The sequence below is a fragment of the Paraburkholderia podalyriae genome (genome assembly GCF_014397785.1).
Classification (GTDB): domain Bacteria; phylum Pseudomonadota; class Gammaproteobacteria; order Burkholderiales; family Burkholderiaceae; genus Paraburkholderia; species Paraburkholderia podalyriae.
In genome coordinates, this window is sequence record NZ_VZQQ01000003.1 from 230,686 (window position 1) to 288,356 (window position 57,671).

The window sequence follows — 57,671 nt, forward strand, 5'->3', positions numbered from 1 at the left end:
GTCGATCTTTCTCGTCGATCTTCATGAGGCGGTTGGCAAAGGGCTCACCATTCGTCCGATTCCGAACATGGTGAACCACGAAACGAATGAACTGTTCTTTGACAATCTCGAGATCCCGGCGGAAAACCTGATCGGTGAAGAAGGCAAAGGATTCAAGTACATTCTTGACGGTCTGAACGCGGAACGCACGCTGATCGCTGCGGAATGTATCGGCGACGGCTATTGGTTCATCGACAAGGTCTCGCAATATGTGAAGGACCGCGTCGTGTTCGGCCGGCCGATCGGCCAGAATCAGGGCGTGCAGTTTCCAATTGCGCGCGCCTACGTCAACGTCGAGGCAGCGAACCTAATGCGTTTCGAAGCCGCCCGGCGCTACGACGCGCACGAGTCTTGCGGTACGCAGGCCAACATGGCGAAACTGCTCGCAGCTGATGCATCGTGGGAAGCGGCCAACGCCTGTCTGCAGTTCCACGGCGGCTTCGGCTTCGCGTGCGAATACGACGTCGAACGCAAGTTCCGCGAGACGCGCCTCTATCAGGTTGCGCCTATCTCAACGAACCTGATTCTGTCGTACGTGGCGGAACACGTCCTCGACTTGCCGCGTTCGTTCTGACGGAGAAGCATCATGGGTCCCCTTTCAGGTATCACCGGCGACTTCGTGCGCGATTGGGTTGAACGCGTGTCGAGCCTTGCGTCCACTTGGTATGGGCCAATCGTTTGCAGGAGAGTCTGACGCTCGACGTCAAACAGCCCGACGCAGTGAACATCGTTCTTCAGTTGCTCGCGCAGGCGGACGTTCTCGTGCGGAATCTCCCGCCCGGCGCAATGCAGCGACCCTAATCGGTGATCCATACTGCCATACTGCCGTCTCCAAGTTGAGCGCGGAGAGGTCGTTGTGCGTCTGAAAGAGGCTGGTATCGCGAACGCTCGGGTGAACGACATGCGCGCTGCCTGGAACACGATCAACTGCGCGCGCGTGCCGGCCCTCGATCCGCCACGATTGACGGCTCGGAATGAGCCGGAGATGCGCCAGCGCGGCGCTCGCTGAACAAACCAATGCGATCCTGCACGGGTTGGGCATGACGAGAGTCGCATTGCCGGGCTGCGCAACTGGGGCGTCGTGTAGCATTGACTGGCTTATGCCTCTCCGATGGTCGGGGAAGCGCGGAAGAAGCGGGCTGCGTCACTGCATGGCTGTCCATTGGACTCGGTGCCGCCTCAGCAAACCTCATTTCTACGTCTACCCACTCACAGCGGCGCAAACACTTAAAGACGAAAAGCGCCGCGAAGACGCGGCGCCCACCGCATTACATATTCGGATAGTTCGGACCGCCACCGCCTTCCGGCGTGACCCATACGATGTTCTGCGTCGGATCCTTGATGTCGCACGTCTTGCAATGCACGCAGTTCTGCGCGTTGATGACGAGCCGCTCGCTGCCATCGTCGTTCTTCACGAACTCGTACACTGCGGCCGGGCAATAGCGCGACTCCGGTCCCGCATAGGTCTGCCAGTTCACGTTGACCGGCACGGTCGGATCCTTCAGCGTCAGGTGCGCCGGCTGGTTTTCTTCGTGGTTCGTGTTCGAGATGAACACCGAAGACAACCGGTCGAACGTCAGCTTGCCGTCCGGTTTCGGATAGGTGATCGGCTTGCACTGAGAAGCCGGCTTCAGCATTTCGTGATCCCAATGCTGGTGATGGAGCGTCCACGGCACGTTGCCACCGAGCAGCTTCTGTTCGAGACCGACCATCAGCGTGCCGAGGTACAGACCCTTGCTCATCCACTGCTTGAAATTGCGCGCGCGATACAGCTCGGTGTAGAGCCACGACGTCTTGAACGCTTCCGGGTAGGCGGTCAGTTCGTCCGACTGACGGCCGGCCTGCACGGCGTCGAACGCGGCGTCGGCCGCGAGCATGCCGGTCTTGATCGCGGCGTGCGAGCCCTTGATCCGCGACGCGTTCAGGAAGCCCGCATCGTCACCCACCAGCGCACCGCCCGGGAACACCAGCTTCGGCAGCGACATCAGGCCGCCCGCGGTGATCGCGCGCGCGCCGTACGACACGCGCTTGCCGCCTTCGAGAATCGCGCGGATCGCCGGATGCGTCTTGTAGCGCTGGAATTCCTCGAATGGCGACAGATACGGATTCGAGTAGCCGAGGCCGACCACGAAGCCCACCACGACCTGGTTGTTGTCCATGTGATAGAGGAACGAGCCGCCGTACGTGTCGTTTTCGAGCGGCCAGCCGGCGGTGTGCATCACCAGACCCGGCTTGTGCTTCGCGGGATCGATTTCCCACAACTCCTTGATGCCGAGGCCATAGACCTGCGGATCGGCGCCGTCGCGCAGCTTGAATTTATCGTTCAATTGACGGCCGAGGTGGCCGCGCGCGCCTTCGCAGAACAGTGTGTACTTCGCGTGCAGTTCCATGCCGAGCTGGAAGTTCTCGGTCGGCTGGCCGTCTTTGCCGATGCCGAGGTTGCCGGTCGCGACCCCCTTGACCGACCCGTCTTCGTTGTACAGCACTTCGGCCGCCGGAAAGCCCGGGAAGATTTCCACGCCGAGCGCCTCGGCCTGCTGGCCCAGCCAGCGCGTCACGTTCGCGAGGCTGATCACATAGTTGCCGTGGTTCTTGAAGTTGTCCGGCAGCGCCCAGGCCGGCACGCTCTTCGCGCCCGTCGCCGAGAGGAACAGGAAGCGGTCCTCGGTCACGTCGACCGTCAGCGGCGCGCCTTTTTCTTTCCAGTCCGGGATCAGTTCGGTGATCGCGCGCGGGTCCATCACGGCGCCCGACAGGATATGCGCCCCGATCTCCGAGCCTTTTTCGAGTACGCACACGCCAATGTCAGCGCCTTGTTCGGCGGCGCGCTGCTTCAGGCGAATGGCCGCCGACAGGCCCGCAGGGCCGCCGCCGACGATGACGACGTCATATTCCATCGACTCGCGCGGGCCGTACTGCTCAATGATGCTGGGGTGAGACATATGCTGATTTCGAGAAATGTGAGAATGCGACAGACTCCGGTCCCGTTGGGAAACCGGCCGCGTCATGACGGCTGGCCATTTTTCACTGTGTTGATAGTGGCAAATCCGCGTTTAAAAGCGCGCGCGCCTGAGCGGATTACGCCTGCAGCGAGCCCGCAGCCGACGCAAGCAGTCGTTGGGCGCGCAACAAGACCGGTCGATCGACCATTTTTCCGTCTACAGTGATCGCGCCGGGGCCCGATTGCGCCATCGCCTCCACGACACGCTTCGCCCACGCGAGTTGCTGTTCATCGGGTCGATAACACGCATGGACGGCCGCGATCTGCTTCGGATGAATGCACAGCTTCGCACCGAAACCAATTCTCTTTCCGTTCGTGGCATCGGCGATCAATCGCTCGGCGTCGTTGATGTCGGGCGTGACGCCGTCGACCGGTTGCTCCAGCCCCGCAACGCGCGAGATCAATGCAAGCTGTGCGCGATACGGATTCAACGCCTCGCGATCTTCCTGCATGCCCATTTCGGCAATGAAATCGAGCGTGCCGAACATCAGCCGTTCCACGCCGGGCGCCTTGGCAATTTCCATAGCCGACAACATGCCGACAGCCGTTTCGATGAGCGGAAAAACGGGTAGCCTGCGTCGCGCCAACGAAACCAGGTTGATCACGTCGGACGCGTGCTCTGTCTTTGGAAGCACGATGCCCGCCACGCCATCCAGCGACGCCAGCTTTGCGTCTGCTTCGAACCAGGGCGTACCCCAGCCATTGATTCGCAGTAGCACAGGACGGCTGCGCGACAGCCATGCGGCGACCGACGCGCGGGCCGAGTCCTTTGCCGCGGGCTCGACCGCGTCTTCCAGATCGACGATGACGGCATCGGCGCCGCTCGTCAGGGCGCTCTGAAAGCGGTCCGGCCGGCTGCCCGGCACGAACAGATAAGACTGCGCCGGAAATGGTGAGTTAAGCGACATTTTGAATTCCTGCTGCACGTCGGTTGTTCAGTTGGTCGCAGGAATGCACCGAGGCACGCCGAGCGAAGACGGCTCGCCGACAGGCCGCGGCCGCCGCGATGTTCGGCGCCACTCGTCGCATCGGCTTACGCCACGCCCAGGTCGCGAAGCGCAGCGATCTCCGAATCGCTGTAGCCGACCTCGCGCAGAACCTCGGTCGTGTGCTCACCGATCGTCGGCGGACGCGATTCGATCGTTGGCGGCGTGCGCGACAAAGTGGTGGGCGACAACACGATCGGCGCGGAACGCGAAAGCCCCGGATAATCGACCCAGTCGAATGCCTTCGATGCTCGGACCACCGGATCGTCGAGTGCTTCGCGCGGCGAATAGACCGGGCCGGCCGGAATCTTGGCCTTCTCCAGCGCGTCGAGCGCCTCCGCGCGGTTGCGTGCCGCGCACCACTGCGACATCATCTCGCTCAATATCTGCCCGTTCTCACCACGGCTCACATCGTCACTGAAGCGCGGATCGTCGATCAGTTCGGGGGCGCCGACCATGTGCGCCCATCGCTTGAACGACGATTGTCCGATCACTTGCGCGATGATCCAGCCATCCGCGGTACGGAAGATATCCGATGGCCCATAGCTTGGGCTGCGATTGCCGGTTGCTTGCCTATCGAGGCTCAAAACCGATTCCTCGATTAGTACGCCGCTCGCGAAGGTTAATGCCGTCTGCAGCAGCGAGCCTTCCACGACCTGCCCCTTGCCGCTCTTGCGACGCTCGTACAGCGCCATGACCGTACCGAGCGCACATGACATGGCGGTCGCGAAGTCCACCACCGGCACCATCGCTTTCGCCGGGTTGTTGGGCATGCCTGACAGATACACCGCGCCGCTCATTGCTTGCCCCACCCCGTCGAATCCGACTCGATGCGCCGCATCCGCGTGCGTTCCGAATGCGGACGACGCCGTCAGGACGATATCCGGCTTGACCGCACACAAGGATTCGTAATCGAGGCCAAGGTTCGCCAGCGTCTTCGGCGGCATGTTCGCGACAACCACGTCCGCGGTGCGAATCAGCCGCTGCGCGACCTCTCGTCCCTGTGGGCAATCGATATCTAGCGTCAACGAGCGCTTGTTTCGATTCGACTGCAGAAAGACTGCCCCTTCGCCGCCCTCGGTCACCGGCATCACGAAGCGATCCTCGCTGCCGCCGATCCGGTCTATCCGGATCACGTCAGCGCCGAAATCCCCAAGCAGGGCCGCGCAGAACGGGCCGGCGATATAGCGCCCGAAATCGAGAACACGAATGCCTTCCAGAACCTTCGCCATCATTCGTTATCCTTTCTTATGCACAGCGCGCCGGGGAAACCGGCGTATCCACGGGAAATTCGGGCACACGCTTCTCGCGGAACGACTTCACACCTTCGCACACCTCGGCGCCCCCGAAGCCAAGCATTTCAAGCGCGAGGGACGCATCGAAAATCGGCCCCGCCTGACGCAGCCAGTTATTGAGCGCGTACTTGGTCCAGCGGGTTGCCGAAGGCGCGCCGCTCACGAGCCGCGTCGCGATCGACAGCGCCATCTCCTGCACGTCCGCGTCGTCCACCGCGACCGATACAAGCCCGATTTGCTCCGCCTTCTCGCCGCTCACGGGTTCACAGAGCATGAGGTGATATTTGGCCTTCGCCATGCCGCAGAGCAACGGCCAGATAATCGCCGCGTGATCGCCTGCGGCCACGCCCAGTCGCGTATGTCCGTCGACGAGGCGTGCCGAGCGGCCCGCGACCGAGATGTCCGCAAGCAGCGCGGCGACAAGACCGGCGCCGACCGCCGAGCCGTGAATCGCGGACACGATCGGCTTCGAGCAGTTGATGATGTTGTAGACGAGATCCTTGGATTCGCGCCACACGCGCACGCGTGCGTCGAACGAATCGATCATTTCTTCCACCATGTCGAAGTCGCCGCCGGCGGAGAACGATTTCCCCGCGCCGCATAGGATCACGGCGCCGACGCTCGCATCCTCATCGACGTCGCGCCACACCCGAGCCAGTTCATCGTGCCCGCGTGCGTCGAGCGCGTTGAGCCGCTCCGGGCGATTCAGCGTGATACGCAGGACCCCGCTCTCGGGACGATCGAACGCAAGACTCGAATAAGAGCCGTACGTGGACGTCTCCTTGTTGCTCTCAGACATACTTCCTCCTTATGTTTGACTCACCGATCGGCGCGACGTGATGCCGCCATCCACCGTGACGATCGTTCCCGATGTGTAGCTCGACTTACTGGACGCCAGGAAAACGAAGAGCTCCGCAATCTCGTCGACGGTCGCTGCACGGCCGAGCGGATAACCCTTGAGTAATTCGACGAAGCGCGATTCGTCGCCGAGCTCACGTTGCGCGTGGCCCTTCAGCACCTTCCTGATGCGCTCGGTTTCCACTGGGCCCGGATTCACGCCGACTACGCGAACGCCGTCGTCCGCGAGGCTACGGCCCCCCAGCGCGCGCGTGAATGCCATCAGCGCCGCATTACCAGTCGAACCGGCGATGTAGTTGAAATCGAAATTCTCTCCACCGTTGCCGATGTTGTTCAGAATCACACCGCGGCGACGCGCGGCCATTTCCGGATAAAGCGCGCGGATGAGGTTGATGTAGCCGAATACTTTCAGCTCCCAGCCGCTACGCCACTGCGCCTCGTCGACATCCCAAAGCGTGCCCGCCGGGATGCTTCCCGCGTTGTTGATCAGCACGTCGACGCCTCGTGCAAATTCGGCCACTCGCGCAATTGCGCCTTGCCCGGTCATGTCGATCGCGAGCACATCGACGTCAACGTCCCAGCTCGACACAATCTCTTGCGCCACCAATTCCAGTTTTTCAGCGCAGCGGGCCACGAGGCACAAGCGGCAGCCCTCTCGTGCGAAGGCCTTCGCAATGCCGGCTCCGATTCCTTGCGAAGCACCGGTAACGAGGACTGATCGCCCTTCAAGATCCAGTTTCATAGATCGCCTGCCTGAACACCGGGGGGCCGCATGCCGTGCTTCGAGCGCGGTCGAGATGCAGGTCAATCGTGTCCGCTGCACATGGAGACGTCAATGCGGGCGTCGACGTTGTTCCGTCCGTCGAAATGCGGGCGGCACGCCGCATTATCTCAACCGCGAAAACTGGGCTTACCGAGGTGGATAAGCAGGCACCGTGCGGTTTTTGAAGTACGGAATCATTGATCGGGCGATATTGACGCGCCAACCCGTCGACCGACACTGTTGATCCCGAGGCACGTATGGCGGCTCACGCGCGGCTAGACGATTTGTCGCTGAAGCAAAACAGGTACGATTCAAGGTCCGCAAAATTGAAAGCGGAGTGTTGGACACAAAGGAGGCACAGAGTGAAAGTATTGGTCCCTGTCAAGCGCGTGGTCGACGCGAATGTGAAGGTCGGCGTGAAGTCGGACGGCACGGGTGTCGACATTGCAAACGTAAAGATGTCGATGAATCCGTTCGATGAAATCGCGGTGGAAGAGGCAGTGCGACTGAAGGAAGCGGGCGTAGCGACGGAGGTGATTACCGTATCGATCGGTGTCACGCAGGCTCAGGAAACGCTGCGCACGGCGCTGGCAATTGGCGCAGACCGTGCGATTTTCGTCGAGGCGAATGCTGGCTTGGAACCGCTGGCGGTTGCCAAGGTGCTGAAGGCGCTAGTCGACAAAGAACAGCCGTCGCTGGTCATTCTCGGCAAACAGGCCATCGACGACGATTCGAACCAGACCGGACAGATGCTCGCGGCGCTCGCGAACCTGCCGCAGGCGACGTTCGCGTCGAAGGTGGTGGTTGCCGACGGTAAAGCGACGGTGTCGCGCGAAGTCGATGGCGGTGCCGAAACGCTGTCGCTGACGCTGCCCGCCGTGGTGACGACCGATCTGCGCCTGAACGAGCCGCGCTACGTGACGTTGCCGAACATCATGAAGGCGAAAAAGAAGCCGCTGGAAACGCTCAAGCCCGAAGAGCTCGGCGTCGATGTCACGCCGCGTCTGAAGACGCTGAAGGTCGCCGAGCCGCCAAAACGCTCCGCCGGTGCGAAGGTGCCGGACGTGAAGACGCTGGTCGAGAAGCTGAAGACCGAAGCGAAGGTGCTGTGAGGAGACACGAGATATGACGAACCTGGTAATTGCAGAACACGACAACGCGTCGATCAAGGCCGCGACGCTGAACACGATCGCGGCGGCACAGAAGATCGGCGGTGACATTCACGTGCTGGTCGCGGGTCACAACGCGCAGGCTGCGGCCGATGCGGCAGCGAAGATCGCCAGCGTTTCCAAAGTGCTGCTCGCCGACGCGCCGCAACTCGCCGCGGGCCTCGCGGAAAACGTCGAAGCGACCGTGCTGGACATCGCGAAGAACTACACGCACATCCTCGCGCCGGCCACTGGGTACGGCAAGAACATCGCGCCGCGTATCGCCGCGAAGCTCGACGTCGCGCAGATCAGCGACATCACAGCAGTGGATAGCGCCGACACGTTCGAACGCCCGATCTATGCGGGCAACGCGATCGCGACGGTTCAGTCTCAGGATCCGGTCAAGGTCATCACCGTGCGCTCGACCGGCTTCGACGCAGTCGCCGCCGTTGGCGGCAGCGCAGCAGTCGAGAAGATCGAGGCGGCAGCCGACGCGGGCATCTCGCAGTTTGTCAGCCGCGAAGTGACGAAGCTCGATCGTCCGGAACTGACGAGCGCGAAGGTCATCGTCTCCGGTGGCCGTGGTCTGGGCAATGGCGAGAACTACACGAAGGTTCTGGAACCTCTCGCGGACAAGCTCGGCGCGGCGCTCGGCGCATCGCGCGCGGCCGTCGATGCGGGCTTCGTGCCGAACGACTATCAGGTCGGCCAGACAGGCAAGATCGTTGCGCCGCAACTGTATGTCGCGGTCGGCATCTCGGGTGCGATCCAGCATCTGGCCGGCATGAAGGACTCGAAGGTCATCGTCGCGATCAACAAGGATCCGGAAGCGCCGATTTTCAGCGTCGCCGATTACGGCCTCGTCGGCGACCTGTTCACGCTCGTACCGGAACTGACAGCAGCGCTATAAAGGCGTAAGCAACCCTACGACCGGACCCTTATTGCAAACAATTTAGCTCCGATATCAGGGCTCGCAGTCGACGTCCACAAGAAGTTCGGTCAGCCTGACGGCGGCGGACTTCAATTCCGGAATGACTCGTTTCCGAATCGCCATCATGTCCGGAACCAATTCCACCGCCCCGCAGTTCAGTGTCATCAAGGTATGCGATCGTCCGATCACCAACGGAAGCGCGATCCCGTACGCGTTTCGCTGGTACTCGCCGACCGCCATGCACACTCCTGATTCCCGGAGATCGTCGAATGCGGTGTCGAGATTCTTGCGGACAACATCCGCGTGGTCGCCGGCCGCCTCCAACAGTTCCGCGATGAGCGGTTCACGCTCAGCCTGCGGGAGCGCATACAGGTAGGCACGGCCGACCGCCGTCGTTTCTATCGGGAGCAGCGATCCGACACCCAGCCGCAGCGTCGCGATCTTGCCGCTCGCGCGCCATCCGATATACAGCATGTCGAGATGGTGCGGAATGGCCAGCGCGACGGACAAATCCAGCTTGTCGGCCAACTTCTGCATGACCGGATTGACGATGCGCGTCATCGGATTCGCCTCCAGATAAGCATGGCCGATGCTCAAAGCGCCCGCGCTCAATTCAAACTGACGTCCGCCGCCTACCCTGCGAAGATATCCGACCGAGATCAGCGTCGTCGTCAAGCGAGACACGGTCGCCTTCGGAAGTCCGGTGCGTCGGACCAGTTCGGCGTTGGACAGCGGCGAACGCGCGGCGCGGAAGGCGCACAGCACCTCGAGTCCGCGTTCGACGGTCAACGTGATGTTTCTTTGCGCGTCCGTAGTAGTCATGTTCGCCTCAGTCCATCAAAACCGCTTGTTCCTGCAGAGATTGAGCCGCGGCAACCAGCCGAGGGCCCAGTTCCCGCTCGACGCGAGCACGCCCGAGCTTGACGCTCCTGCCAATACACGCAAGCACGAGCGGCGTATGGTCCTGAATGATCAACGGCGCGGCCAGAATTGTCAGATCCGGCTCCCATTCGCCGAGCGACATGCAATAGCCGACGTTGTGCACCTGCGAGATTCCTTCACTGATCCGCCGTCGCAGATGAGGCCAGTCCCGTCCGGCTTTCCTTTCCACGTTGCCGAGCAGATAAAAGCGCTCAAGTTCCGGCAGAGCAGCAAGCAACGCCCAGCCCATTGGCGACGACGCAATGCGCAGACGCGTGCCTGCGCCCAGCTTGAGATCCAGGGACGCCGGTTTGCTCGCACAGGTTTCGAGCACGATCACGTCGAGACGATCGCGCGTGCCCAGCACGACGTACGTCTCGCTCGCGTTTGCGAATGACTGCATTTCGAGCCGTGCAAGAAGCTGAACATTCGAGTGTGCGATGGCCGCATAACCCAGTGACAAAACCGGCGCCGCAAGCCGGTACTTTCGATGCTCCGGTGAATAGCGCAAGTAACCTAGCGCGACGAGAGAGCGGAGCATGCGCGAAACCGTCGGCGCGGGAATGCCTGTCTCGTGCACGAGCTCCTGATTTCCGAGCCACGGCTCCTGTGGCGTAAATGCCTCCAGGATCGCGAGACTTCGGGCAAGCGGCACAATCATCGTCCGCTCGCTGCGTCCTCTTTCCCCAACTTTGCCGCCTTCGATCGATACCGCTTCCCAGCGGGCGACTTCCCGCCCGGAAAGGGACGAAATATCCTGCTTTGCTTGCGACGACATCGATCGCTCCGTTTGTGTTACGTGGCCTTCGACACGGCAATGATCTGCTCACTCGGATCGATGGCGCTGGCATTTGATACCTGATCCGCCCCTCAACCTTCTTATGTGTCCGATGTCATGAATTACAGGATCTCGCCTCGGCGGCGTCAACCAAACGGGCATCGCGTTCCGTACTTTGAAATGAATATTCTAATGAAGATATGGCAACTATGCAGGAAAACCCTTGAGTTAGGCCGAAAAGCGGGTGGGGATCGGTTGGCAACTGGCACCCACAGTACGGAACGCGACACCCGTATTGGTGTTCGATCGCCTCGCCCACCGACGACGCGCGTTTAAGCGATCTCGGACTCGCATCGTCGATTCGCCTACCGGGGCAATCAATGGGCTTTGGTCAGTGGGTACCTGAAGAAACCGATGAATAGCATGCCAACGAGTCACGAGTTATCGTGCAGGTCTTCGTGACATGAATCTTTGGCAAATGCACGAGCGTCCATTCGCTTTCATGGCGCGGTGACAATCTCGCTGCGCCGAACATGGAGCGGCTGGCGCCGTCATTTCTCCGGCGCCAGCCGCACCGACTACGCGACGCGCATCGTCACGCGGCGCGGAAACGGCGGGAAGACTTGCCACGCTCCATCGTCGTGTTGAAAGAAGCAGATCGCGACCTGTCCCGTCGGCACCCGGGCTTCGATCTTCACACATCGTTTGCATTCGGTACGCCGAAACGAGCGCACACGAAACGGGATCGCTCTATTCGGGGTCAACCATCGTTCCACTGCATCGCGCAATGAGTTCCGCGCCGTGTCCATTTGTGCCTCCTAGCCTTATCGTGCCGCTCTTCGCTCGCCTCGTCGACTACGCCTTCGCTTCGCGCAGCATGTTGCGGGCAATGACCAGTTGCTGAACCTGGGTGGTGCCCTCGAAAATCCGGAACAGGCGTACGTCCCGATAAAACCGTTCAATCCCGTACTCGCTCATGTAACCCGCGCCACCGTGAATCTGAACTGCACGGTCCGCAACGCGTCCGCACATTTCAGAGGCGAACAGCTTCGCGCACGACGCCTCGGTGCTCACGCTTTGCCCGTCATCGCGGCGGCGCGCGGCGTCAAGCACCATGCAACGCGACGCGTAGAGTTCCGCCCGGCTATCCGCGAGCATGGCCTGCACCAACTGGAATTCGCCGATCGGCTGACCGAACTGCTTGCGTTCGATCGCATAGAGCAACGCGTCGTCGAGCATTCGCTGTGCGACGGCCACGCAAATCGCCGCGATGTGGATCCGACCCTTGTCCAATACCTTCATCGCAGTCTTGAACCCCTTCCCTTCGACGCCGCCGATCAGGTTCTCCGCAGGGACGCGGCAGTTCTCGAAGATGACGTCGCACGTGTGCGAGCCGCGTTGCCCCATCTTCTTGTCACGCTTACCGAAGCTCATGCCCGGCGTGCCCGCTTCTACGATGAAGGCCGAGATGCCGCCTGCCCCTTTGTCTTCCGGGTTGGTGCGCGCCATCAGCGTGAAGATGCCGGCCTGCGGTGCGTTGGTGATGTAGCGTTTGGTGCCGTTGACGACGTAGTGATCGCCGTCGCGAATCGCGGTCGTACGCACCGATGCGGCATCGGAACCTGCCTCAGGCTCGGTCAATGCAAACGAAGCGATGATCTCGCCGGTCGCCAAACGCGGCAGATACCGCGCCTTCTGCTCCTCGGTGCCGTCGAAGAGAATGCCCTGCGAGCCGATGCCGACCGTGGTGCCAATCAGCGAGCGAAACGCCGGCGATGCGCGGCCCAGCTCGAACATCGCCAGCACTTCTTCTTCCATCGTTAGCTGGAGGCCGCCGTACGACTCAGGGATCGTCAGGCCGAACAGGCCCATGGTCTTCATATCGTCGACGACGTCTTGAGGAATTTCGTCGGTGTCGGCCACGCGTTGTTCATTGGGGATCAGACGCTCACGTACGAAGCGTGCAATGTTGTCGCGCAGTACGTTCATCGTTTCGATATCGCGAATCATGGTTCCTTGTCTCTCCGGATACTTCGTCATGCAGTCATCGTGCGAGCCGGCACAGTCGAGCGTCAACGGCGTTGGTCGAGATGTTCCGTACTTTGAATCAGCCAGTACGCCCTTCAAGTGGATGCATCCTAGTGTTCTTCTTATTCATCCCGCGCCCATGACAGCCCGTGTGTTTCGAAGTACGGAATGTCATTTCCCGTCGCGTTGACAGCGTTCGGCCGCGGCCCGCATTCTGAGCGCTGGTTGATCGGATTCCCGAACGCATCGAAGTTCACGCAGGCAGACGTGGTTAATCCAACCTTGTGCCGGCATGCACCAGCAGAATGGAGACACTCATGACAGGCAACAACATGATGGAAGGCAAGGTCGTCATCGTGACGGGCGCGGGTGGCGGCATCGGTCGCGATATCGCGCTACTGATGGCGCGCTATGGCGCACGTGTGGTCGTCAACGACATCGGCGCCTCACTCGAGGGCACCGGACACGATAGTTCGCCGGGCGAACGCGTCGTAGCCGAAATTCGCGCGGCTGGCGGTGAAGCGGTCGCCAACACCGACAGCGTCGCGGACAACGGAGCCGGCACGCGCATCGTCACGCAAGCGCTGGACACGTTCGGCCGCATCGACTGCATCGTGAACAACGCCGGCATTCTGCGCGACCGCTTCTTCCACAAGATGTCCGATGAAGAATGGGATGCGGTGCTCAAGGTCCATCTGTACGGTACCTTCAATCTAAGCCGCGCGGCCGCGCCGCATTTCAAGGATCAGGAGAGCGGCGCCTTCGTGCACATGACGTCCACCTCGGGCCTGATCGGCAACTTCGCGCAGGCCAATTACAACGCCGCGAAGATGGGCATTGCCGGGCTCTCGAAGTCGATCGCGCTGGACCTCGGCAAATTCAATGTTCGATCGAACTGCATCGCCCCGTTCGCATGGAGCCGCATGGTGAGTTCGATTCCGACCGACACGCCCGAACAGGCGGCCCGCGTCGAAAAGATCAAGCAGATGACGCCGGCGAAAATTGCCCCGCTCGCTGTGTATCTGGCGAGCAACGGTTCCCGCGATGTCAACGGCCAGATCTTCACCGTGCGGAACAACGAGATTTTCCTGATGAGCCAGCCGCGCCCCCTCCGCTCGGTGCACCGCAGCGACGGCTGGACGCCGGAATCGATCGCCGAGCACGGCATGCCGTCACTGAAGGCGTCGTTCGTTCCGATGGATCGCTCCGGCGATGTGTTCAGCTGGGACCCTATCTGACCTGATCGCCTGGGACTGGTCGCATCAAGAAACGGAGGCAGAGTTGGCGATCGATTATCAGACTTTGAAGAACTGGCCGTTCGGCGATGTCGAACACACCTACACCGAGCGCGATAGTGCGCTGTATGCGCTCAGCGTGGGGTTCGGGTTCGCCCCGCTCGACCGCCGCGCACTCAGATTCACTTATGGGCCCGAGTTGTCGGTTGCTCCCACCATGGCTGCCGTTTTGGGCTTTCCTGGTCAATGGATGAGGCAGCCTGAAAGCGGCATCGACTGGGTCAAGGTCGTGCACGGCGAGCAACGCGTGCGACTGTTTCGTCCCCTGCCTGCGGCCACGACGATCATCGGCCGGACTCACGTCAAGGCGGTCGTCGACAAAGGCGAAGGCAAAGGCGCGCAGGTGTTGATGGAGCGGGACGTCATCGACAAGAAGACCGGCCAACTGCTGGCAAAGGTCGAGCAGTTGAACTTTTGCCGCGGAGACGGGGGGTTTTCCGCTCGCGGGCAACCAAGCGACCCGCCTCTTTCTCCGCCTTCGGCCGTGCCCGAAACGGAGCCAGACATCGTCTGCGATTTGCCGGTTTATCCCAATGCCGCGCTGCTTTATCGATTGAACGGGGATCCGAATCCGCTCCACGTGGACCCGGAAGTTGCGCGCGCAGCAGGCTTCGAGCGTCCCATTCTGCATGGTCTCGCAATGTATGGCATTGCCGGTCATGCGATCCTCCGCAGCGTTTGCGAATACGAGGCGGCAAGACTCAAGATGCTATACGCGCGTTTTTCCACGCCGATATTCCCCGGAGAAACGGTTCGCGTGGAAATGTGGTTGCCAGCCGGTACGGGAAAGCCCCTGCACTTCCGAGCGCGTGCGTTGGAGCGCAACGTCGTGGTGCTTAACAACGGCGAAGCAGAAATACTTTGACCGTGAGCGTGGCCTGGAAGCCGCCCCAGGACGAAACGCAGCAATGGGCGAACCATGCTTCTAATAGATCATGCCTAAGCGCGGTCGAGGACGATCGTCGATGCGCGAGGCGTTGTGTCTCACTGTACAGGAAGCCATCTGCGTCGCGGCGTCCATCGCGCGTTGCGTAGCGCGAGTTGGCATCAAGGCTGCATGCCTCACCGGACTATTTCGAGAGCCCCCTCGATCCGGATCGTCATCGCAAAGCCGAAGGGCGCCGGGACGGCTCGACAAGACTGTCCTGGCGAACCTCATCGAGCCTTCCAGGACACTTTGTCAGCTCATTCAGCAGCCAACGCTTGCGTATCGAGCGAAAACCGATCCTCCGTCGCCTGAATCACCTTCCACAACTGGTCCGGAATCGCTAACTCCGGCAGTCGCGACATATCCAGTGCGGTGGCAATGTCCGCCGCCCGGCGTAGACCACATTCAATCTGTCACTGTTGCGACAGTAAATGTGTCACAACGCTCGGCCGGTTGCGAATCGTCGGTCTCGGCCACACCCTGCTGGGCGCCGCGCTACGATGCTCCCCGCCACACTGCAAAGCGCATGAGCCGTAGTCGGCCATCTACGGCCCACCGCATCGCGTCCAGACTGACACTCAGGCGTCCGCTCCAGTCGCGCCAAACTTGCATGCTCATGACGGCGCATCCGATTTTTCGGTTCGTCCCCGCAATCTACGACTGAATCAACGCTGCGGCGTTTTGGCGAGAGCCACGCACCTATTGCAGGATCAGCGCATGTTGCCTGGAAAGCTGTTCCCGAAAACGGACCGCGTAGTCGGCGCCCACCGCTGCTGCAACGCTGGGTCGGGACCTCAACGTTTGTCGCCACTTCTCAATCTTCGGAGCGTATTCAAAAAATACTGACGTACGATCCGCAGGGAGACAATCGAAAAAACGACTCAGTGGGGCCATGGCAGCATCAACCATGCTGAAAAACTTGCCATTGAAATACGGTCCAGAGGAAACTTCGCCCTCTATCTGACGGATCTTTGCACGGAATATGGTTTTTTTGCTTTCGAAAACTTCCATATCGTTCGCGTTGAGCATCAGCCAGACGTCCGCGTACATCGATGAGATGTACTCCGCCCATGCTCGATCGCGCGCGCGGTCAAAGGCATTTGATGGGTGCATCGGCGTACCTTCCTGCGACTCTTCAAGGAACTCGCATATCACCGTGGTTTCGAAGAGAACAGCCTCACCACCGTCGGGGCGCGACGCGATCAAAAGAGGTACCTTGCCGGTTGGAGATTTTTTCAGAAACCATTCGGGTTTCTCTGACAGATCAACGTTGATCCGATCAAATGCTATGCCTTTCTCCCCAAGCACGATTGCGGCACGTTGGACGAAAGGGCACAGGTGATGGCTAACCAATGACAGCGCGTTCATTTCAGTATTGCTCCTCCAGGAGCTCGGTTTCCCCATCGTGAGGATGTAAAGGGACGGCGTGCTGGCCGGAGTTTGAGCTCCGGCCTTCTCGCTCCTGGCGCCGGGAGGGGTCGACAAGACTCTCCTGGCGAACGACATCGAACCTTCCAAGACACTTTTCGTCAGCTCATTCAGCAACCACCGCTTGGGAATCCAGCGAAAACCAACCCTTCGCTGCCTGAATCACTTCCCACAGCTTGTCCGGAATCGTCAGTTCTGGCACTCGCGACGGATCCAGTGTGGTGGCAATCTCCGCCGCCCGGCCATCGCTCGCAAGCTCGACCCAATCCGGATTCATCACCAGCGCCTGTCCGATCGCGACCAGCGAAAGCCCCGATGCCAGGGACTTGCCGGCTTCATCAGGCGTGCGGATCAAGCCAGCTGCAACTAGAGGTATGCGGCCACCGACATGTTCAACAATCAACTCGGCGGTCGTATGCTCGCCCGTATAGTCCAGCGGCCTCGCATTCGGGATGTCAAAGAGCGAGGCGTGGATGTAATCGACACCGCTCTCGATCAGCGCGTCAATCAGGACATAAGTGTCGTCCATCCGCAGTGCGCCTTCGCCGGGTTCTTCAGGTGACAGGCGATAACCGAGCAGGAAGGGCCGCCCGGCATGTTCCGCGATTACGCGCTGCACTTCACGCACGACCGCGAGTGGAAAGCGCATGCGGTTTTCCAGAGAGCCACCCCATTCGTCGTGACGTTGGTTGAAAAATGGCGAAAAGAAGTTCTGAATGAGGAATCCATGAGCGCCATGCAATTCAACGCCATCGAACCCTGCCTCGATGGCGCGGCGTGTTGTCTCTCCAAACGCATGAATGATTTCCACGATTTCGTCGTGAGTGAGGGCCTGACTGGTGACTTCGCCGTCGTTGAACGGACCAGGGGGCGCCTTTAGCGCGCTGGCACTGACCACCCGACCGTCCGGAACCAGATGCCGCACGGCCTTGTTGCCAGCGTGGAAGATCTGCAGGATTGCCGGCGCACCACCGCTTTTTGCCGCCTGCGCGAGACGGCGCAGGCTCGGGATAAACCGGTCCTCATGAGCAGCGAATTCACCGGTAAACCCGATGCCGTTTGCCGTCACGTGGGTGCAGCCGGTCACAATCATGCCAACGCCTTCAGCTCGGGCGCGATAGTAGGCCACCTCCTGATCGGACACCGTGCCGTCGGCATTGGCGGACCAGGTCGTCATTGGCGCCATGACGGAGCGATTGCGAAGGGCAACGCCGTTCCCGAATGCAAACGGCTGGAAGAGTGGCGATGTTCGTTGCGTCATAAGAGTCGATTTGATTATGATCAGCGACAACCAGCCGTGGCTGGCGCGTAAGGTTCGAATGAACCGATACCCGGCGTCGGCGGACCGTGCGAGATCGAGTTGGATTGTTTGCAGAGAGGGGGCTTCCCGGAGCTTGCGGATCGAGTACACCCGATGGTGCTTTCGGATGTACTCGGACCCGCAAGCTTCAGGGCAAGCCAGGCGCCGGAGTCAGACACGGTGGTGCGTCGTCCAGTCGTGGTACGGGTTCAGACCAGCTCGGCCAGCGCGGCCGCACTGAAACTGTTCAACTCGTCGTGTGCGCCGCCCAGCACTTTCGCTACCCACCGCGGATCGCCGAGCAGCGCACGGCCCACCGCGATCAGGTCGAATTCCTCACGTTCCATGCGCTGCACCAAGGCATCGAGGCTCGCCGGCGCCGCTGTTTCGCCGCTGAAGGAGGCCGTGAGATCGCTGCCCAACCCGACTGAGCCAACGCTGATCGTGGCCGCACCGGTGAGCTTCTTGGCCCAGCCCGCAAAGTTGAGGCCTGCGTCGCCGTCGATTTCGGGAAACTCCGGCTCCCAGAAACGGCGTTGCGAGCAGTGCAGGATGTCTACGCCGGCCTCGACTAGCGGAGTAAGCCACGCACCCATACGCTCGGGCGTGTCAGCCAGGCGCACCGAGTAGTCTTGCTGCTTCCATTGGCTAAGGCGCAGGATGATCGGGAAGTCTTCACCCACGGCTGCACGCACGGCTTTCACCACCTCCGATGCGAAGCGCGAGCGCTCCTCGATGGTGCTGCCGCCATACCTGTCGGTGCGCTGGTTGCTACCGGCCCAGAAGAACTGGTCAATGAGATAGCCATGCGCGCCATGAATCTCGGCTACGTCGAAACCCAGACGTTTGGCATCCGCCGCCGCGCGCCCGTAAGCGGCGATGGTGTCGGCGATGTCCTCATCGCTCATCGCCTTGCCACGGCTGTCGCCCGGGCCGACCAGACCCGACGGGCTTTCCACGGGCACGCCCGGCTCCCATGCAGTCATCGGGCTTTTCAACGAGCCGACGTGCCAGATCTGCGGGCCCATCTTTCCGCCCGCGGCGTGGACGTCGTCGATCACCTGCTTCCAGCCGTTCAGTGCCGCCGTCCCGTGGAAAAGAGGGATGTTCGGGTCGTTGCTCGACGCGGGGCGATCGATCACGGTGCCTTCGGAAAGGATCAGGCCCACGTTGTTTTCGGCGCGGCGCCGGTAATAGGCCGCGACGTTCTCGCCAGGGACACCTTCGGGAGCGAATGAGCGCGTCATGGGTGCCATGACGATGCGATTTTTCAACGTCAGGGACTTGAGCTTGAACGGCTGGAACAACGGCGCGACTGAGAGCTTGTTCATGAGGGAAATTCCTGAAAATAATATTGCGTATCTATGTGATGCCATCTATGCGGTCAACGGTCGCAGCGCGCCCGGGCCTGGCGCAAGCGCTCAGCCGAGCAGTGCACCAATAGCCTTGAAAACGGCAGCGCTATCCGGCGAGGAGAAGGTCTCGAGCAGACTCGTCGACAGCGTGAGCGTCGAGGAGATAACCGCGCCGGCCGCGCGCATCTGTTCGATGGCCGCAGTTTGGGTGCGCTCGCTCCATCCACCGCAAGCGTCGATCATTACGTGCACTTCGTAGCCGGCGTTTCGTGCACCTAAAACAGCATTGAGGACAGCGATTTCGGTCAGGACACCGCCGACCACGAGCACCGGTCTCTTCAGCGCGCTGATATGTTGAGCGGACTCCGCGTGGCCAAATAGATGCGGCCCATTGCGGGTGACCATAGTCGCCGAAAGCCCGTCGACCTGAAGTTCGGGGATGAGCTTCGTCTCCGCGCCGGTCGGTATGGTCGAGATAAATGCCGGTGCTCCAAAATCCCTGGCTAGCGTCGCCAATGCGCCCACCGATGTTTGAAGGCGCTCCAGCGGCAGAGTTTTCGCTGCAGGGATGACGTCGATTTGGAAATCGAGAAATAGAAAGGCGATGTCTTGTGCTTTAGGCATGAAACTACTCCGTGAATCGCAACCGGGACGAAGCGGACTGGAACTCACCATGCCGGCGCGGGTTGAACAATCGCGCCGGACATAATGACGATTATTAGAGGAGCCTGTGCCACCCCTGGAACACCTGTGCGATGGCGCGGTCCGCTTAACCGAGATGCTGCTTGAAGAAGCTAACGAGCTTCACGGAGGCGGGATCGACATACTCGGGCTTGTCGTACAGGTCGACATGTGACGCGCCCTCGATCCAGAACAGCTCCTTCGGCCCCTTTGCCTTCTCTATCGTTTCCACGCTGAAGCGCTGCGTATCAGCTTCGGTTCCCGCGATCATCAGAAGTGGTCGCGGAGCAATGAGATCGACCAGGGCATAGGAATCGTATTGCGCGATTTTGTCGACGCTGCGCGCGACCCACTGATTGGTCGAGCGGGGATGCTGGCCACGCGGTGTGCGATAGTAGTCGTAGGCCTCGCGGAACATGCTCTTCTCGGGGAAGAACTTTGCCTGCTCGTCGGTCGCCGGCACGATCTGCGCCATGCGGACCGGCTCGCCTTTCGCTTCGTTAGTGCGGTCGACAGCCGCCTCGTCGAGCTGCTTCTGCAGCACGTCCGGGCTTTGCTTTCCGTCCATGCCTTCACGCCAGAGGATGCCAACGCACGCGCCGACCACGGTGGCAACGGCCTTGATCCGGTGGTCGGTCTGGGCCGCGAACGGCACATAGCCACCCGAAGCGCAGATGCCGAGCGCGCCGATGCGTTGCGGATCAACTTCCGGCCGGATCGAGAGGTAAGAAACCGCACTCTTGACATCTTCGGCGCGTTGGATCGGATCTTCGAGCCCGCGAGGAGAGCCTTCGCTCTCACCCTGATAGGCCGCATCGAAAGTCAGAACGACGAAGCCCTGCTTGACCAGGCGCTCCGCATAGTTGGACGGGCTCTGTTCCTTCACCGAGCCCATGGGGTGGCTGATGACAACGCCCGGCAGTGGACCGGACGTGTTTTCGGGAACATAGAGATGGCCGGCAATGCTCAGGCCGCTGCTGGGGAATTTGACGTCGTGTCGCATGACAGATTTCCTTCGTGGTTGATCGGATTAAGCGGGTATCGCGGGTGGCCTCTGGAAACGACTGACGACAGTCCCTCCGGAGGTTCCGCTACGCCTCCTCGGCCAGTGCACTTCTTGCTTCCCATCGGGCAACTGGCCGATTTGCACGATTTCGTGTTGCTAATTATTCTGAGAAGTCAGTCGAAACCGACACACTGCGCCACTCGTCGGCCAGTTCGCGGTCCCGACTTGCGCGCGTGAGCACGCCTTCGTAAGCATCGGTCCCGATAGCCAGGCGCACCGGCGGCTCTTTCGACTGCACCAGCGCCACCACGACCTCGCCGAGCCTGGCGGGGTCTCCCGGCTGCTTGTAGTTCGCCCCGTCGAACGTGGCCTGAAGGGTTTTGCGATAGGCCTCGTAGTCCGGAATCAGGACGTCCCCGTGCAAAACCGAGGTGGCATCAAGGAAATCCGTACGGAAGGCACCGGGCTCGATCAGCGTCGCCTTGATGTCGAACTGCTTGAGTTCCCCGCTCAACCCTTCCGACCAGCCCTCCAGGGCGAACTTGGACGCACAGTAGATCGACGCCCCCGGCGTACTGAGAAGACCGCCGATAGACGACACTGTGAGCACATGGCCCGAGCGCTGCTCGCGCATGACCGGCAGGATCGCCCGAGTTACGGCGAACACGCCGAAGACGTTCGTGGCGAACTGCCTGTCGATTGCTGCGGCCGACAGCTGCTCGAATGCTCCCAGCTGACCGTAGCCGGCATTGTTGACGAGTACATCAATGCGCGTGAATTTCTGGACAGCCCTGTCAACGGCGGACCGGATCGAAAGCTCATCGGTAACGTCGAGCGGTAGCACCAGCAGTCGGTCTCCGGCGAGGACGGATTCGAGCTGTTGTGGTTTGCGCGCCGTGGCAACGACCTGATCTCCCGCCGCCAGGGCAGCACGGGCGATTTCAAGGCCGAATCCACGGCTGGCTCCGGTAATAAACCAGGTCTTCATTGGTGAGCCTCCCAAGGTCAAAGGGTCGAGCGGGTAATGGACTCGTTCTGCTTCCACGCATCAAGATGTTCCTGATAGCGCTTGCGCACGGAGTCGAGACCGTGCCCTACATACAGGCGCACAGGTGCGTGCTTCGAGCCCGCGATGGACACGATGGCTTCACTGGCGCCGTCGAGGTTCCCCGGCGTGTAGTCGAATATCGCGCCACGCAGCTCAGCGGCAGGGGCATAAGCCTCGATCCTCTGTGCCGGGGCTTCGGCCTTGCTGCCAAGCTCCGTTTCGAAGTAGCCAGGCTCGACGATCGTGACCATGACACCAAGGTGCGCAAGGTCGAAGGCGAGAGACTCGCTATAGCCCTCGATCGCGAACTTCGAGGCCGCGTATGCGGGTATGAGGGGCATGGCGATCACCCCAGCGGCAGACGAGAAGTTGAGGATGTGGCCCGAACCCCGCGCGCGCATGCCGGGCAGGACAGCACGGGTCACGGCCAGCGTTCCGAACACGTTGGTCTCGAACTGGTCCCTGACCTGGTCGATCGTATGTTCCTCGAGGGTGCCTCCAAGCACCTTGGCCGCCGCGTTCACGAGCACATCGAGCGCACCGAAGCGCTGCTCGCTGCTGGCAAGTGCCTCAAGGATGCTGGCTTCATCGCGCACATCCAGTCGCGTCACATGGACATTGGACAGCTTCGCGAAGCTGACGGGCGCCTTGTCGATATCCCGCATCGTGGCAGTAACGTTCCAGCCCTTTTCAGCAAACTTGTGGACGAGGTTTTCGCCAAACCCCGAGGCCGCGCCGGTAATGAGAACAGTCCTGGTCATTAATCTCTCCTGTGACTCAGATATTGGTTGCAGCCCGTCTGCCGCCTCGTGCGGTCGACGGAAAGCGTTTCCTGGGGATCTGGCTGACATGGCCCCCTCCCCGCGATGCCCGGCTCGCCACTTCCATCACGGGCAGCCTGCTCAAAAAGAACGGTGCGAGCAGCGACACGGCTTCTTCAACAAACCTGCACACGTCGTACAGGTCCATATGATTGGCGCCGTCGACAACATGAAAAGATTTGTCTTTGCTTGCAGCACGATCGAACAGTTCTTCACTCATCCACCTGCTGCCCGCTTCACTGCCCGCAACGATCAACAGCGGTTGCGTCAGATAGATGTCGGCCAGGTGATAGGCGTCGTAGGTGACGATCTGGTTCAGGCTGCGTAGTGTGGCGAAACCCGGCGCCGTGGCGCACTCCGCGCGGACCGAGTGGTAGTACTCCCAAGCCTGACGCATCTCCTCGTTCGGGGCGTCCTGCTCCCGCAGGGGCGCAAGCGGCATCGTGGCCAAAGCCGCACCGCGGGCATCCATGGTTCGGGCGTTGGAGCCCGCTTCGATGTTTGGCAATGCGTCGATGGACTTTCCACTGTTGTCCCAGCCATTGCGGAACAGCGTACCGATGTTGACGGCACTCACGGTGCCGACGGCCTTGATCCGACGGTCCTGAATCGCGGCGCAGGCGGCATATCCGGCTCCCGCGCAGATGCCCATCGCCCCGAGGCGATTCATGTCGACGTACGGCAGCGTCGCCAGGTAATCGATCACCGCGCTGATGTCCTCGGTACGGATGTAGGGGTTTTCAAGCTGGCGCGGCTCGCCGGTACTCTCGCCCTGATAGGACGCGTCGTAGGCAATGGTCACGAAACCGTGCGCCGCAAGCTTCTTCGCATAGGTGCCCGCGGTTTGCTCCTTCACGCCGCCGCCCGGATGTGACACCACGATCGCCGGATACACACGGTTCTCGTCGAATCCTTCCGGAAAGTTGACCACCGCCGACATGGCGATCGCCTTGTTACACGAATTGGCGAACGTGACTTTGCCCACAATCAGGCTCCTCTTGATCTAGACCAGCGCTTCGGTTCAGGACCGACGCCATCCAATGTAGACCAGAAGGATTGGATTGATTAGACGCCCAATATCGATGGGGCCTATCATGCCTGTGATAAATCAATTCGATGCGGGAGAAAACCTTATGCGGCGGGACGAGATCGCGGATCTAACGGTGTTCGTAGTTGTGGCAGAAGAGCGCAGTTTCACGAAGGCGGCCACCCGCCTCGGTATGGCACAGTCTGCGCTTAGCCAGATCGTGCGTCGCACTGAAGAGCGCCTCGGCCTGCGCCTGCTCTCGCGCACGACCCGAAGCGTGGCGCCCACGGAAGCCGGTGAGCGGCTTCTCGCGACCCTCGGCCCCATGCTGCACGACCTGGACGCGGCAATCGCCTCATTGGGTGACCTGCGTGATCGTCCGTCTGGCACCATTCGGCTCACAACCGTGGAACACGCAGCCAAAACAATCCTCATTCCGGCAATGCAGCGGCTGCTTGTTGGAAACCCGGACATCAACGTCGAGGTCACAGTCGATTACGGGCTGGCAGACGTCGTGGCCGACCGCTTCGATGCCGGAGTACGCCTCGGCGGGGAGATCGCCAGGGACATGATCGCGATGCGGATTGGCCCCGACATTCCGATGGCGATCGTCGGTTCGCCGGAATACTTTCGCAACAGCCCAATGCCGACGTCACCGGCTCAACTGATCGACCACCGGGCCATCAATCTACGCCTGCCAACGTCGGGCACGGTAAACGCATGGCGACTGAAACGCGGAGGTCGCGAAGCACGCGTCCGGGTTGATGGTCAGCTTGTGCTGAATACCATCGATCTCATCCTTGATGCGGCGCTCGACGGCCACGGCCTTGCCTATCTGCCGCTCGACCAGGTCCAGCCCTGTCTCGACGCCGAGCGGCTCGTGAGGGTCCTGGGAAGGTTCACGCCCGACCTGCCGGGATACCATCTCTACTATCCCCACCGGCGCCATGCATCACCTGCTTTCAGGCTTCTCGTGGACGCCTTGAGATATCGGGGATAAAAGGCAACAAGCCGTACGGCGGTCTCTACGTTCAACCGGCGGGACTTTGGGTGTCAATCGACGGACTATCTGGAGACAGGTCGACACGCGGCTGACATTTTAAGGCGTGCGCTGCTGGTGAAGTTCGCAACTTCTGCTAATGACGTCCGTTGGAGCGCTGATCCCTCTGAAGGACCTCGGCGATTCGGGATGACAGCGCTCGCGACCGGGTTTGCGACAAACTTCCGGCGCAGTCGATAAACCGTAGTCCAGTGAACCCCCAGCAGGTTCGCAGCTACTATTGCCAGCTTGTTCGGGAGTGGCCCACACCTTGACGGCCGGAGAATGTCCGCTACTTTCGCAGCACGATTAGCCGCTTCCTTTGGAACCGTCATTGCCGCCCCTTACTGAGCACCGTCAGACGCGTTGACCACAATCGGACCGGGCGGGGTCGGGTAGCGCAGATCGCTGCCCGGCAGGCCATCCCGTCGACGGGGAAAATGATGATCCAAGCCCGGTCTCATCCCGGCGTCTGGCGGAGTGACGAAAGTTAGCGACGCTTTGCGGGTACGGACGCGCCCCATCTCGCCACGCAAGGCTGCCCATGCAGGCACTTAAAGCCTGTCAGCATGGCCAGAAAGGAAGCACTAGCACGATTTGAAGGCCAGTAAACGTTCGGAGATCGAAACCTCGCCCAAGAGATCCCGAATCTACGAATTGGCATCGGCAACCCTGCTGCAGGTCATTGACAGTCTTTGTCGCGTCGATTATCGAAAGCTGGCGACGCCCCTTCAGGTACGTCCATTACCACCCGGTTGACATCCGCACTCTCGATAGCCCCAGCCTTGTACTTCAGTACAAACTGATTCGACCGGTCAAATCCGGCATGAATGACTTGCTCAGCGTCACAGCAGACTGCAAAGGTTGGGCATTGTGAACGGCCATGACGATCTGCCGATGCTCTTTCGCATATCGGATGATTGGAACCGACATCGAGCAAGCTGGCTCGTTGTCCAGATTCTCGTTAGCCTGATCGAGGATGAGTGGAATGGCGTAGGTGTCGACGAGCAGGTAGGAAATCAAAGGAGAGCTTCGCGCGACTTGCGAGTGCAGTTCCACCGCTTGTCGCAAGTTTGAGTTTGCAATAGGCGTTGCAATCTGGCACGACCTATTTCGGTTTACTAAGGATTCCAACTTCTCCCTTGCAGTGTTTCTGCAGACAACGACAGCGCTCCCGCGCTCAATGTATCCATCTCCGTTAAACTGGTGAACCACTCACAAAGTCAGTGGCAAGGATCCGATCGCAGTTTTGCGTGGGCGCACGGAGACAACGATCGACCTGTCGCGTTCTCTGACAATCAGTGACCGGCATAGTGATGTGCCACGTCGTGTCTCCAACCACACCATTCTTCACCGCTCTACGAAAGCCACGTTGCATTCGTCCAACGACCGTCTATATTGGGGAAGAACATAGCGAGACATGTCTTTCCCGCGAATCCAGCGCAGAAAGGAGCACCTCGCAAAGGAGAACGCCGCATGGACATCCTGAAGCTCGCCATCGTCGTGGCTATCCTGTGCGGGGTTGCAAAGGGAATCCAGCTATTCAGTCGCCATTGCCGGCGCCGGTTCGGTTGCAGTTTCTTTTCGGCGCGTGGCTTCTGGCTCGCGGCAATCGGCATCAATTTCCTCTGGTGGGGATACTATTTCTGGGTAACTGCCCCGCTTCGCCATACGCAGCCGTCCGGCGGACTTGTCCTCATGGCGATGGGCGTCGCTATGGCGATCTGGCTGGTAGTTGAAAACGTTCGTGACACCGACCTCCTTCACGGCATCGGCGGCTCGTCACTCCAGTTCGTACTGTTTTTCCCTGTTGCCCTCTACGGTATTCCGCTTCTCGTGATCGTGATGTTTTTCATGCTTTTCGCGACTTTTAAGGGCGGACCTGCATGGTTTGTCGATCCATAATCCTTGAACAGGGGCCCATCAGTTGGAGCCCGCTCACCGCCGCATGAAGGAGTGCCGTGGCGTCGGCAAACACCTCCATATGGGCAAAGATGCAGCGGAAAGCGCAAGAGCAGGATATCGGTGAGATGCCGATTGCCGCCGATCCGAGGCAATCTGGGCATCTCCGCATCAACGCTCGACGTCCGGACCTGTTTTATCGGGTTGGGCGCCACGGTCCGGCACTATGGGACTCCCGCCGACGGGCTCCCTTCCCGGTCGCGGTCCAATAGCGGGCGCATCCCGCTGCACTGGCATTGCTTTCACGAAATCCACAATGTCGACAGCCATCGCCCGATCCGCTCTTGTGGGCGACGCTGCCATCATCTGCGCTACCTCCCGCCACGCAGCAAATACTCCATCGTGAGACTTCCAGCCTGCCTGTCTCTGCTCCGTGCTCGCGCCCGCCCGCCAGTACATCGGCACTTCTCCACGCGCCAGCATGTGCGCCAAACCCTGCCTGGGATAACGCTGCGTAATACCGCGCGTGCACCGGGGTGTCGCATTCGCTTCGACGCCGTGCTCGCGAAGCTGCTCTGCGAACCGTTGACGCCAGCGCCAAAGATCCTGCTTACGCGGATTGAGACGCCGACCATCCGGCCCACGCACCTGCACGCTCAGATGGATATGCGGATGAGCCTCGTCGTCGTGCGCCGCAAACACATAAGCGCGCCCATCCCCGAACTCGAGCGCTGCGAAATCCCGTGCGGCATCGCGCACGGCCTGTCGGTTCGTCCCCGGCGGCATCGACAGCAGAATATTGAATACCTGACGACGCGTATTCGTCTCCGGAATCCCCCACCCTCCGAGTTGCCAGGTCCGCACAAGGTCGCGTACAGCGTCGGCACCAGCAATCGAGTCCCCGTTCTGATCTTCCAGCTCGACCCGCCCATTGCGGGAGATATAGCGCAGATGCCGACGCACCGCGCCCATACCCTGAGCACCCGACGCCTTGTTGGTGATTTTGACCATGACTTCAGGCGAGCGCCTGAGTGTCCGGGCCAACTGATCGCGCATGCGCGTGGCTTCATCACGCATGCCTGCACGCGAAAGCCGCTGCGCGCGGGCATGCCTGAACGGTTCCTGAAACAGACGGTCGCCCCAGTTCAAAAGCATCGCATCAATGTAGACCTTCGGATAAGGCATGTCACCGGCTCCATCGATCAAGATTCGCGCGAATTACGGCTGCCACGGCGCGCAGATGAACATCTATCACGTCCCGGATTGCGTCCATATTTCCACCCCCATTTCGTCCGATATCTGCCAAACTCCCGTCACGCGCGATCTGTCCAAGCCACCGATTGATCGCAGCAAGGTGCCGGTTCGAATCCGTCAGCACTTGCATCTCCTGCACGCCGAACTGGGGTTCCTTCATGAACTGGGCTCGGATCAACGCCACAATCCAGCGGTTACTGGTCAGGCCCGACACCACTGCACGCCGCTCGACCGCCTCCTGTTCAGCGAGCGTCAGCCTGATCTCAATTCGAGCGCGAGGAACGCCGACAGCACTCCATCGGAGATTTGCTTCGGCACGGATGTCGGTGTCGACAGCATCGGCACGCAGTGCGGATGCCATCAGTTGCCGCACGCCTTCACCAACCGTCATGCCCCGGCGCGCGCACCATTGATCCCAACCCGGCCGCATTTCGCCGAGTTCAACGCACAGGCGTTCGCGCTGAGGCATGGCTCCCTCTAGCGCGCAGGTGAGGGTTCGGTGGGTGTCCGCTCGATCTCGCGGACCGGTGCACGCCCGTCACCCGGCCGTGCCCGGCGGTCCCGCTCCGAAGGTGCTTTCGGATCAAAGACCTTCGGCCGCGGCAATGGGATACCCTCCCTGCCAAACGCGTCCAGCATCTGTTCGGCACGCCGCTGCACGCGTGAAATCGACCGCGCGCTAAACCCCTGCTCCCGCATGGCGCCGACCAGAACCGCCAGGTGAAGAACCTTATCCTCGTCGGATATCGTGGAAGGCTGACGCTCCTGCCTGTCCTCGTTCGTCGGGTTGCCAATAGGAGCGGTGGCACGATCGAGTGCGCGCTCGGAGCGGGACACAGACCCGGCCGCCGAGCGTTCGTGCTCCATCACTTCGACCTGCCAGGTATTGCGGTAAACGTCCTTCTCTTCCTCGCCCACCACCATGCCACGGTCATCAAGGATCGGCACATTGACCGTGACGAGCCGCCGACCCAGGTTTTCCAGCGTGGCTTGCTGCCCGGGTTCGGCACGCGACTCCAGCACCGCCCGTTCGAGATCCACACCCCAGACAACGTGATCGGCACCCGTAGCATCTCGGAACACCGCGTAATACGAGTCGCTGCGAGCCGGGTTGTTCTGATAGGGTGCGCGGCCATGTTCGCGCAGTTCGCCGGCATACCGCCGCGGAGCATCGGGCTCGTCGCTACTCGCCAGCTGTCGTCCAATCCGGCGCGACCCCACATGTTCTCCGGTGCGGGACGGCGCCGCGCGAAATGCGTCGCTCACCTCCTTAGGTATTCCGGCTGTGGACGCGGATGCGGGCGCCGACGTGCTGGTCTCTTCGGCACGCGCTTGCGACGTGGCCGCAGGCATCGACGCATCGACCTCGATCCGGTTGTGTAAGCGTGATTGCCGGGCATCCGCCAGACGCGCGAGATCCGCCACCTTCGGCTCATAGCCACTCACCTCAATGCCGAGCAACGTCCCCAGCAGCCACACTTCGCTTCGGAATACCTCATGTCCCGACGCCCGAACGCGACGCCACGATTTTGCCGCCACGATGTCTACCATCGACTCCACCACATCCGGTCGATTGTGTTCCGTGACGAGGTACGGTCCCAGATCCTCGAACGCGAGCTGATACGGCGCATCTTTGAGGAAATACTGGTGACCCGCACGCAGGTATCGCTTACGAACCCGTTCGGGCGGCTGATCGAGTGGCACGCGCGCTGTGTCATTGATCCCCGGCGGCGCATCTGCGGTCGGACGCGTACCGGGCTGCCGTACCGCCTCGGCGTCATCGCGGATCGCCTGATCACGCAGGCGTGCCCGCGCCGCATCGAACTCGCGGCGGCGCTGGGCTGATACGGCATCCATCGCGGCCGCGTCCAGTTGACGGGTCCGACCATCGCCACCGGACTGCTCCGCAAACCCCGGACGCCCGGGAATATCCTGCTCGATCACGTTGATGACCGGAGCGGTAAAAGGAGATGTTTCAGTCATGATGCGACCTCTTCCTGATCAGGTACGACTCGACTCGCCACAACCGGCGACACGTGAGACGGTTTAGCGGTCCGGCCCGGGAGAATCCTGCGACGCCGCCCGCTCCTTTGACTGCTCCAGCGCCGCCGCGCGTGCTTCGCGTATTCGTGCCCACGATCGCGCCTGCAACTGGTCGAGCATTCCCTCGAGGTTCGGACTGAAATTCAATTCACGCGCGGATTTCTTGAGTGAGCCGACGGTACGCTCCAACAGGTCACGCGCCCGATCCCACGGATAGACCTTCGGCCGGTCACCGTCGTAACCGACCTGCAATTCCGAGCCATTCAGCCGGGCGTTCTGATCCATCCATCTGAGCCGGTCGGAGGCGAACTCCATCTGCGCCTTTGGATGAAAGACGACACTGCGCGTCGCCACCTCCTGGATCAGGTAGTGCTCGGTGTTGAATACCTCCCCTCGATATGGCCCGCCGTTCTCCCGCGGCGTACCCATGCGCAACGGTGTGCCGAAACGATGTTCGGCCAGCGCCCGGATCTCGTTGGGCACATCGGCCACTTCGAACAGCGGCTCACCCACCGGTGGGCGTATCGGCGCCAGACGTCGCGACTCGACCGCAGGAGAACCACCAACCGGAGGTACCACGGAAGGCTCGGTTGGCGGGCGCTCTGGAGTCGCTGATTCGCTCGTCGGCGCAGAGGATTCCGGCATGTTGTGCTGCTTTGGCTCGGTACGCTTCGACGAGCGACGACGAGAAACATCCTCTGCATCGTTCACCAGAGTTTCTTTCACGCGGCTCATGATGTCCTCCTTCAGTTCGTCCAGCTTTCCGCCGGTTGCAATACCTACTGTCGACTCCACACCCACAGCCGCCAGCCCGACATCCCGGTACGCGATTTCCCGCAGGCAATCGCCCACATCCCCAAAGCCCGACAGCACCGCCATGTCGTTGAAATCGGTCGGCAACTTGTAGTTGATACGCGCACCTCCAGCGAATACCGGCAGCGCCAGACGCGCCTGCGATTCTTCCACCGCCTGCCGGGCTCTGGTCTCGCCCGGCCCGAGATCCCCAAGCACAACCAGCCCGACGTCGGGATATCGTTCGCGCAGGATTGCGGCGACCTGAGGCAGCGTCCCGCTCGACAGCGTCGCGAGCGCCGGCCAGTCCGTCGCCCGGTAGGCGGACAGTACGGTGGCCATGCCCTCGCCGATCAGGATCGGTGTGGAGGGGTCTCCGGCAGCCGGTGCCGGCCCGGCAATCCAGTACCCACCTTTCTTGAGGCCACCTGCCAGTGAAGATTTGAGGCCATGTTCGTCGATCAGCTCCAGCGTAGAGATCGCCTCGCCGATCCAGAACGGCACCACCAGCACGCGTCCCGTGAGCGGCTGCTCTTCGCTCGCTGGCGCATAGCCCAGCAACGCGTGCAGTTCAACGGCCTCCAGCTCACGCAGTGCCGGCACCGGCTGGAGGTGCTTGCGTACGAGATACGGGTGTTCCGGACCGACTGGTCGCGCCCACTGCCAGATCGCCTGCGCTTCACGGGCTACCGCCTCATGACGGGCCTGCTGCCGTGCCTCTTCACGTACCCGCCGTTCAAGCACTTCGGGACTCACCGCAAATGTTGTCGCCATCCGGTCGGGATAATGCGTGCGCTTCAGATCGAAACCGTGCTGCCGCGCGAGCCAGAACAGCGAGGCGAGCGTCTTGCTACCCGACTCCTTCACCGAGCGCCACGTGGTGCGGGCAGCACGCTCGTTGTAATTGCCGGCCGTGCGGCTCCATTCGTCCCAGATCTCGAAACCAGCGTCACCAAAGCCGTTCTTGAGCGCAAATGCCATGTCTATCCACGTACCGTATTCGTCCGCGGGAATTACAGCGAGCGCAGCACGGGCGCGTGCGGTCTCGTCAACATGCGGTGCACTCATTTCCGGCCTCCCTGTATCTGCACAACACCCGATCTGGCGGCGGGCACAGGTCTGCGCTTCGCACGGATAGGTTTCGCTGGCACCAGCTCCGCGACGTCGAGGTCCGCTACCGACAAGCGACGCTTCGCCTGCGCAAGCCGTGCGGCCGGGACACCCAGCAGCATGAAGTGCCGTTCGACATAGGCTGTCACTTCGTCCTCACTGAGATCAGCCAGACGCGGCGGCAGGTCGCGCGGATTCCATGCCTGCAGCACTTCGAGATACTCAGCCGACGGATGAACGAGGCCCGATCCTTCCGGATCGATCTCCTCGGGCTGCACCTCGCGCAGCCGCCGCTCGACCTGCGCACTGAAACGCGCGAGATTCATGGCAGGCACCGATGGTGCGCTTAACACCCGCGAGGCAAAGACGGGATCACGCCAGTAGGAGATCCTGTCGGCGAGGATCGGCTTGGTGTTCTCCAGCACGATGATTTCCTTGTCGCGCCCGAGCTCCTTGATCTCCTGCGGCAACAGTAGCGGCCTACGCTGCTCGGATATGCTCTCGCTCGATCCGCCCCGGCCACCGAAGATCGCGTGCGAACGGCTGACGCTACGGGACTGATCTGTGAAGGTGCCGAGCATTTCAGAGTAGTCGTTCGCATCTTTCTGCTCGCGCGGTGCATACAGGATCTGCATCGCGTGGTTCGTCAGGAAGGTACGTGCGTCGGCCCGGCCGTAGACGGATTCGAGTTGCGCAACCGACTGCACGATGGAAAGCAGGCGCAGGTTGTAGCCCGCCATGTAAGCAACTGCACGCGCGATGATGTGGATCTTGCCAATCGCCGTCATCTCATCGAGCAGCAAGAGGCACTGGAACCGGAGCGTCGGATCAGCCTCGGGCAACTGCTTCGTGTTGAGATTGACAACCTGCGAAAACAGCAGATTCACGATCAAGGCTGCTTCCGACAGGTGATCGGGCGTGATCCCGACATAGACTGACATCCGACGGCGCCGCAGATCGCGCGGATCAAAATCGTTGGCGCTCGTGGCCGCATCGACAATCGGATTGGCCCAGACTGTGAGCGGCGCGTGGAACGTCGCGAGAATGCTCGCGAGTACCTTGTCGTCGTTCGATAGGAATCGGTTCAGCGCATCGACACATGGCCCGGTCAGCAAACCACGGTGCTGGACGAGCGCGCGATGCAGGTACGACTTGACCGGCATGCCGTTGCCCGACGACTGCCGCAGCACCTCGCCGATCGTGACCGGATAGTCGGGAATCGACTGCGCCTTTCCGGTCCTTCTCGCGTCGCGCCACTCACACAGCAACAGCACGATGCCGAGAAACAGGTTGCGCGCCTGGTCCTTCCAGAAATCATCGTGCCCGCCCGGCGGATACAGGGCATAACCAATCGCGAGGATGTCGCCTACGCGGAACTGCCCGTCCGAGATCGCCGATAGCGGGTTGTACCGATGAGTGCGACCATCCTCGGCGAACGGATCGAACAGGTATACCTCCTGCCCGTGCGCACGCCGGAACCCGGCCGTGAGCGCATAGTTCTCACGCTTGATGTCGAGCACCACGACTGAATCGGGGTAGCTCAACAGGTTCGGGATCACGATGCCCACACCCTTGCCCGAGCGTGCGGGGGCAGCGAGCAGCACGAACTGCTGACCGGTGAAGCGCAGATAACGCCCTCGCCATACGCCGACGACGATGGCTGGTGCATCCGCAACGGGGCGCGCATTCATAGCAACCCCGCCGCGCGGATTTCCGCTTCACTGGCAAACCGCGCGCTGCCATAGAGGCGCCGACGCCCAGAGTGCTCCCATAGTGTGTAAAGCCCCATCAAGGGCCCTCCCACCGCAACGAGTAAGCCCAGAAGCGCCGCACCCGCCAGGCGCCGGCCGCCGTGCGGCATCCGGCCGTCATGCCAGGCAAGCAGCGCATCGCGCCAACCCCATAGCTCCGCATGGAAGGGATTGAGTCGCAGGCTCGCGTACAGGAAGAAGGACGCGAGCCACAGCGAAGCCACCAGAGCGCCCGTTACCACCACCAATATCACGAGCGTGACCAGGGCGGTCCGCGCGTGATGCGCTACCGTTCCGGCGGCTTCCACGTGAGTCACGGATCGATGGTTCGTGTTCATGCCGTCCTCACGCGAACGCCGTGCGCACCTTGCGCACAGGATCGAACCAGATTTCCGTCATGCCCCAGCGCTTGCCGATCTGCTTACCCGCGCCGTCGTAAAGGGCGTGCGCTTCCATGTGCGCGATGACGTCGATGGTCAGAAACAGCAGGCGCTTCAGCGCGGCATCGTCGTATGCGGCGGCTTCGGAATGCTCTTTCGCCATCAGCGCAAAGCGTTCGATCGCAACCGTTGCACTCGATGCGTGATAGCTGGTGATCGAGCCTGCGTGTCCGGTTGTCAGCAACTTCAGGAAGTCATAGGCTTCAGCACCGCGCAGTTCGGCAAGCAGCACGCGATCGGGCCGCATGCGCATCGTGCTCGCGATCAGATCGGCCGGTGTTACGCGCGCCTGCCCGTGCCCACCCTTGCTGTACAGAAGGTGGACGCAGTTCTCGATGTGTCGGATAAACAGTTCCCGGACATCTTCGATCGTCACGATCCTCTCGGTTGACGGAATCGACCGGCACAAGGTTTTCATGAAGCTGGTCTTGCCGGAGCCCGTATTGCCGACGATGACGATATTGAGCCTGCCGGTCACGGCCAGCCGGAAGAACGTGCCCCAGTCCCGCGCGTCCAGGCACTGGACGAGCTTGCGATCCTCAGGGCGCAGCGCCGGCAGCGCCGCGTCGAGGCCATCCGGACGATGCCACACGGTGTCGTCGAACAACCCTTCGTCGCGATACATGTCGAGGCCCTTTTCGCGTGCGGACGGCCGGCGGATCGTGACCGAGACCGTACGCGGCGGCACGACGGGCGGCACCACGATCTGGATACGCGCGTCATCGGGCAACAGCGCGGACAGAACGGGATGCTGGGCCGACACTTCCTGGTTTGTGAGGGTCGCGACCGCCACCGCGAACGACATCAGACGCTCGTAGTCAAGATCGGCATAGTCGTGGCCGTGCCAGCCGAGGTGTGTCTCAGTCAGCACGCGCTGCGGACGGTTGATGATCAGTTCCGTGACATCGGGATCGTCGAGCAGCGGCGCGAATGGCCGCATCAGCTCGCGGACCGACGCGTCGTCAGGAAGCCGCGCGAGCACCGCATCGCCAGCTCGATCCTGTATGGCAGCGCGGGCGATCATGGCGTGGCCTCCGGCCGTAGGGCGTAGACGGATCCGAAATCCAGATCACGCGCAACCACGATCGTAAATTCGGCTCCCTGCTTCTGCGTCAGCGTCGGCGGGATGTTGATCGTGCTGTCGAGCACCCGCGTGGCCATGTCGTTGCCCTGCTGCTGCGTGTTCTCGTAAACGACGGACCCATTGCTGTTGCCGCCGCGTGTGGCCAGATAGCCGATCGCGTCCTGGGCGAAGCCGAGCAGCATGGCCGCGCCGATACGCGCACGCCAGTGGTTATCCACATAACCGTCAATCCCCATGCGCCCGAGCGAGTCAGCCGCTGGCGAATCGATCTCGACGGTCACACCGTGAGGCGTCTCGATACGGGCCGAGAGGATAAAGGTCCGCTTCTGCCCCGGCGACAGGTTCGAGCGATACTGGCTGTTGATCTGGGACCCGCGCTCGATCAGCACTACCCGCCCGTCATCGGAATAGACGTTCTTTGTCACCGTGCAGGTCGACAGCCCTGCCTCGGTCGAATCAAAGGCGGTATCGCCTGCGCAGTCGATCTTGGCGCCCTGCGCAAGGATGAGGCTGCGGTTACCGAGCATGTCCGCGCGCACCCGCGGGGTGGCGGTCGGGGTCAACGCCTGGGCAAGTGCTCCGGTCCCGCACTGACCGGGTGCGGCGGCCGACCGGGCGGAGACGGTTGCCGCCACCGGCGAGGCTGCTTCCGCGACTCCGCCAGATATACCCGCCGCCGGGAGCGTGCCCGTCACGCCACCTTCCTGCCCGCCCGCCCCGGACGTGCCGCCCGCCGCGAGTAACGGTGCATCGTAGTAGCTGCGAGCCGACGCCAGATGCTGAACCGAAACAGGTGGACGGGCCACGACTGGCACCGACCCTGGGACAGGTGCGCTTGCCACGGGTGGCGCGGATGCCGCGCTCGCCGCAGCCGGCGAGTCCTTGAACACGCGCCCCTGAGTCGATGTTTCCGCCACGGCATCGCGATGCGCTTTCGCTTCCGCGTCGTGACGCGCAAGGAACGTGTGAATCGTCCAGACCGCGCCGGCGCCGGCTACGAGGACGACGACAAGCGGCGTCAGCCACCAGGCGCGCGGGCGCGTGCCCCGGTACTGCCCGAGCACCGGCATACCGCGATCAGCAGACGCTCCGGGTTCACCGGCGGAATCCCTGTCACGCGCCTCCCGGCCTCGATCAGTGGGGTCATCCGGTTCGATCGTGTTGCGGGTATCGTCATTCATCATCGCGACTCCGCAACACGCGTTTCACGCCGCTAACCGTCGTGCCATCACTGGGCGGCACTCCATCCATGTCGTACGCGTCGTTCCAGATACCGACAACCTCATCACCGAGACGTAACACGAAGTGCTTCGCCACCTCGTGAACCACGATCGTGTCGCCTTCCATATGTTTGTCGACCACGCTTTCCGTACCGTCGTCCGCCACCCGGAACGTCGCCGGGATCCGCCGGTTGCTGGGAATGCGGATATAGGTAAACCGACCATCGTCCCAGGCCGCCGTCGGCGCGATATTGTCCGAATGCGGCATGGCCTGCATCGAATAACGGGTGTTGCGTATGGCGGGCGACTGGGCGAGGCGCTGGGAAACGACTTCAGCATCGGTTTCAGCCTGTGCCTGAGCCTTCATCTCCTCCGGGTACACGAAGGTCACGCGATACATCTCGTCGCCGTTGGCGAACTTCGCCTTCAGCGGCAGCACCACCAGATCGAAGCTGTAGCTGCGTTTGTCCGTGCGGATCTCGAGATTTGAGTCATGCGCGGCAAGCTGCGGCTTCAGGTACACGTCGTGATCGCCCCTGTTCGCCACCACCTGCCAGCCGTCGCGATCACCGGGCGCCACCACCTGGATCTGTTCGTGCAGATCGAGCGCAATATGGGTGGCAAAGCCGCGCTGTGCTTCGATACGCACAACGGCGTCGGACGCATACACGATCTGCCGGACCCGCGAATCGTTGGACCAGCCAGGCACGTCATACGCGCGGGCAGACAGGCTCACCATCAGCAGGCCCGCAAGCCAGCGCGTCGGGAAAGAAAGTGCTCTCATGGCGTACCTCCCGCTGTCGCGGACGAAGCCGGCGGCGTATATTCGGGATCCCGGCTGTAGGCCGTCACCTTGAAGCCGAACGGATTGGCGACTGCAACGCTTTCGCGCGTGAATACAGGTGGCCGGTAGGTGTAAGCGAGCGTGATCACAAAACGCTGCGTGGGCTCGGCGTTCGCCTGGCCGTTTTTAAACGTCGTGCGCTCGATATGCACCACCGCATGCCCCGGTTCATCGGGTGGCAGCGTGGTCGAGAGAATCCGCGTACGCCGTTCGGTGCCCGGACCGAGTTGCCGGTCCAGCGCATCCGGTCCGCTATAAGTACCCCGGTAATCACGTGCGACCACGTCATCGCTCATGGCCAAAACACTGTCGTAATCGATCTGCAGCAGGCCCCAGGCGTAGCGTTCACGGGCACGCACGTACGCCTCGACCCAATGCTTGTCCTGGATTTCCTTCGTGTGCACATGACGCGCATCGAGCACGTCGATCACCTGGGACTCGCCCGTCAGGCGATCAACCTCGATCGGCAACGGCACAACCCGGTAGAACGGCACCATCACAGCAAGTGCCACCGCACTGAGCGCCGCCACGCAGACTGCGGCGTAGGCAACATGCCATGCCCGCCGTTCGGAGCGCTCCTGCAGATGCGTCAGCGACGCCTCGATGTCAAGTACGCGCCCATAGTCTTCGTGCGCGCTCATGATCCGGCTCCGACGGTCGATGCGGCGGGCGGTTTCAACGGAATGGATGACGCCGGAACGGGAAACACGTGGTTGATCGGCACGCGATGTGATCCGTCCGGCAGGACGGGCTTTGGCGGCCCTGACGAACATCCACTGATCAGGATGACGAAATTTACTAAAAATGATCCAATCAGAATTCTGTACATGGTCGCCCCCTCAGTTCCCGAACGAGGCCGGCACCATCTGGTCCTGCAACCGGGTGATATTCCCTGCACGGCTTAGTACCAGCTCGCTCTGCTGCTCGGCGACCAGCCTGTCTTCCGTCTCAGCCAGCATCCGGAAGAGCTGCAGCTTGGTCATCTCGTTACCCACCGTGGTGGTCTCGGTCTGGATGCGCGCCTGCAGCTCCGCCACGCCTTTCGGGTCCTGCGTCACGTCGATCTGCTGCATCAGGCTCTGGATCTGGTTCAGTTCCTGTAACTCGGTCTGGTACGCCTGCTGGCCGAACGCCTTGTCCTGAAATGGCTTGTTCAGCGTGCGCTGGCACACCTGCTGGTCGATACCCGCCTGGTCCTGGCAGTTGTAAATCTCACTCGCCGAGCGCAGGGACTGAGCGCTCCCGGTCAGCCCGGCGTAGCCTCCGTTCTGAACCGCGGTATAGACGCTCTGCCAGTTCGACGGCAGCGAGCTGGCAACCACCGGATTACCCAGAAGCGCACCAAAGCCGCGCGTGCCGACCGTCGACTGGTAGATCTGGATTTCCTGCTGGACCTCCTGCTCAAGCTGAAGCACCGTCGCAATGGCCTGAGCCACGTTCTGCGCATCGAATACCGGAATGCCCTGCGCATGACCCGCGGAAGAAAGCCCGGCCAATATGACTGCGATACCGGCTATCCTGAATCGTCCTGTCATGATGATCACCTCACTCAACTACCCTGCTGTCCGAGGTTGGCGCGTGCCGCGCGTTGATACGCGGGCATCGAACCACCACCTGAATTTCCCGACCCGCCGCCTGAGCCGGTCCGGTCGCGAATCGTCCCGCCGGGGCGCGGACCGTTTCCGCTACGATTGAGTGCCTGTCCGATCGCGGTTGCGATGCGGCGCGACGCGACACCGGCCACGAATGCCCCGAATCCGGATACCGTGGCGCCGCCGGACAGTCCGGACGCCACAGAGGGCAACTGCCAGCCGACCATCGCCAGGAAAATGGCGGTCGCAAACATGCCGAGTGCTGCGCCCCACGCGGCCGACGCCTCCAGCGCTGCCTGGCCCGCTGCAACGAGGGCGGCCGGGTTGGTACCGGGCGCCGACGTTGTCACCTGGAACGGCGCGAGCTCGGTCGAGAATGCGGTCAGGGCCATGCCCAGGAAAGCTGCAACCAGCACCTGCAGCAGGGCGTAATTCGCCACTTTCGCGGTCCACGCCTCGAAGAAGCGGGCAGTCGGTGCAAACGCGGCGCACGCTATGAAGATCGGTCCGATCCCGAGCACGAGGTCAAGCAGCATGCGGCCCATCACGACCTCGAACGCGAGCACGATCAGGAAAATCGAGCCACCCACGGCGGCCACGAACCCGCACACAATGTCGCCAATAGCCGCGGCAAGTCCGCTCGGGCTGAGCCCTTCATGCGTGGCCTTTTCGGAATAAGCATCCAGCACAAGATCGATCTGCTGGTCGTAGCAGTCGAGCGTCTGATAGATACTTGTGGCACTGGTCGCCGTCACGCTGCTACCGCTGACTGATCCGCATCCGGGATTGCCACCGCCCGTCGTGTTCGCCGCGTTCTGGATCGTCTGGGCGAGGCCCGCCGTCGCACCACTGACGGCCGTCACGACCTGCTGCTGATAGATGCCGCTGCCGAGCGCGAAGGTGAGAATCGCGGCGACCTTGAGCCCACGCCACGCGAACGCGGGCACAGCTTCCTGCGCCTCGCCCCGCACAATCGCCAGACCATAGGCGATGACCCAGATCGTGACGGCGGTGGTCACGACGGGGACAAGCGCGCCCGACAGCGCCGACGAGACGTTCGTCACGTAGGTCGACATGCCGTTCTCGAGCGTGCCGCCGATCGCGGTAAAGAGGCCGCTCATTACACGCCTCCCCGCTGCGCTGCGCGGCGCTTCGCCAGATGCGCGTGGAAAACCGGCAACCACACGTCGGGGTCGTCGCCAACCTGTGCGCGGATCGTGTCGAGCAGTTCGACGTTATCGGTCGTGCCAGACAGCACATCGAGCACATCACCCAGGCCCGCAAGATCAAGCTGCCCAACCGCCGAGCGGTGGCCCTGCTTGACGAGAAACATACGGCTGTTCTCGCCGAGATTGCGCACGATGTTGAACTCGGCTTCGGTCAGCTTGAAGCCGTGCACATAATCGTCGTAGTCCGCCCGTGGGTTCGGCAGAAAGAAGAAGGTCGCGCTCTGCTCGACCAGTGCGCGCGCAATATCACTGCGCAGCACGTCAGCCGGCGACTGCGTATCAAAAATCCCCAGGCCGTTCTGCTTGCGGATCGTCTTCTGTTTGTTCTTCGCGAAATCCGTGAAGACGGGGTCGGAGAGCCGTTTCCAGAACTCCGTCATCACGTAGATGAAGCGCCGGCCGTCGATCAGACCTTCAGTCCGGTGCAGCAGGTACATCGTGACGGGCGTCGAGACTTCGGCATCATCCAGCAAGTCGGTGTCGTCGAACCCAAAAAGACCCGAGCGCGCAAGATCAATTCGGTCGGTCGGGTTGTCAAGCACCCAGCCGAGCCGCCCGCCCATGCACCATTTCGCGAGGCGCGCATGCAGGCTGTTCTCGCCCACGTTCGGCAGCAGTTGCCGCAGCATCGACAGGCGTCGCAACGGCTTGTCCATGCGGGCGACTTCCCGCACCGCGCGCGAGATGTCGAGCTCGTCTTTCGCGGACAGCGGCCAACCCGTGTCAACGAGCTTGCGCACGAGCCGCTCCCAGAAATCCAGCACGGATTCATCGGGTGTCATCTGGAACGGGTTGAGCCCGGTCGGCACGCCACGGCGAAACACGGTGTATGTGCCGCCCATGGCGCGAATCGCGATCTCGGTACCACGGTCTTTGTCATACAGCACGGCCGTGACGCCGTACTTCATCGCCATCGCGAGTAGGAACAGCTCAAGCACCGTTTTGCCCGCACCGGCCTGGCCGACGATCTGGGTGTTGGCGAGCGCCTTTGCATCGGCCGAATCCTGCTTCTCCTGTGTGACATGGAAATTCAGATACAGCGGCTGACCGCTCGGCGTCCTGACGATCGTGATCGCCTCGCCCCATGGATTGCCGTCGCGCTTGCCGGTCGCGAAGTTGTGCAGGCTGGACAGTCCACAGAAATTCCGGGACGTGAGCTTTGCCTCACGCGGCCGGTAGCGCCAGTTGCCCGGCAGCTGCGCAAACCACGCGGCATCGGCCACGAGATCGATCAGCGCCGTCTGGAATCCAGCGTCGGCGAGCTGCGTGCGCGCCTTCGCGACGTGCTTCGACACGTCTCCAGGCGTATCGGCCAGTACGGCAAGCGAATAGTGATACTCGCCAAGCACGAAATCGCCGTTGATCAGGTTATCCAATGCCCGATCCATCGCCCCGATCTGGGAGAGCGCCGCATCTTCGCCGGCAATGAGCTGGTTGCGCTGCCGCTCGAGCGCTTCCTTTGCGCCAGGCTTGTCGAGGATGGTGAAACTCTGCGTTTCGATATATTCGAAGTCGCCGTACAGCAGGCCGTTGAGCATGCCGGGCTCGGTGTCTTCGGGGTAGTCCTTCAGGTCGAGCAACGCGGCATACCGTGTCGCGGCCGGCATGCGGATCTCGACCTTCTCCACTCCGACGAACAGGCGGGAGGTCGGCAGCGCCTCACGGATTGACCCCGAGGGAACCGGCTGCGGCTCCCAGACGGCATTGACGAGATAGCCAAGCAGTTCCAGCGCCGACGAATACCGGCGAGGACGCCGGGTATCAGGGCCTGGCTTGCGATAGGCCCCGAGCGCCACCGGATCATAGCGTTTCAGGCCTGATTCGAGTTGAGCCGCCAGCTCGTCCATTGCCTTGAGTGCTTCGTGCTGGTCATGCCGGATATCGTCATGCGTGCGACGCGCAGCCCGACTGAATACGCGCCCCAGCTTCGTGCGGTTCGGCCGGTAGACGAGCGTCAGATAAAGCTCGTTCGCCATCATCCGGTAGCCTGCAAAGCCCGCGTAATAGCGTGTCGCCAGTTCCTGGCAGAATCGGTTGCCGTACGGCGTGGCAAAGTGATCCGACACGCGCCGACGTAGACGGTGCGACCAGAGCGCCACGTGGCCGCCGGGCAGCCCACGCACCAGCTGGTTGAATCCGTCGTGACGCACGAGGATGTCGGCCGGATCGGTGGCCTCGAATGCGATGCCCGCGAGCTTCCAGATCCGCAGGTAGTCGCCCTCGCGCGTCCTGATCACCTGATCCGTCACGTGCGTCGAATACGGGATGGTGTCGGCGAGTGCCACTTCGCGGTTCGCGACGGCGACGTGTTTCGGGGTAGCTGGCATGTCACGCCCTCCTCTTGAGGCGGACCGGCACGTAAGCGTGTACGCCCCAGGAGCGGCGGTTACCCTGACGCAGGACCATGCGCAGGCGCAGTGCGTACTGCGCCAGGCGCTGGTCGTCGCGGCGCGTGATGAAGCGCATGGCAACGAACACCGGGATCATCAGGAACAGCAGTCCGACGCCGAGCAGCGGACTGGCCAGCAGCGCCCAGATAGCCGGGATCAGCATGCCGCCGCCAATCATGAGGAATGGCACGAGCGGTACACCAAAGATCATCGCGGGCCGCGTGCATCCCTTGAAAACCGGATCCTTGAGCGAGTTCATGATTCGACGCCTCGGATCAGCTCGTCGGAATCAGCATGCCGGCGATTACCGTCGCGCAACCGACGAAGAGACCGCCGATAAACACGTTTGCGATATCACCGAACCGGGCATGCTGGAACATCATCCGGAAGCCCGCCCAGATGATGGAAATCGAGCAGATCACACCGCCGACGCCCAGCAGCGTCGTCTGGATTGTGCTCAGGAGCGTGTTGACCTGCGAAAGCTGTGCCCAGGCCGGGGAGGCAACGAGTATCGTCGTAACCGTAGCGGCGATTTGACGTGCCACTTTGCGACCGGGCTGAACTCTGATCAGCACGTTCCGACAACACCGATTAACAATATGCATTCCTGAATTCATCATTGACTCCTTTCTGCTTTCGATGGGACTGCTATCGTCTGTCCAGTGGACTAGAACACCACGGCGCTGCTGTCTGGCTCGCCAACATTTGTACCCGGTGAGGCGTCAGGTGGCTCCGATACCGGGTGATCAGCTGATCGGGATCGCACCGGATTCGAATGCACGGCGTGATCAACCGGAACAACTGGAATGGGCTCAATCGCCGGCACGACTGCATGAGAGAACGGTGGCACCGGCAGCCGCGCGTTATCGACCACCCGCTGTACATAGCCGGCCCGGTACCCTGTCGATAAATTGCCGCTTGCGTAGCACGACAGGCTCGCGCGAAGTGCAGCCTGCGGATCACGCCGGACATCCGTTTGTCCGTGACGCGCTGCCGTAAAGCAGCCCTGTAGAATCGCGGCGCCCGCAGCCAGATTGCGGCAGGTATCGAAGGCGCTCCGCTCAGTCAGTCCGTACGCGGCCCAGTTGGCGCGGTTCACCTGCGCAAGGCCGACACTGAAGTTCCAGCCATTGGCGGCAAGCACATGCGCGGTGGCCACCGCTTCGGCCTCGCTCACCGGTTGACGCACCAACCGGCCGTGCGTGACGCCGATCGCATACGGATTGAACCCCGACTCCGTCCGCACAATGGCAGTCATCGTGACCGGTGAGACCTGAGGCGCACACTGCTGCGCGAGCGTGGTGAAATCGAGTGGCAGCATCATTGCCCCCCAACGCCGAAGCTGCTCTGCTGTTCAGTCCGTTGCAGGAAGACCGCAGCGGACTGCAACGGATCGTAGGGTACCTGTACGCTGCCCCCGCCGTAGAATTCGGTAATCGTTGAACCCGCACCTGCCACACCCCACCAGACACGGCTATAGAGTTGGTTATCGATGTCGACATTGATCGCAGCGGTGGCGCCGCATAGCAGCTCGCTCTGTTCGGAACCGCCCCAGTGCAGGAGATCCTCACGGCAGTAGCTGCCACTCGCGAAAGTATTGGTCGCAAACGCCCCCTGGGAACCGCCCGCGCCGAAATCACAGATCGGGAACGGATCGCCGTGACGCAGCGCACGCCACAGTTTCTCGATAGGCGGCACGCACGCGCTGTATTGCTCCGGGCCGCCCGGATTGGACAGGCACAGCAGCACCTGGCAGCCCCAGTCATCCGCGCGAGCCATGCCGGGGGCGAACATGGACGCGCCAGCGAATACCACCAGGGCAAGCGACCATCCGCGCAATGCACGGCGCACCATCCCCGGCCTCCGCCCGCTCACTACTGATCGCGACATTTTCATAATCCGCTTCCCTTCCATCAGTGCGACGCCGACGTATGGAACCGGAAGCGAGGAAAAAGAAACCTGCGGCGCCGGGAAACTCGCCGCAAGCTCAAGGGGGATCAAAGCAGAGAAGCCCGCAAACGCAGGCTTTCGGGCATGGCCTAATCACTATGCACACACGCATCCGTCGATACGTCGGGTTCGCTCACGCGTACTCGGTCGTGCCAATCACACATTGGCACGTTGACCGGAACAGATTGTCGATTACGAACGGAGCTTTACCGCGGGCAACCGAAATTGAATCTTATCGGCCATCTGCTCCGTTTCCCAGCGTATTGCCGGGCCGTTCTACCTCATGGCTTCTTCATCAGCAAACCCGCTAATGCCTGCTTGGCGGAGGCCAGTTCGAGTTCAAACCGGCACCACGGATGTCGTGGAATCCCTAGTCGACGACAAATCACTTCACGACCGGCGCGCCACAGGTACACCATGCGCAACAAATCCCGCTGACGCGTTGCAAGCCGCCGCCACGCCTCTTCTATGCGAACTGCATCCGCCGGGTCATACGGACCGCGACTTGCACTCGCCCAGTTATCCAGCCGGGCATCGAGCGAACACGGTTTCAGGTGATCATCCATCGCGTGCCTCGTCGTCGGACGGGGGCGCGCGATACCCAGCGGGATCTTCAAGAAAAAGTTCGATGTCGGTCGCACGCCAGCCAACCGCTCGCTCGCCAAGACGGATCGGACGCGGAAAAGTCCCCTCCTGCATCCGCTGGTAGATTGTCGATCGTTTCAGCCCGACTTCCTGTTCGACCTGGCCGCGCCGCAATATCGCGCCCACCCCACGCAATCTATCGGACATGATTGACCTCCCGCTGTATTGCCCGAATGAGTTCCTGCATGGGCTCCATTCAAGCCGCGGGAGAACCTGACGGGCAACTCCGTCATATCGTCGGGAAATCCCGTCGGGTAGTGAACGTCAGCGATGGCGGCCATCGGACTCAACAACCGAATCCGGCCTCAGCGCGGCAGCAAACGTCTGCGCGCTGCGCGAGGCTTCACCATTGGCCTGCCCCTTGAGACCCAGCTTCTCATCAATGGCGCGCGCAACTGTAGAAGATTTAGGCGGTCGTTCGGGATCCCACTCGGACCAATGCTCCCGCATAACGTCGAAAAGAGCCTCGAGAGTGTGCGTCAGGTGAGGAAGATGAACAACTGCGCCCTCACGCTCTGAAACGGCTTCATGCCTGCGGGCCCGACCTGCCACACCGGCCAAAGGCAACCGCTCGAGCCTGCGTTCCAGATGGGTGGCCCAGACATGATGCATGACAGCCGTCCGGGATATGGCGAGTTCCAGCAACCTGATACGACGATCACGCCCTCTAAGACGGGCCGTCAGACGTGCAATTAAAGCCTGCGATTCTTCACTACGACGGCGCCAGTATTCAAGATCAGGGTTTGCATCGATTTCCGGTCGTGTCGGGGCTGGATGATCCTCAGCCGATTCGAACATATTCCCTCCTTCCCAACTCTACGCGGAGTCGTACTACACAAATGTAGCCCCCTCAGTCAAAGCACGACTGGACCAGATGCTCCGACGGTCCTCCGGCATATCTTCTTATGTTTTCTTTAATTTATTGAACACATGGCACCGGAGCAAGACCGAACCTGTAGGCGCGAAGAAAATTGCCGGCAATGCAGAAAAAATAACGGGCCCGGGCAGTCCGCGAAATCTGACGTGCAAGTCCAGCTCAAGGACAGTCGCAGGACGTCGCCGCGATTTTCCGCAACACGGTCATTGCCTCTTCCACCCGGTCAACCGGAACGAGGATGTGATCGTGGTAATAGCCCGCGATCGTATTGCATGGGATACCCGCCGCCGCGAGTTCGCGGCTGACTATTGCGATAAATCCAACTGCCTCGAGGCTGGAATGAACCGACAAGGTGATCAGACGGGCATCGTATGTGTACGGCAACCCAAGGCGTTGGGCATCATCGCGCTCCACGATTGCCGTTAGCCCCTCTCGCTCCCTTACGGTACAAAGGGCCAATAGCCCGGACGGCAAGACGGAGTCTGAAAAAGAACAATAGACATAGGTCGGCTCCGCCATAACCGGACTGAGAGTCGCACACAGCTTCGCAAGATCCTTTTCGCTCAACGTACCCCTCCGAAAAAAGTGACGTTATGCCACAGGAGAGGGTGTTCACGCTCCCTGTGTTTAGAAATTCTAGACGCTGCGTAGCAGTTCTAACCGCAGCCTCTCAAATACGATTGGCCGACTAAGATCAGATCAATGCTTCTACTGATACAAAAACGTATCGCAGAGTAGATCCCTCGGGGACCTAACGTAACCAGAAGGAGCCTGCGATGAGTTTAGCCACATCATCGTCGGTCATGGCCGATCAGACAACTATACATTCAGCTATCGCCCTGACAGGCGCACGCTGGCACATCCCTCGCGCCAGCGCTTGGCGATCGCTATTGGACATTGCCTTGGACTGGGCGATCATATGCTTTGCGGTCTGGAGTGACTACCGCATCGGCGCCTGGATTACGGTTGTGGCAATCTTCGTGATCGGCAACCGGCAGCGGGCACTCGGCAACCTGCTGCACGAAGCCAGCCACAAAAACCTGAGTGCCCGCCGCAACGTCAATGACTGGATGGCGCGCATCTTCCTCGCTCCAGCACTCTTCAATGACCTGACGCTCTACCGCCTCCAGCACGCGCGGCATCATGCCTGGCTCGGCGATCCAACTCACGACCCCGACTACCTATCGAGCGTTACGCATGAAGGTAATCACTGGTTCGACGCTTACGGGCGCGTACTCAATAATCCAGCGATATTGGCTGGTTCTCTCTTCGGGCATTTCGCCGGAAGGCGACTCGCACACCGCCAGCGGCTCGAGATCGTTCTGTGGTGGGTTTCATGCGAAACCTTACTCGATGTGATCTTCGGCATGCGTTTCGCGCTTCTGTTCTTCGCACTGTGGATGATTGCGAGAGGTACCGTGTTCCATGCCATCACAACATTCCGCGAAATGACCGATCATTACGGACTGCAACCAGGAGGAATTTTCCAATACACCCGTGAGGTTCCGGACCACGGATTCGCCTCGATCTTGCTGCATCCGCATCACAATGGCTACCACCTAACACACCATCTCCTCCCGCATATTCCCTATCGCCATCTGCCGCAGGCGCACGCACACCTGAAGCACATTTCTGCGTTCAATTGCCGTGCGATCATCTGCGACACCTACCTGAGCGGCGTACACGCCAGCGTAAAGGGTTGGGAAGCAGCTCATGTCTGAACGAACATTGAACCTGGCACAGGTAACAAGCCTGCTGGTCTCTACGAGCTGCGGTATTGGCTTTCTCCTGGGCACAGGCGAACTCGCCCTGCGCGGGGGGATGGCTGGCTGCCTCTACGCAATCGCGAGCGCCTTGGGTCTGATCGTACTCGCTGCATGGGCGCCGGCCTTGTCGATTGGACGGCAATCCATCTGGGTCAGATTTGATCAACTCTACGGTGCCTCGGTCAGCCGCAGCGTAGCGCTACTGTCGCTCGTCTGGATGACCGGTGTCCTTGCTGCTCAGATGCGGGGAGGATCCGCAATACTGACGCTGGCCGGCTTTCGACCGACTACGGCACTCCTACTGATAGCTGGTCTTTTGATTTGCCTTTCGCTGATGCGGCTCTCATGGCTTGCCGCCGGATTCGCGATCTGCATGCTTGCGTGCAACGTCGCACTCGTGCGTACGTTGCTCGAAACGGATGGGTTCAGTGTCTGGGTGCATGCGCCAATGCAGTTCTTAGATGGGCTTCGCACAATGACGCTGGCGCATACCGGATTTACGGTCGTCTCCGTCGTGGTGATGGTCATATGTGGAGCGGATTATCAGCAGTTCGTGGTCGCAGCGCGAGCTCCTACGACGGCCCGCGCTGGCTGCCTGTTCGCAGCAGCGCTCGTCTTCTTGATCGGATTTCTGCCGGCCTCCGCTGTAATCGCGGCTGCCCCGGTCTGGCATCTGGAGCACGTCGTCGATCCCGTACAGGTTGTTCCGATTGTACTGATGCATACCCTTTCGAGTTACGCAGTGAGCGCCGCGAGCGGTCTCGTTGTCGCCGTACTAGGCCTAACAGCTCTTGGTGCCGGATGCTCGATTCTGCGAGCAATGGCTGAAGCTATGGCCACACTCGGCCCACCTTCCATGACAGGACCAATCTGGTCCCGCGTCCTGCCCGTCGTACTGGGTTCCCTCGTCACCACGCGCGAACAAAGTCTCGTCGACATGATGATCGACCTCAATATGGTCTACATCTCCGCAGTGGGTCCGCTTCTAATATTCGGCTTAGTACGTACATCCGTCTCGCATGCAACTGCCAACGCAACAATGGTGACCGGATTCTGCATCGCCATGACCTGTTACCTGATGCGCTGGACAGGGGCAACAGAAATACCTGAAGCGGCCCCCCTGCTTTTCGCGTTGCCGACTTCGCTTGCGATTGGAGTTTTGATGGTTCGCCGATCCAACAACTTTGCTTCAGCTACCCACGCCGGGCATCGACTACCACATTGGCCGAAGGGGTCCTCAAATGGTCAGTCCGCGACTTCGCCCTCATCCCCCTTACCGGACGACGCGGGCGCTGGTTGAATCAATGCTCGACGGGCCTCACGCATCACAGTTTCGCTAATCGCAGTCGCATTGGGCGGTGCCACCTCCCAATGATGCCAATACAGATCAACGGTAATCCTGTTACGCGGCGCCAAGGCAACCAGATCACCGGAATCAATCAGAGCTTGAGCCTGCATGGACGGAACAAGGCCATACCCGACACCCGCCCGAATCGCCGTCAAGAGCGCCATTGGGGAGGGGAAATAATGCGTGGCATAACCGCTCACTGGGAAACCAAGCAGGCGTTCAAGGAACGCTGCATGTAAGCCATCCTTTCGATTAAAGAGCACAGCGGGGGCGGCCAGGATATCGTGCATATTGAGTCCATGCGTAAAACAGGCCGCAGAAAATTCCGGAGCAGCCACACATTCATACTCCATCGCACCAATAGGCTCTGCAACAAATCCGGTCGGCGCAGTACTCGCCGTCGAAACACACCCGATAGCCTCTCCGCGTGCCAATACCGGCAGGGTATGATCCTGGTCGTCGACTATAAGTTCCAGCGCGAAACTCTCCTTCGCTATAGCACAGGCGGCGGGGCCAAACCATGTCGCCAGCGAATCTGCATTGACCGCAATTGCGATCTTTGCCCGCGCGTGTGCACCTGGCTTGATTTGCTGAATAGTATCCGCCTCCAATGACCTCAGCATGTGGATATGCCGAAGGAGCGCTTCACCAGCCGGTGTTGGCGTAACCCCATCACGCACAAGCAACGGCGTACCAAACGACTCTTCTAGAGCGATTATTCGTTGGGAGACAGCACCACGAGTAATGTTTAACGCGTGCGCCGCTTGCCCAAAATGTCGAAACTCAACGACTGCAAAAAATGTTTCCAGTTGTTGACGGTCGAAATTCATATAGAGCTGCCCCGATATTGGTCCGGACCACGGTTAGGGTGCGAGGTTAAAAGACCGCCGGGCTTCATGCCCAGACAAACTACTCGGACGTCGGTACCTTAGCACGGCCCGGTTAATCCTACGGTAGATGCACTCTGTGCAACAATGGAAAACCGCAACTGAAGCCGCAGCACATCGGTATAGAAAACGAAGTACATGACGCGTTACGATGCGTAAGGCATATGAGCATGGAGGCGAACGACACGGCAAAGAACATCATGTCGGCCTCCGGCACCGCTATTTTCATGCCTATCGCGACGCGCGCCGCGACGAACGCACCCACTGCGCCGCCGATCCACCAGCGCAACCAGCAGCAGGCCGAGCCCGGGCCGAGATTCGAGCCGACCGCTGCGGCCTGCTTGGCGATCAGCGGATAGCGATCGCCATCCGGACCATGCCGAAGGTATTGCCGATACCCGCCATCTTCGTATTCGACAGCCCCTTGGGGCCTGAATGAAGCAGACCGAAGCGACCGGATACAGCAGCGTGACGACGTAGATCGCCAGCACGAAGATGGTCAGGTTGATCACCGTGTGATTGATGACTTCCATCCCTGCTCTCCTTTATGACCTGCGCGCGACTTCGCCATCGCGGGACAGAAACGTGGCCGCGACGATATCGTCGGAGAGAGCAATGTTCAGCGCGCCTTCCTTCGTGACGATCAGATTCAGGAAGTCGAGCAGATTGTGCGCGTAGAGCGACGACGCGTCGGCCGCGACCATCGACGGGACGTTCGTGTAGCCGACGAGCGCCACGCCGTGCTTCGTCACGACCCAGTCCGCTTCGTTCAGCGGGCAGTTGCCGCCGCGCCGGCCTTCATATTCGGCGCCACATCCCGCCGCGATGGTCCGTTGTGCCGTCTGTGGGCGCTATGTAGCGCTTGTCGTCAGCGACGCGACGGCATCGGGAATGTTCGGCAAAATGCTAGCCCCTTCCGAAACCGTCAGAAAACGGCATGTCGTTACTGGTGTGTGCGGTTGCCGTGGGCATAGCGCGCACCGGCAAACGCGGGAGCAAAGCCGTCCCGAACTGAGCAACGAACGCGTCCGCTACCCGTCCCCGAAAATTCCGCTTTGTTCCCGCGAGAGCCGTCCGTCATGTGGGGGCAAACGTGGGGGCAAAATCGGCCCCAAACGAAAAAGGCTCTCAGAGCCGAAGCCATGAGAGCCTTATATCCGTTGGTCGGGGCGAGAGGATTTGAACCTCCGACCACCTGCACCCCATGCAGAAGTTGCCCGTCTAACCGTCATGCGACAGCCTGGACTCCCGGGGGTGTGATCGACATGACGGTCGCAGACACCCCCGCGCAGTACTGCGACCAATGCTCCATCATCTTTCGGCGCCTTTCGAGCATGTCTCCTCGCTGATATGCGCGCCTCGCCTTGTTGCCGGTCTTGTGGGCGATCGCCTTGTCGGCAAGTACTTCGGGATACTCACCATATTCCTCGGCCCAGTCCTGAAATGTCGAGCGAAAGCCGTGCACTGTGATCTCTGAATATCCCATACCATCGAGCAATTCGAGCATCGCCATGTTCGAGAGCGGCGCCCCCTTCTTGTCGCCGGGGAAGAGATAACCATACCTGGCCGTCTGCATAGCCTTCTTCACGAGTTCGCAGGCGATATCACACAATGGCACACGGTGAGGAAGGCCCATCTTCATTCGCTCGCCGGGGATCGTCCAGATCTTGTGGCGTAGATCGAATTCCTCGGGCCGCGCTCCCCGGATCTCGTTCGTACGGCAGACAGTCAAGATCACCAGATGCAACATTACTGCTGAGCGTGAACCCTCTTCTTCCTTCGCCTCAAGCTTCGGCATGAACTCAGGTATATCCGCCCACGGAAGAGCCGGGAAGTGTCTAACAGCGCGCTTGCGCTTTGCCAGCACCTTGTCCAGATGACCGCGCCAGCGTGCTGGATTGTCGCCATCACGATGACCAAGCACCTTCTCAGCATCCAGGATGTTCTCGATGCGGCCACGCACGCGGCCTGCAGTCTCGCGCTTGGCCGACCAGATCGGCTGCAGGATACGTACCAACATCGGCGTATCGATATGACGTACATCGACGTCACCGATCACAGGATAGGCGTAGGTCGTGAGTGTGTTCGCCCACTGTTGAGCATGCTTCTTGTTTTTCCAGCTCGGCGACATCTTCTCGATGTATGCCGCTGCGGCGTCGCGAAACAGAGTCGCGCCTTCAGCGGCGGCTTTGCGATGCGCCTCCTTGCGTGCCTCGATGGGATCAATTTTGTCCTTCACGAGTGCCCTGCATCGGGCCGCCTCGGCGCGCGCCTCCGCCAACGATATGGTTGTCGCCGACCCAAGGCCCATCTCGCGCGAACGCCCGAACAGTTTGAACTGGTAGATCCAGGAGCGCGAGCCCGAACTGGAAATCTGAAAGTACAGACCGCCGCCGTCAGCGTAATAGCCGGGATCGACGAGCTTCGCGATGCGTAGCGCCGATAGTCGATGAAGCTGCCTGGATTGAGATTCCGCCATTTCCTACCCCTACTTTCACCCCAACTTGATGGGTTGATTTTGTCGGTACGAGCCGGAAGCAGCAACAAGAAAAACACCCCCAAAACCTCGCTGTTCCGAGGCTTTGGGGGTGTCCGATGGAACCAGGCAGATTTGCCTGGACCGCCTATTGGCGGAGACGGAGGGATTCGAACCCTCGATCCAGGTTTTGGCCCAGATGCTCCCTTAGCAGGGGAGTGCCTTCGACCTCTCGGCCACGTCTCCCAAACTTTCTGTCGCACAGGGAGTCAGTGCGACGAAGCAAAGATAATAGCGGGCCAAGCCGGGAAGGTCAACGTCCGGAGAACATTTTTTGTGCCAACGAGGCGCCTCGCGACGCAATTTATTCACACGAACGACACAAAACAAACGGGACGCTCTAGAGTGCCCTTTTTCCCGTCATTTACGCCTGATCAAGTTCGAAGGCCTTGTGGAGCGCGCGCACCGCGAGCTCCATGTACTTTTCGTCGATCAGCACCGAAATCTTGATTTCGGACGTCGAGATCATCTGAATGTTGATGCCCTCTTCAGACAACGTGCGGAACATCTTGCTCGCGATGCCGACGTGCGAGCGCATCCCAACGCCGACCACCGATACCTTCGACACCTTCGGGTCGCCCAGCACCTGCTCGGCCTGCACGTGCGCCTTCACGGTGCCCGTCAGGATCTCCATTGCACGCGCATAGTCGCCGCGGCCGACCGTGAACGTGAACGCCGTCTTGCCCTCGACGCTCTGGTTCTGGATGATCATGTCGACGTCGATATTCGCGTCCGCCACCGGACCGAGAATCTGATACGCGATACCCGGCTTGTCGGGCACGCCCATCACGGCGATACGAGCTTCGTCGCGCTGAAACGCGATGCCCGAGATGACTGCTTTTTCCATGGTCTCATCTTCTTCAAAAGTAATCAGGGTGCCCGACTTCATTTCTTCGTCGAGCGGCATCAGCGGATCGGTCAGGCTCGACAGCACGCGCGTCTTCACCTGATATTTGCCGGCGAATTCCACCGAGCGGATCTGCAGCACCTTGGAACCCAGGCTGGCCATTTCCAGCATTTCTTCGAACGTCACGCGATCGAGCCGGCGCGCTTCTTCAACAACGCGCGGGTCCGTCGTGTACACACCGTCGACGTCCGTGTAGATCAGGCACTCGTCGGCCTTCAGCGCGGCCGCGACCGCGACGGCCGACGTGTCCGAGCCGCCGCGGCCGAGCGTCGTGATGTTGCCGTCCGGGTCGATACCCTGGAAGCCCGTGATCACGACCACCTTGCCGGCCGCGAGGTCGCGCTTGACGCGCTCGCCGTCGATGTCGCTGATGCGCGCTTTCGTGAACGCGCTATCCGTTTTAACCGGCACCTGCCAGCCTGCGTAGCTGAGCGCGTCGACGCCGGCTTCCTGCAGCGCGACCGCGAGCAGACCCGAGCTGACCTGCTCGCCAGTGGCGGCGATCATGTCGAGTTCACGCGGGCTCGGTTGAGTCGTGATTTCTTTCGCGAGGCCAAGCAGGCGATTGGTTTCGCCGGACATTGCCGAGGGCACGACGACCATCTGATGGCCAGCCTTGTGCCATTTCGCGACGCGCCTGGCGACGTTCTTGATGCGCTCGACCGAGCCCATCGAGGTGCCGCCGTATTTGTGTACGATGAGTGCCATTGTCGTTCTGAACTGGAAGAGAAACCGCGCTGGCGCGCTGGAGACGACCGCACAGAAAGCACCGGGGCGCAACGTCTCGTGAACGGCGGCAAAGTGTGTGGCGGCGTAGATGCAGCACGCGTGCAGCACGCGCGGATTTGCCCGGGATGAGATCGCAAATGGCTGATCGGGATTGAACGGCGGCGACGGATCACGCTCGCCTGCCGGCACTAACGACCGATAGCGACAAAAGCGACGGCGAAATCGGGTCGGGCAAACAAGCTAAAGTACCTGATTAGGGGCAAAAAGACAAGACGCAACGAGCGTTCAAATGCTTCAAATCGGGCCTGCAACGGCCTGTTTTATCGCTAATTTGCGCCCTATTTCAAGATTTCTACATTTGCACGCGTGGCTTGCGCGGCTCTCCGAGCGGCGCTCAGGCAATCAGCAGATCCTCGCGCCAGACGATTTTCACGCGCGCTTCGCGCTCCGGGGATGCGTCGCGAAGTGCCCCGCAATTGACGCCGATCAGCGGCACGAACAACAGTTCATTGCCGATGTACAGCAATGGTACGTCGCGCTTCCATGCGGGAATGCCGCGCTCCTGAAACAGGTTCTTCAGCGTGCGGCCCGGTGCATTCGGCGCGCCGACGCGCAAGCGTTCGCCGCCGCGGCGTGCTCGCACGCTTAGCGATGCTCGTTGCAGGATGCTGACGGGAACGGTGTCGAATCCTTCGTCAGCTGGCGCTTCGGGCGATGCCCCGGCAACCCCGGAAGCAGCGGCCGCATCCACCACTGCGAACACGAAGGTGCCGCGCCATTGCGGCAAGTGCCAGACCTCTTGCCCCTGCCACACGAGTTCGCTGATCTCGCGCTCGACGAGCGCGGTTTCGTCGGCGGGCTCGCTGCTGTCGCCGGCCTCCCAGTAGACGAGTCCGCGATAGCTGCGCAACGCATGGCCCGCATGATCGATGCGCAGACGATGCCCGTCCTGCCCCGCGCCGACTTCACGCAACTGCCGCAGCGCATCCGCGACACGCGCGCTCGATGCCGCGACGAAGCCGAGCGTGCGCATCCAGTAGCGCAGCAGATTCAGCGCGCGATCGTCGTCGAGTGCGAGCAGCACGTCGTGCGCGAGCGCGCGTCCTTCATCGCGCGACGCGCTCTCCATGTCGGCGCGCGCAAGCGTATCGAGCAATCGCTGCGCCGACGCCGCATGCGCGGCCGTACGCGCGAGCGCATCGCGAAAGCCGGGGAAGTGCACCGCGAGCGCCGGCATCACCCGATGACGCAATGCATTGCGCGCATAACGCGTGTCCGCGTTCGATTCGTCGTCGATCCAGCGCAGCTTTCGCACGCTCGCGTAGTGTTCGAGCTGCGCGCGCAGCAGATGCAGGAGCGGCCGCACGCGGGTCGCAGACGCACCCGCGGGCAACAGGCCTGGCGCCATCGCTGCGAGACCAGCGAGCCCCGCGCCGCGCAGCAGTTGCAGCAGCACGGTCTCGGCCTGATCGTCCGCATGTTGCGCGAGCCAAAGCGCGCGAATGCCGTGCGTTGCGCACATCGCGTCGAGCGCGCGATAACGCGCGTCGCGCGCCGCAGCCTCGATGCTCACGCCCGGCGCGCGCGAAACCTCCACACGTCGCGCGTCGAATTCGACGCCGCGTTCGCGCGCAAATGCCTCGCAATGCGCGAGCCACGCATCGGCATGCGGACTCAAACCATGATGCACATGCAGTGCGATACAACGCGAGGCGCCCGCGACGCGCACCGCCGCATCGAGCAGCACGCTCGAATCGACGCCGCCGCTGAATGCGACCGCAATGCGCGCGCTCGGGTCCAGCCCGCGCAGCGCAGCGCCGAGCGCCTCGATCACGAGGCGCTCGGCGGATGAGTCGGCGGTGGTGGTCACGTCGTTAGCGCAGCAAGCGCCGGTGGACGAAAGAGACAGGCCAACGCGCGGGCTTATGCGCCCGGCGTCGTTTCCTTGAATTTGCCGTACGCCATCAGCCGTTCAAAACGGCGTTCGCGCAGGTCGTTGGTGCTCATACCCTGGAACTGGCGCAGCGAATCGGCGAGCGCACGGCGCAGCATCGCGGCCATGCCCTTCGGATCGCGATGCGCGCCACCGAGCGGCTCGTTGACGATCTTGTCGATCAGACCGAGCGCCTTCAGACGATGCGCGGTCAGGCCGAGCGCTTCGGCCGCTTCCGGGGCCTTCGCGGCGCTCTTCCACAGGATCGATGCACAGCCTTCCGGCGAGATCACCGAGTAGGTCGAGAACTGCAGCATCAGCACACTATCGCCCACCGCGATAGCGAGTGCGCCGCCCGAGCCGCCCTCGCCGATGATCGTCGCGATCAGCGGCGTCTTCAGCTCGGCCATCACGTACAGATTGCGACCGATCGCTTCGGACTGGCCGCGCTCTTCCGCGCCGATGCCGGGGTACGCGCCCGGCGTGTCGATGAACGTGAAGATCGGCAGGCCGAACTTCTCGGCGACGCGCATCAGACGTTCTGCCTTGCGATAGCCTTCCGGGCGTGGCATGCCAAAGTTGCGCAGTGCGCGCTCCTTGGTGTCACGGCCCTTCTGATGACCGATCACCATGCACGCCTGGCCGTTGAACCGTGCGAGACCGCCGACGATCGACAGATCGTCCGCGAAGTTACGGTCGCCATGCAGTTCATGGAAGTCGGTAAACAGCTCGCTTACGTAGTCGAACGTGTACGGACGCTGCGGATGACGGGCGATTTGCGAAACCTGCCACGGTGTGAGGTTCGCATACAGATCTTTGGTGAGCTGCTGGCTCTTCTTGGACAGCCGCTCGATCTCTTCCGAAATATCGACGGCCGAGTCGTCCTGCACGAAGCGCAATTCTTCGATCTTCGCTTCGAGTTCAGCGATCGGCTGTTCGAAATCCAGAAACGTGGTCTTCATTGGTTGTAATCCTTGGACTTACCGGGCAGCGCGTATTCTAACCGCGCGCGCCGATGTCAAAACCATTTCTCAACTATCGAAATCATATGCGCGATAGTCTTTGAAACGGCTTCGTTTCCTGTTCTTCTTCAGTAGTCGACCGGCAACGGATCAAGACTACGCCACATGTACCAGGTCGCGACGGTGCGCCACGGCTCCCAGTTCGCGGCAACCTCACGCGCTTCGCTGCGCGTGACGGGTTCGCCGCTGAAATAGTTGACGCTGATCGCGCGGATCAAGCCGAGGTCGTCGAGTGGCAGCACGTCGGGACGCGACAGGTTGAAGATCAGGAACATCTCCGCCGTCCAGCGGCCGATGCCGCGAATCTGCGTGAGTTCGGCGATCACCGCCTCGTCGTCCATCGACGTCCACTTGCCGACGTGCAACGCGCCCGACACGAAATGCTGCGCGAGATCGAGTACGTACTCGGCCTTGCGTTTGGACAAACCGCACGCGTTCAGCTTCTCGAGACCCAGTTTGATGAACTGCAGCGGCACGAGCTTCGGACACGCAGCTTCGACCTTCGACCACACCGCCTGCGCCGACGCGACCGAAATCTGCTGGCCAACCACCGAGCGCGCGAGCGTGACGAACGGATCGCCACGACTCAGCAGATGCACGGGGCCGAACTTAGGAATCAGCTTCTTCAGAATACGATCGCGTTTGACGAGGTCCGCGCACGCCTTGTCCCAATACGCGGGACGCGTGACTTCGGGCGCGAGGCCGCCGATTTGCACCGGCACGGCGACTTCGTTCGCGAGCGAT

At 61.3% G+C, this 57,671-nt stretch carries 54 protein-coding genes, 1 tRNA gene and 2 pseudogenes (2 of these 57 only partly in view); 10 read left to right on the top strand and 47 right to left on the bottom strand.

All coding sequences use genetic code 11. From position 1 onward, the window contains the following. Positions 1-613, top strand: partial view of an acyl-CoA dehydrogenase family protein gene (locus tag F6X42_RS04885; protein WP_184057173.1) — the 3' portion only. Its footprint begins 548 nt before the window's first position; only the last 613 of its 1,161 coding nucleotides appear in the window; the start codon falls outside the window, past its left edge; it ends in the stop codon at positions 611-613. 146 nt (positions 614-759) lie between these two features. After that, a complete protein-coding gene (locus F6X42_RS45835; RefSeq protein WP_376776324.1) occupies positions 760-840 on the top strand; it encodes a hypothetical protein in 81 nt (26 codons plus the stop codon). 467 nt (positions 841-1,307) lie between these two features. Here F6X42_RS45835 and F6X42_RS04895 read toward each other — a convergent pair whose 3' ends face one another. The 5 genes from F6X42_RS04895 to F6X42_RS04915 all read right to left on the bottom strand — a co-directional run bounded on the left by F6X42_RS04895 (position 1,308) and on the right by F6X42_RS04915 (position 6,921). After that, positions 1,308-2,981 carry an electron transfer flavoprotein-ubiquinone oxidoreductase gene (locus F6X42_RS04895; protein ID WP_187633116.1) on the bottom strand — a complete coding sequence of 558 codons (1,674 nt, stop codon included), beginning with the start codon at positions 2,979-2,981 and terminating at the stop codon, positions 1,308-1,310. 136 nt (positions 2,982-3,117) lie between these two features. Continuing rightward, on the bottom strand, positions 3,118-3,948 hold the full coding sequence (locus F6X42_RS04900) for an HpcH/HpaI aldolase/citrate lyase family protein (RefSeq protein WP_187633117.1): 831 nt from the start codon (positions 3,946-3,948) through the stop codon (positions 3,118-3,120). A gap of 125 nt (positions 3,949-4,073) precedes the next feature. Next, on the bottom strand, positions 4,074-5,261 hold the full coding sequence (locus F6X42_RS04905) for a CaiB/BaiF CoA transferase family protein (protein WP_246529961.1): 1,188 nt from the start codon (positions 5,259-5,261) through the stop codon (positions 4,074-4,076). Between the two features lie 13 nt (positions 5,262-5,274). Further along, positions 5,275-6,120, bottom strand: coding sequence for an enoyl-CoA hydratase/isomerase family protein (locus tag F6X42_RS04910; protein ID WP_184057178.1), 846 nt, complete (start codon positions 6,118-6,120; stop codon positions 5,275-5,277). 9 nt (positions 6,121-6,129) lie between these two features. After that, complete coding sequence (locus tag F6X42_RS04915) at positions 6,130-6,921, bottom strand: SDR family oxidoreductase (RefSeq protein WP_187633118.1); 792 nt, start codon at positions 6,919-6,921, stop codon at positions 6,130-6,132. A gap of 383 nt (positions 6,922-7,304) precedes the next feature. Between F6X42_RS04915 and F6X42_RS04920 the strand changes: the two genes are divergently transcribed. Then, positions 7,305-8,054: an electron transfer flavoprotein subunit beta/FixA family protein gene (locus F6X42_RS04920; protein WP_187633119.1), complete on the top strand. Its 750-nt coding sequence runs from the start codon at positions 7,305-7,307 to the stop codon at positions 8,052-8,054. A 13-nt stretch (positions 8,055-8,067) separates the two neighbouring features. Further along, positions 8,068-9,000, top strand: a complete 933-nt coding sequence (locus F6X42_RS04925) for an electron transfer flavoprotein subunit alpha/FixB family protein (protein WP_187633120.1) — start codon at positions 8,068-8,070, stop codon at positions 8,998-9,000. A 54-nt stretch (positions 9,001-9,054) separates the two neighbouring features. Here the strand turns inward: F6X42_RS04925 and F6X42_RS04930 are convergent, their stop codons facing one another. The 3 genes from F6X42_RS04930 to F6X42_RS04945 all read right to left on the bottom strand — a co-directional run bounded on the left by F6X42_RS04930 (position 9,055) and on the right by F6X42_RS04945 (position 12,730). Next, positions 9,055-9,843 carry an IclR family transcriptional regulator gene (locus F6X42_RS04930; RefSeq protein WP_187633121.1) on the bottom strand — a complete coding sequence of 263 codons (789 nt, stop codon included), beginning with the start codon at positions 9,841-9,843 and terminating at the stop codon, positions 9,055-9,057. A gap of 7 nt (positions 9,844-9,850) precedes the next feature. Continuing rightward, positions 9,851-10,720, bottom strand: coding sequence for an IclR family transcriptional regulator (locus F6X42_RS04935; RefSeq protein WP_184057186.1), 870 nt, complete (start codon positions 10,718-10,720; stop codon positions 9,851-9,853). An 855-nt stretch (positions 10,721-11,575) separates the two neighbouring features. Next, entirely contained in the window at positions 11,576-12,730 is a 1,155-nt protein-coding gene (locus tag F6X42_RS04945) for an acyl-CoA dehydrogenase family protein (protein WP_187633123.1), read from the bottom strand. Between the two features lie 350 nt (positions 12,731-13,080). On the opposite strand from F6X42_RS04945, the gene F6X42_RS04950 reads away from it, so the two are divergent. Both F6X42_RS04950 and F6X42_RS04955 read left to right on the top strand, forming a co-directional pair. Further along, positions 13,081-13,986 carry an SDR family NAD(P)-dependent oxidoreductase gene (locus F6X42_RS04950; protein ID WP_187633216.1) on the top strand — a complete coding sequence of 302 codons (906 nt, stop codon included), beginning with the start codon at positions 13,081-13,083 and terminating at the stop codon, positions 13,984-13,986. Between the two features lie 43 nt (positions 13,987-14,029). Then, positions 14,030-14,908 (top strand): MaoC/PaaZ C-terminal domain-containing protein, encoded by an 879-nt coding sequence (locus F6X42_RS04955; protein WP_187633124.1) that lies wholly within the window; start codon positions 14,030-14,032, stop codon positions 14,906-14,908. Between the two features lie 762 nt (positions 14,909-15,670). Here the strand turns inward: F6X42_RS04955 and F6X42_RS04960 are convergent. From F6X42_RS04960 to F6X42_RS04995, 8 genes are all read right to left on the bottom strand, one after another. Further along, positions 15,671-16,339, bottom strand: coding sequence for a glutathione S-transferase family protein (locus tag F6X42_RS04960; protein WP_187633125.1), 669 nt, complete (start codon positions 16,337-16,339; stop codon positions 15,671-15,673). Positions 16,340-16,505: 166 nt separating this feature from the next. Continuing rightward, positions 16,506-17,810, bottom strand: coding sequence for an NADH-dependent flavin oxidoreductase (locus tag F6X42_RS04965; protein WP_312892474.1), 1,305 nt, complete (start codon positions 17,808-17,810; stop codon positions 16,506-16,508). Positions 17,811-17,908: 98 nt separating this feature from the next. Beyond that, entirely contained in the window at positions 17,909-19,030 is a 1,122-nt protein-coding gene (locus tag F6X42_RS04970) for an NADH:flavin oxidoreductase (RefSeq protein WP_184057194.1), read from the bottom strand. 90 nt (positions 19,031-19,120) lie between these two features. Beyond that, positions 19,121-19,678: an isochorismatase family protein gene (locus F6X42_RS04975; protein ID WP_187633126.1), complete on the bottom strand. Its 558-nt coding sequence runs from the start codon at positions 19,676-19,678 to the stop codon at positions 19,121-19,123. Positions 19,679-19,823: 145 nt separating this feature from the next. Then, a complete protein-coding gene (locus tag F6X42_RS04980) occupies positions 19,824-20,738 on the bottom strand; it encodes an alpha/beta hydrolase (protein ID WP_187633127.1) in 915 nt (304 codons plus the stop codon). Positions 20,739-20,901: 163 nt separating this feature from the next. After that, positions 20,902-21,729 carry an oxidoreductase gene (locus F6X42_RS04985; RefSeq protein ID WP_187633128.1) on the bottom strand — a complete coding sequence of 276 codons (828 nt, stop codon included), beginning with the start codon at positions 21,727-21,729 and terminating at the stop codon, positions 20,902-20,904. A gap of 17 nt (positions 21,730-21,746) precedes the next feature. Continuing rightward, a complete protein-coding gene (locus F6X42_RS04990) occupies positions 21,747-22,550 on the bottom strand; it encodes an SDR family oxidoreductase (protein ID WP_187633129.1) in 804 nt (267 codons plus the stop codon). Positions 22,551-22,566: 16 nt separating this feature from the next. Beyond that, positions 22,567-23,595, bottom strand: a complete 1,029-nt coding sequence (locus F6X42_RS04995; RefSeq protein WP_187633130.1) for an alpha/beta hydrolase — start codon at positions 23,593-23,595, stop codon at positions 22,567-22,569. A 109-nt stretch (positions 23,596-23,704) separates the two neighbouring features. On the opposite strand from F6X42_RS04995, the gene F6X42_RS05000 reads away from it, so the two are divergent. Further along, on the top strand, positions 23,705-24,637 hold the full coding sequence (locus F6X42_RS05000) for a LysR family transcriptional regulator (RefSeq protein ID WP_312892475.1): 933 nt from the start codon (positions 23,705-23,707) through the stop codon (positions 24,635-24,637). 831 nt (positions 24,638-25,468) lie between these two features. On the opposite strand, the gene F6X42_RS05005 is transcribed toward F6X42_RS05000, so the two are convergent. Then, the gene (locus F6X42_RS05005) at positions 25,469-25,699 is read right to left on the bottom strand and encodes a hypothetical protein (protein WP_187633131.1); all 231 of its coding nucleotides are present in this window, start codon (positions 25,697-25,699) and stop codon (positions 25,469-25,471) included. 453 nt (positions 25,700-26,152) lie between these two features. On the opposite strand from F6X42_RS05005, the gene F6X42_RS05010 reads away from it, so the two are divergent. Continuing rightward, complete coding sequence (locus tag F6X42_RS05010) at positions 26,153-26,581, top strand: hypothetical protein (RefSeq protein ID WP_187633132.1); 429 nt, start codon at positions 26,153-26,155, stop codon at positions 26,579-26,581. A gap of 168 nt (positions 26,582-26,749) precedes the next feature. On the opposite strand, the gene F6X42_RS05015 is transcribed toward F6X42_RS05010, so the two are convergent. From F6X42_RS05015 to F6X42_RS05115, 21 genes are all read right to left on the bottom strand, one after another. After that, positions 26,750-27,763, bottom strand: coding sequence for a relaxase/mobilization nuclease domain-containing protein (locus tag F6X42_RS05015; RefSeq protein WP_187633133.1), 1,014 nt, complete (start codon positions 27,761-27,763; stop codon positions 26,750-26,752). Position 27,764: 1 nt separating this feature from the next. Further along, on the bottom strand, positions 27,765-28,301 hold the full coding sequence (locus F6X42_RS05020) for a plasmid stabilization protein (RefSeq protein ID WP_187633134.1): 537 nt from the start codon (positions 28,299-28,301) through the stop codon (positions 27,765-27,767). An 8-nt stretch (positions 28,302-28,309) separates the two neighbouring features. Then, positions 28,310-29,815: an LPD7 domain-containing protein gene (locus tag F6X42_RS05025; protein ID WP_187633135.1), complete on the bottom strand. Its 1,506-nt coding sequence runs from the start codon at positions 29,813-29,815 to the stop codon at positions 28,310-28,312. Positions 29,816-29,878: 63 nt separating this feature from the next. Continuing rightward, positions 29,879-31,735, bottom strand: coding sequence for a PriCT-2 domain-containing protein (locus tag F6X42_RS05030; RefSeq protein WP_187633136.1), 1,857 nt, complete (start codon positions 31,733-31,735; stop codon positions 29,879-29,881). Then, positions 31,732-33,468, bottom strand: a complete 1,737-nt coding sequence (locus tag F6X42_RS05035) for a type IV secretory system conjugative DNA transfer family protein (protein WP_187633137.1) — start codon at positions 33,466-33,468, stop codon at positions 31,732-31,734. The genes F6X42_RS05030 and F6X42_RS05035 overlap by 4 nt, the downstream gene beginning before the upstream one ends. Next, on the bottom strand, positions 33,465-33,866 hold the full coding sequence (locus tag F6X42_RS05040; RefSeq protein WP_187633138.1) for a hypothetical protein: 402 nt from the start codon (positions 33,864-33,866) through the stop codon (positions 33,465-33,467). Before F6X42_RS05040 ends, F6X42_RS05035 begins: the two co-directional genes overlap by 4 nt. Before the next feature lie 7 nt (positions 33,867-33,873). Then, a complete protein-coding gene (gene virB11 / locus F6X42_RS05045) occupies positions 33,874-34,992 on the bottom strand; it encodes a P-type DNA transfer ATPase VirB11 (RefSeq protein ID WP_187633139.1) in 1,119 nt (372 codons plus the stop codon). After that, on the bottom strand, positions 34,989-36,233 hold the full coding sequence (gene virB10, locus F6X42_RS05050; protein WP_187633140.1) for a type IV secretion system protein VirB10: 1,245 nt from the start codon (positions 36,231-36,233) through the stop codon (positions 34,989-34,991). The genes virB11 and virB10 overlap by 4 nt, the downstream gene beginning before the upstream one ends. Then, positions 36,226-37,011, bottom strand: coding sequence for a TrbG/VirB9 family P-type conjugative transfer protein (locus F6X42_RS05055; RefSeq protein ID WP_246529962.1), 786 nt, complete (start codon positions 37,009-37,011; stop codon positions 36,226-36,228). Before F6X42_RS05055 ends, virB10 begins: the two co-directional genes overlap by 8 nt. A gap of 41 nt (positions 37,012-37,052) precedes the next feature. Next, entirely contained in the window at positions 37,053-37,757 is a 705-nt protein-coding gene (locus F6X42_RS05060) for a VirB8 family type IV secretion system protein (protein WP_187633142.1), read from the bottom strand. Positions 37,758-37,955: 198 nt separating this feature from the next. Further along, positions 37,956-38,651 carry a P-type DNA transfer protein VirB5 gene (virB5, locus tag F6X42_RS05065; RefSeq protein WP_187633219.1) on the bottom strand — a complete coding sequence of 232 codons (696 nt, stop codon included), beginning with the start codon at positions 38,649-38,651 and terminating at the stop codon, positions 37,956-37,958. A 14-nt stretch (positions 38,652-38,665) separates the two neighbouring features. Beyond that, entirely contained in the window at positions 38,666-39,829 is a 1,164-nt protein-coding gene (locus F6X42_RS05070) for a TrbL/VirB6 family protein (RefSeq protein ID WP_187633143.1), read from the bottom strand. Continuing rightward, positions 39,829-42,264 carry a VirB4 family type IV secretion/conjugal transfer ATPase gene (locus tag F6X42_RS05075; RefSeq protein ID WP_187633144.1) on the bottom strand — a complete coding sequence of 812 codons (2,436 nt, stop codon included), beginning with the start codon at positions 42,262-42,264 and terminating at the stop codon, positions 39,829-39,831. Before F6X42_RS05075 ends, F6X42_RS05070 begins: the two co-directional genes overlap by 1 nt. Before the next feature lies 1 nt (position 42,265). Beyond that, positions 42,266-42,586, bottom strand: a complete 321-nt coding sequence (locus tag F6X42_RS05080) for a VirB3 family type IV secretion system protein (RefSeq protein ID WP_187633145.1) — start codon at positions 42,584-42,586, stop codon at positions 42,266-42,268. A 16-nt stretch (positions 42,587-42,602) separates the two neighbouring features. Beyond that, the gene (locus F6X42_RS05085) at positions 42,603-42,944 is read right to left on the bottom strand and encodes a TrbC/VirB2 family protein (protein ID WP_187633146.1); all 342 of its coding nucleotides are present in this window, start codon (positions 42,942-42,944) and stop codon (positions 42,603-42,605) included. A 50-nt stretch (positions 42,945-42,994) separates the two neighbouring features. Beyond that, positions 42,995-43,648, bottom strand: coding sequence for a lytic transglycosylase domain-containing protein (locus F6X42_RS05090; protein WP_187633220.1), 654 nt, complete (start codon positions 43,646-43,648; stop codon positions 42,995-42,997). Then, a complete protein-coding gene (locus F6X42_RS05095; protein ID WP_246529963.1) occupies positions 43,648-44,181 on the bottom strand; it encodes a hypothetical protein in 534 nt (177 codons plus the stop codon). The genes F6X42_RS05090 and F6X42_RS05095 overlap by 1 nt, the downstream gene beginning before the upstream one ends. A gap of 377 nt (positions 44,182-44,558) precedes the next feature. Further along, positions 44,559-44,843 carry a hypothetical protein gene (locus F6X42_RS05100; protein WP_187633147.1) on the bottom strand — a complete coding sequence of 95 codons (285 nt, stop codon included), beginning with the start codon at positions 44,841-44,843 and terminating at the stop codon, positions 44,559-44,561. Further along, a complete protein-coding gene (locus F6X42_RS05105; protein WP_187633148.1) occupies positions 44,836-45,069 on the bottom strand; it encodes a helix-turn-helix transcriptional regulator in 234 nt (77 codons plus the stop codon). Before F6X42_RS05105 ends, F6X42_RS05100 begins: the two co-directional genes overlap by 8 nt. A 117-nt stretch (positions 45,070-45,186) precedes the next feature. Next, the gene (locus F6X42_RS05110) at positions 45,187-45,720 is read right to left on the bottom strand and encodes a hypothetical protein (RefSeq protein ID WP_187633149.1); all 534 of its coding nucleotides are present in this window, start codon (positions 45,718-45,720) and stop codon (positions 45,187-45,189) included. Positions 45,721-45,958: 238 nt separating this feature from the next. Further along, the gene (locus F6X42_RS05115) at positions 45,959-46,366 is read right to left on the bottom strand and encodes an ACT domain-containing protein (RefSeq protein ID WP_187633150.1); all 408 of its coding nucleotides are present in this window, start codon (positions 46,364-46,366) and stop codon (positions 45,959-45,961) included. 209 nt (positions 46,367-46,575) lie between these two features. Between F6X42_RS05115 and F6X42_RS05120 the strand changes: the two genes are divergently transcribed. Both F6X42_RS05120 and F6X42_RS05125 read left to right on the top strand, forming a co-directional pair. Continuing rightward, on the top strand, positions 46,576-47,520 hold the full coding sequence (locus F6X42_RS05120) for a fatty acid desaturase family protein (RefSeq protein ID WP_187633151.1): 945 nt from the start codon (positions 46,576-46,578) through the stop codon (positions 47,518-47,520). After that, positions 47,513-48,865, top strand: a complete 1,353-nt coding sequence (locus tag F6X42_RS05125) for an SLC5/6 family protein (protein WP_184012454.1) — start codon at positions 47,513-47,515, stop codon at positions 48,863-48,865. The genes F6X42_RS05120 and F6X42_RS05125 overlap by 8 nt, the downstream gene beginning before the upstream one ends. On the opposite strand, the gene F6X42_RS05130 is transcribed toward F6X42_RS05125, so the two are convergent. The 9 genes and pseudogenes from F6X42_RS05130 to F6X42_RS05170 form a co-directional block, all read right to left on the bottom strand. Beyond that, positions 48,811-49,743, bottom strand: coding sequence for an HTH-type transcriptional regulator ArgP (locus F6X42_RS05130; protein WP_187633152.1), 933 nt, complete (start codon positions 49,741-49,743; stop codon positions 48,811-48,813). The genes F6X42_RS05125 and F6X42_RS05130 overlap by 55 nt on opposite strands. 295 nt (positions 49,744-50,038) lie before the next feature. Next, positions 50,039-50,288: pseudogene (locus F6X42_RS43825) on the bottom strand (NAD(P)(+) transhydrogenase (Re/Si-specific) subunit beta); the annotation flags it as partial. Positions 50,289-50,345: 57 nt separating this feature from the next. Further along, positions 50,346-50,627 (bottom strand): annotated as a pseudogene (locus F6X42_RS05140) (NAD(P)(+) transhydrogenase (Re/Si-specific) subunit alpha); the annotation flags it as partial. A 401-nt stretch (positions 50,628-51,028) separates the two neighbouring features. Next, on the bottom strand, positions 51,029-52,279 hold the full coding sequence (locus tag F6X42_RS05145; RefSeq protein WP_187633154.1) for a tyrosine-type recombinase/integrase: 1,251 nt from the start codon (positions 52,277-52,279) through the stop codon (positions 51,029-51,031). Between the two features lie 149 nt (positions 52,280-52,428). Then, positions 52,429-52,522 (bottom strand) — tRNA-Ser (locus tag F6X42_RS05150). A 178-nt stretch (positions 52,523-52,700) separates the two neighbouring features. Beyond that, complete coding sequence (locus F6X42_RS05155) at positions 52,701-53,951, bottom strand: aspartate kinase (protein ID WP_187633155.1); 1,251 nt, start codon at positions 53,949-53,951, stop codon at positions 52,701-52,703. 415 nt (positions 53,952-54,366) lie between these two features. Beyond that, the gene (tilS, locus tag F6X42_RS05160; protein ID WP_187633156.1) at positions 54,367-55,842 is read right to left on the bottom strand and encodes a tRNA lysidine(34) synthetase TilS; all 1,476 of its coding nucleotides are present in this window, start codon (positions 55,840-55,842) and stop codon (positions 54,367-54,369) included. A 53-nt stretch (positions 55,843-55,895) separates the two neighbouring features. Continuing rightward, positions 55,896-56,867 (bottom strand): acetyl-CoA carboxylase carboxyltransferase subunit alpha, encoded by a 972-nt coding sequence (locus F6X42_RS05165; RefSeq protein ID WP_187633157.1) that lies wholly within the window; start codon positions 56,865-56,867, stop codon positions 55,896-55,898. 128 nt (positions 56,868-56,995) lie between these two features. Next, on the bottom strand, positions 56,996-57,671 hold the 3' portion of the coding sequence (locus tag F6X42_RS05170; protein ID WP_187633158.1) for a DNA-3-methyladenine glycosylase family protein. Its footprint extends 410 nt past the window's final position; 676 of the gene's 1,086 nt are visible here — the last part of the coding sequence; its start codon lies off the right edge, out of view — the gene reads right to left on this strand; the stop codon is at positions 56,996-56,998.

Coding starts and splice junctions, on each gene's coding strand:
- F6X42_RS04945 (WP_187633123.1), bottom strand. CDS start 12,730: ATGATTCGCGATATCGAAACGATGAACGTACTGCGCGACAACATTGCA.
- F6X42_RS05010 (WP_187633132.1), top strand. CDS start 26,153: ATGGACATCCTGAAGCTCGCCATCGTCGTGGCTATCCTGTGCGGGGTT.
- F6X42_RS05085 (WP_187633146.1), bottom strand. CDS start 42,944: ATGAATTCAGGAATGCATATTGTTAATCGGTGTTGTCGGAACGTGCTG.
- F6X42_RS04975 (WP_187633126.1), bottom strand. CDS start 19,678: ATGCCTAAAGCACAAGACATCGCCTTTCTATTTCTCGATTTCCAAATC.
- virB11 (WP_187633139.1), bottom strand. CDS start 34,992: ATGATCGCCCGCGCTGCCATACAGGATCGAGCTGGCGATGCGGTGCTC.
- F6X42_RS04980 (WP_187633127.1), bottom strand. CDS start 20,738: ATGCGACACGACGTCAAATTCCCCAGCAGCGGCCTGAGCATTGCCGGC.
- F6X42_RS05155 (WP_187633155.1), bottom strand. CDS start 53,951: ATGGCACTCATCGTACACAAATACGGCGGCACCTCGATGGGCTCGGTC.
- F6X42_RS05100 (WP_187633147.1), bottom strand. CDS start 44,843: ATGGATGATCACCTGAAACCGTGTTCGCTCGATGCCCGGCTGGATAAC.
- virB10 (WP_187633140.1), bottom strand. CDS start 36,233: ATGAATGACGATACCCGCAACACGATCGAACCGGATGACCCCACTGAT.
- F6X42_RS04900 (WP_187633117.1), bottom strand. CDS start 3,948: ATGTCGCTTAACTCACCATTTCCGGCGCAGTCTTATCTGTTCGTGCCG.
- F6X42_RS05025 (WP_187633135.1), bottom strand. CDS start 29,815: ATGACTGAAACATCTCCTTTTACCGCTCCGGTCATCAACGTGATCGAG.
- F6X42_RS05095 (WP_246529963.1), bottom strand. CDS start 44,181: ATGGTGCGCCGTGCATTGCGCGGATGGTCGCTTGCCCTGGTGGTATTC.
- F6X42_RS05130 (WP_187633152.1), bottom strand. CDS start 49,743: ATGAATTTCGACCGTCAACAACTGGAAACATTTTTTGCAGTCGTTGAG.
- F6X42_RS04905 (WP_246529961.1), bottom strand. CDS start 5,261: ATGATGGCGAAGGTTCTGGAAGGCATTCGTGTTCTCGATTTCGGGCGC.
- F6X42_RS05000 (WP_312892475.1), top strand. CDS start 23,705: ATGCCTGTGATAAATCAATTCGATGCGGGAGAAAACCTTATGCGGCGG.
- F6X42_RS05145 (WP_187633154.1), bottom strand. CDS start 52,279: ATGGCGGAATCTCAATCCAGGCAGCTTCATCGACTATCGGCGCTACGC.
- F6X42_RS05110 (WP_187633149.1), bottom strand. CDS start 45,720: ATGTTCGAATCGGCTGAGGATCATCCAGCCCCGACACGACCGGAAATC.
- F6X42_RS05030 (WP_187633136.1), bottom strand. CDS start 31,735: ATGAGTGCACCGCATGTTGACGAGACCGCACGCGCCCGTGCTGCGCTC.
- F6X42_RS05035 (WP_187633137.1), bottom strand. CDS start 33,468: ATGAATGCGCGCCCCGTTGCGGATGCACCAGCCATCGTCGTCGGCGTA.
- F6X42_RS04925 (WP_187633120.1), top strand. CDS start 8,068: ATGACGAACCTGGTAATTGCAGAACACGACAACGCGTCGATCAAGGCC.
- F6X42_RS04970 (WP_184057194.1), bottom strand. CDS start 19,030: ATGAACAAGCTCTCAGTCGCGCCGTTGTTCCAGCCGTTCAAGCTCAAG.
- F6X42_RS05080 (WP_187633145.1), bottom strand. CDS start 42,586: ATGAACTCGCTCAAGGATCCGGTTTTCAAGGGATGCACGCGGCCCGCG.
- F6X42_RS05015 (WP_187633133.1), bottom strand. CDS start 27,763: ATGCCTTATCCGAAGGTCTACATTGATGCGATGCTTTTGAACTGGGGC.
- F6X42_RS04990 (WP_187633129.1), bottom strand. CDS start 22,550: ATGACCAGGACTGTTCTCATTACCGGCGCGGCCTCGGGGTTTGGCGAA.
- F6X42_RS05075 (WP_187633144.1), bottom strand. CDS start 42,264: ATGCCAGCTACCCCGAAACACGTCGCCGTCGCGAACCGCGAAGTGGCA.
- F6X42_RS04915 (WP_187633118.1), bottom strand. CDS start 6,921: ATGAAACTGGATCTTGAAGGGCGATCAGTCCTCGTTACCGGTGCTTCG.
- F6X42_RS05020 (WP_187633134.1), bottom strand. CDS start 28,301: ATGCCTCAGCGCGAACGCCTGTGCGTTGAACTCGGCGAAATGCGGCCG.
- F6X42_RS05060 (WP_187633142.1), bottom strand. CDS start 37,757: ATGAGCGCGCACGAAGACTATGGGCGCGTACTTGACATCGAGGCGTCG.
- F6X42_RS05070 (WP_187633143.1), bottom strand. CDS start 39,829: ATGAGCGGCCTCTTTACCGCGATCGGCGGCACGCTCGAGAACGGCATG.
- F6X42_RS05040 (WP_187633138.1), bottom strand. CDS start 33,866: ATGAACACGAACCATCGATCCGTGACTCACGTGGAAGCCGCCGGAACG.
- F6X42_RS04960 (WP_187633125.1), bottom strand. CDS start 16,339: ATGAACGCGCTGTCATTGGTTAGCCATCACCTGTGCCCTTTCGTCCAA.
- F6X42_RS04985 (WP_187633128.1), bottom strand. CDS start 21,729: ATGAAGACCTGGTTTATTACCGGAGCCAGCCGTGGATTCGGCCTTGAA.
- F6X42_RS05105 (WP_187633148.1), bottom strand. CDS start 45,069: ATGTCCGATAGATTGCGTGGGGTGGGCGCGATATTGCGGCGCGGCCAG.
- F6X42_RS05120 (WP_187633151.1), top strand. CDS start 46,576: ATGAGTTTAGCCACATCATCGTCGGTCATGGCCGATCAGACAACTATA.
- F6X42_RS04930 (WP_187633121.1), bottom strand. CDS start 9,843: ATGACTACTACGGACGCGCAAAGAAACATCACGTTGACCGTCGAACGC.
- F6X42_RS05055 (WP_246529962.1), bottom strand. CDS start 37,011: ATGGTGAGCCTGTCTGCCCGCGCGTATGACGTGCCTGGCTGGTCCAAC.
- F6X42_RS05090 (WP_187633220.1), bottom strand. CDS start 43,648: ATGCTGCCACTCGATTTCACCACGCTCGCGCAGCAGTGTGCGCCTCAG.
- virB5 (WP_187633219.1), bottom strand. CDS start 38,651: ATGACAGGACGATTCAGGATAGCCGGTATCGCAGTCATATTGGCCGGG.
- F6X42_RS04950 (WP_187633216.1), top strand. CDS start 13,081: ATGATGGAAGGCAAGGTCGTCATCGTGACGGGCGCGGGTGGCGGCATC.
- F6X42_RS04910 (WP_184057178.1), bottom strand. CDS start 6,120: ATGTCTGAGAGCAACAAGGAGACGTCCACGTACGGCTCTTATTCGAGT.
- F6X42_RS04935 (WP_184057186.1), bottom strand. CDS start 10,720: ATGTCGTCGCAAGCAAAGCAGGATATTTCGTCCCTTTCCGGGCGGGAA.
- F6X42_RS04895 (WP_187633116.1), bottom strand. CDS start 2,981: ATGTCTCACCCCAGCATCATTGAGCAGTACGGCCCGCGCGAGTCGATG.
- F6X42_RS05125 (WP_184012454.1), top strand. CDS start 47,513: ATGTCTGAACGAACATTGAACCTGGCACAGGTAACAAGCCTGCTGGTC.
- F6X42_RS05165 (WP_187633157.1), bottom strand. CDS start 56,867: ATGAAGACCACGTTTCTGGATTTCGAACAGCCGATCGCTGAACTCGAA.